Below are 57671 nucleotides of genomic sequence, written 5' to 3'. Positions count from 1 at the left end.
CGGTACCGCGACGAGGCCGAGGAGCAAGAACCCGAGGTGTCGAGGGAAACGCAAGCGGTCCTCCGTGGAGGCGCCCGGGTGGGCGCGTCACGACACGAAGGACACCCGGTTCAGTATACCATCAACGCAACGCGCGTTTCTACAACCGGTTGCGGACCAGCCCCGGCTCCGCTGCGGGATACCATGGCACCTTCTCCGCAAGACCGGTGCAAGCAGCGGAACCAATTGCTGGAATTTCCCCGGTCGTCACGAGCGCTCGGTCGGTGGTGGGTTGGGGGCCGACGCCGACAGGTGGTGCGTCGGGGGAGGCGCCGACGGCGTGGTAGGTGGGGGCGCCGACAAGCGGGTGCGGGGGCGGCGGGTGGCGCTGACGGTCCCGGCGGAAGTCTCTTGCGGCGGCGAATCCCGTCCCGTGGCACCCCCCTCACCCAGGGGAGGGCGTACTCACCATTTCAACCGACGCTCGTCGACGTCGAAGACTCGCATCAACCCGTCACCACCGTAGCCCACGATCTCCAGCTTGCCGTCGGAATCGATGTCGTAGAGGTCGATGCGAGAGCCGAACCCGGTGGTGTACGTCCACTTCACGTCGCGGAAGACGGCGCCGAGCACGATGCCGGAGTTGAGCACAATGTCCAGGCCACCGTCGCCGTCCACATCGCCGATGGCGATCTCGGTGGCGTTGGTGAAGGTGATCGTGCTCTTCCATTCCTCCACGTCCTGCAGCGCCGTGTAGAAGCGCAGGAGGTTGTCGGCGATGAAGACGATCTCCAGCTGGCCGTCGTCGTCGACGTCACCCAGAGTGAGGGCAGAGATGCTGTTGAACCGCTTTTCCGGTGTGTTCCAGATGTCCTGCAGATCGGAACCACGCAGGACGAAGAGTCGGGCGTTCTGCGTGTATCCCACCACTTCATCTTGGCCGTCGCCGTCCAGGTCGGCGGCGTAGATGCGCACCACCGGCGACCACAGCTCCCGGGTTTTCACCTCGACGAGCTTGCCGTTGCGGCTCTCGAACAGTTGCAACGTACCGCGGTAGCTGCCGAACAGGAGCCGCCGTTGCGGGCCGTTCACCATCGTCAACGGCGGGTACTTGGACGCGAAGTCCGCGGCGCGGGGCGTCAGGAAATCGCCATAGAGCGCCGTGGGCGTGAGGCACCCCAGCAGGACGAGCCAAACCAGTCGACGCCAGAACAAACCGCCCTCCCCGGGAAAGGCAGACTTTCGAGTCTAGTCAGGGATGCGCCCAGGGGTCAACGGCAGCAGGGGTCCACGGCAGCGGTCGACGGGGAAGGATCCACGGCAGCTGAACTCAACGGCAGCGACAGTCGGGGCGGTTTTCACTTGAGACGGCGCAGCAGATTGAAGCCGACGTCCTTGCGCGCCAGGTACTTGATCAGCTCGTCCAGGACCGCGAGATCGAAGAGGCCGATGCGCTCTTCTTCCTTCGTGTCCAGGAGGACACCGCCCAGGTCGCGCCAGCGCAATTCGCCGAGGAGCCGGGCCGCTTCGGTGATCACCGCGGAGTCCTGGCGGTGCGGCAAGCGCGACACCAGCATGTCGCCGTGGCTGCGGTAGAGATCCAAGAGACGCTTGGTCTCGGTGTTGTAGGTGCGGGCATCGGTGTAGAGGACGAGCCCGAGGAATCTCTTCCCTGCCAACGTGGCCTGATGAGTCCCAGCGTCCAGCAAGCGCAGGAGATCGTCGCGCTTGGCATCGAAGCGGCTGTGCTGGCGCAGGTTGCCTTTGTAGACGGCCAGGATCCCGAGCCAGAAAGACGAAGTTTCGATGACCAGGGGGACCTCGACCCGTTCTTCCAGGAACAGACCTTCCTGCAGCAGCCGCGACGCCTCGGCCTTCTTTTCCGGCACGTAGCAGGCGGGATAGTGGCCGAGGTCGAGGTTGCCGTGGGTCGTCTGGTCGCGGAGCCACTCGTGCCGGCTCGGGGGCAGGTCGTACCGCTGCCACCAATGGAAGACAGGTTCGACGAGCTGACTCGGTGCCAGCAGTCCGCGCAGGCGTGGGTTGCTTTTCTTGGCTCCCAGCGCCTGGAGAACGAGACGGGGCAGCCAAAGGCGCGGATCGAGGTTCTGCAGCGAGCGGAAGACGTTCCAGAGCAGTGCCACCTGGCTGTCTTCGCTGCGCAACTGCGAAGCGCGTTCCTGCATGAGCACGTTCTGCACGTCCACGGTGAGATTGTCACGGTGATCCTCGAAGACCCGAGGCTCATCCTGGCCGTGCCGGCGCTCCATCTCTGCCTTCCACCTCTCGCGCAAGGATTCGCCGACATGAGGAAGCAACGCACATGCCCGGAGGGGAGGCTTCCGCACAGGCGGGGTCAGGCGTCGGCGAGACGGGCGAAATCGGTGGCGAAATCTGGGTAGGAGGTGCGCACGCAGTCGACGGTGTCGATGCGACTCTCGCCGTCGGCGGAGAGCGCCAGGATGGCGGCCGCCATGGCGAGGCGATGGTCGTTCTGGGAAGAAACCCGCGCCGGGCGTAGACGAGCACCGGCCTCGAGGTGGAAGCCGTCGGGGCGTTCGACGGCGGCGACACCGAAGGCGCGCAGCAGCTGCACCAGGCCGGCGATGCGGTCGCTTTCTTTGCGGCGCAGCTCGCCGGCGTCGTGCACGGTGGCGCTCACGCCGGCGGCGGCGCAAGCAGCGACGAGGGCCGGGATCTCGTCGATGCAGCGCACCACGTCGGCGCCGCCCAATTCCATGCCGGAACGCAAGGGGCCGCGCACCGTGAAGGCTCCGGTCGGCTCCCCCAGGCGCGAAGGCCCGGGGCGAGTTTCGAGGCGGGCGCCGGCGCCCTGCAAGAGTTCGAGATAGCGCTGTCGTCCCGGATTGAGCCCTACAGGCTCGACCTGCAGTTCGCCGCTCCGGGGCGACATGGCCCCAGCGACGAAGAACGCCGCCGCCGAGAGATCCCCGGGCACTTCGAAAACGAAGCCCGACCACGATGCGCCCCCTGGTTCGAGGACGAGGCCATCGGCTTCGGCCTCGAGGCGAACCCCCAGGGCCCGAAGCATGCGTTCCAGGTGATCCCGCGCCTGCCCCGCGGGACGCAGCCGCGTCGGACCACGGGCGTAAAGGCCGGCGAGGAGCAGGGCGCTCCGCACCTGGGCGCTGTCCACCGCGATGGTGTGGACACCACCGCGGAGCTCTGGCGCCGCTTCGATCTGGAGCGGCGGGCGCCCCTCTTCGCCCAGGCAATGGACCCTCGCCCCCATGGCGCGGAGCGGCGCGGCCAGACGCTGCATGGGACGCCGGGAAAGCGAAGCATCGCCGAAGAGTTGCGAGGCAAACGGCTGGGCCGCGAGGAGGCCGCACAGGAGTCGCATCGTCGTCCCCGAGTTGCCGCAGTCGATCGGCGCTTGCGGTGCACGCAGCCCGCGCAGTCCCACGCCGCGCAGGCGCAGTCCGTCCGGCCCGGCCTCGCTGCGGACTCCGAGCTGGTGCAGCGCTTCCAAAGTGCGCACGACGTCTTCCGCACCGGAGAGGTGGCGCACCGTGCTCGGCGAATCCGCCAGCGCTGCGAGCAGCAGGGCGCGATGCGCCAGCGACTTGTCCGCCGGCGGCGCCAGGAATCCACGCACGCCGGCGGCGCCGCGGATGATCCAGGCGTCGCCCTCAATTCGAAGGCGCGAGGAAGGCTCTGGCACTTCGCTCCGTTTCGAGGTATCCACGCCCCGGGGCCACGCCGCGGCGCGCGATCGTGGCGGCTGCAACAGCGCGACCTGGCGGCGTCCGGACCGGGCTCGCTCGCGGCGCGCCGTCCGGACCAGGCTAGCGCAGCGCGCCCGCTGGTGGAACCGACTCGCTGGCCTCACCCGGCCTCGAAACCCCTCGTCCTGGAACCAGCCTTGCATGAGTCGAACTCTTCGCGGCGGCTCTGCGCGCCCGAGACTCGAGCCACGGAGGCGGAACGATGCTAGAGGACGAGCGCCTGGACGACGGGCCGATGGAAGCGCAGCACGTGCGCTGGATCCCCAGCAGTCTGCTGGATCTGTCGCCTCTGGAACCGGTGTTCGCGCTGCGCACGCCGCGTCGCATTTACCTGCAAGCCATGCCGTCGAGCCGTGAAGCCTTGCGAGCACTGTTGCAGACGCAGCCCTTCGAGATCAGCGTCGAAGTGGATGGCGACACCGCACCGCTCCGCCACGTGCCGCTGCAAGATGTGCACGAGGTGCGCCTGGCACCGGATCTGGCACTGCCCTGGGGGCACTTCTACTGGATCGCCGACGGCCTGCAGGATGATCTCGCGGCCGCGGGGGACAATCCCGGCGCCGGCCTCGCCCAGGGCCGGCATCGCCTGGCCGTGGTGGAGGAGACGCTGCGCAGCTGGCGCGGCCGCTCGCCCTGCGAGCTCCAGGTTCTCTGCGAAGCCTGGGAGAGCAAGAAGGCGATCGACGATCTCGGTTTGGAGGGCGAGCACCTGCCGTCGGCACCGGACTATGCCTTGCAGCTCACCAACCACTTGGTGACCCGCACCGGTTCGCCTGCCTTCGCCGAGTGGATGGCCGATCTGGCGCGGACTGCGGGGTCGAATCGCGCCTGGAGCTTCCCGCAGCTCTCCCGCGCCGAACGGCAGCTGCTCGAGAGCTATCTGCAGCATCGTACGCTGGGCAACGTGGCGCTGGCGTCGCCGACCGGGATGATCGCCGGCTGGCACTTGTTGCTCTCCATGGCGCTGCTCGGCGTTTGGTATGCCGGTCTCCTGGTGCATGCGGAGTACGAGCACGACCTGGACGAAGCCTTGGTGGCGAGCTTGTGGATGCTGGACCAGGGCTTCTGGTGCGACGAGTCCCTGGTGCACGACACGCTGCGTCATCTGCATGCCAAAGGGCACACCGAGCCGGCGCTGGCGCAAGTCTTGAGCGCCTCCCTGGCCGGTGCCCCCACCCGCACCTGATCACGCCGCCGGGCCGCCTCAGGCGAGACCCAGGGCGCGACGCCAGCCTTCGGCGTAGCGCGTCCAGCCGCCGGTGTTGAAGAGAACGATGCGGCGCCGCTCGCGGAGCGCCCCGGCCGCCGCCAGCTGCCGCAGGGCCGCCCAAGTGGCGGCGCCCTCGGGAGAGGCGAAGACACCTTCGGTCAGGGCGAGCTCGCGTCCAGCGGCGGCGATTTCGGCCTCGCTCACCGCCACCGCCGTGCCCGCGCTCTCACGCAGCGCGCGCAGCATGAGGAAATCCGCCACCGCCACGGGTACACGCAAGCCGAGAGCGAAGGTGTGTGCATTCTCCCACGGCTCGGCACGCAAAGCGCCGGCGTGGAAGGCGCGCACGATGGGGGCGCAGCCGGCAGCTTGCACGCTGCAGAGGCGCGGCAGGGGTGGCTCGATCCAACCCAGCTCGCGCAGCTCTGCGAAGGCCTTCCACATCCCGATGAGACCGGTGCCGCCACCAGTGGGATACACGATGAGATCCGGCAGCTGCCAGTCGAGTTGCTCGGCGAGCTCGTAGCCCAGCGTCTTCTTGCCTTCCAACCGATAGGGCTCCTTGAGCGTGGAGACGTCGAACCAACCCGCGCTCTTCTTCCCCGCCGCGACCTTGGCGCCGCAATCGTGGATGAGTCCATCCACCAGCTCTACCTGCGCGCCGTGGGCGCGACACTCCTCCACGAACAGGAGTTCGGTGTCGCGGGGCATGAAGATCGTGGCTCGCAGTCCCGCCCGGGCTGCGTACGCCGCCAGCGCCGATCCGGCGTTCCCCGCCGAAGGCACGGCCAGGTGCTCGAGGCCGAGCTCGCGGGCCCGGGACACCGCCACCGCCATGCCGCGCGCCTTGAAGCTGTTGGTGGGATTGAAACTCTCGTCCTTGAGCAAGAGTTGCGGCGGGCTCGGAGCCCCGGTCTCGAGCCGCGCCGCCAGACGCGGCAGCTCGAGGAGCGGCGTGCCACCTTCTCCGAGCGTCACCTGATGCGCCACGCTCTGCACCGGCAAGAACTCGCGATAACGCCAGAGATCGGCGGGACGAGCGGCGAGAGTCTCGCGGTCGAGCGAGGCTCCGGCGGCGGCCAGATCGTAGCGGGTGGAAAGCGGGGCCCCACACTCGCAGAGGTTGTGTGGTCGGGACAGCGGCCACGAGCGGTCGCAGCGCGTGCAGCCGAGGTCGACGGCAAAGCTGCGCCAGGCCGACGGCTCCCTCATGCGACGGAATTACGGAAGCGCTCTTCGACCTCTGGCGGAAAGTACTGCACGTAATGGGTCATCATGGCCAGGCTGTCGGCCTGCTCCTGGATTTCCGCCTGCAAGAGATCGCGCAGCGACAGGAAGCCGAGCAGGCGTTCGCTGGCGACGACGGGGAGATGCCGGCAACCCCGCTGCAGCATCTTGGCGACGGCCTGCTCGTAGGTATCGTCCGGTGCGGCCACGACCAGGTCGCGGGTCATGACGTCGCCGATGCGCGTCTGCCGCGGCTCGAGTCCCGGCACCACCACGCGCGTCATCAGGTCGCGCTCGGAGAAGACGCCGACCAGGCGTTCCCCCTCGAGCACGGGAGCGGCGCCGATGCGGTGCTTGGCCATGAACTCCGCCGCTTCGGCCACGCTGCTCTGCGAGCGCACGTACAGCATTCCCCGATCACGAATGATTTCACCCACGGTCTTCATGGTTCCTCCTGGCGAGGATTGTGGAGGCTACCCCATACCCGTCATTGTACACTCTCCCGCCGGCAAGGCGAGAGGTGGATGAGGACGCGATGACTCGTCTGCCTCGGGAGGTGATGCGATGGGCACGACGCTCCGCCGGCGGCGCCTCGCCGTCATCGGCGCCGCGCTCGCCACGGAGACCGAGCTCGATCTAGCCCGCCGTGTGGGGGCGGAGATCGCGCGCTCCGACGCCATCCTGCTTTGCGGCGGCCTCGGAGGCGTGATGGAAGCGGCGGCCCACGGCGCCAGCGCGGCCGGCGGCCTCACCCTCGGCTTCCTTCCCGACTATGACCCCGAGAGCGCCAACGCCTGGATCGCCATTCCGCTGCCGACCGGGCTCGGCCAAGCCCGCAATGTTCTCGTCGTGGCCGGGGCCGAAGCCGTCATCGCCATCGGCGGCGGCGCCGGAACACTCTCGGAGATCGGTATGGCCTTGAAGCTCGGACGCCCGGTCGTCGGCCTCGGGACCTGGAAGGCCGGACGGGCCGACGGCGAGGCCGCCACGATCCTCGAAGCCAGCGAGCCCGCGGCTGCGGTGCGACTGGCTCTGGCGCAGGTGAGGCCCACACCATGAGAAGGAAGCGCCTCCTCATCATCCCTGCCGTCCTCGTGCTCGCGCTCGTCGCCCTCTTCCTCGGGTTGCGCGCGGCCTTCCCTCCGGAGCGCCTGCTCGCCCTCGCCGAGCCTCGTCTCGAAGCAGCACTGGGACGGCCGGTGGAGATCGGCAGTGCCCGGCTCGACCTGATGCCGCTCGCTGCCCGCCTCGAGGCCGTGCGCATCGGGGCGCGACCCGGTTTCGCCTCGCCGCATGTGGTCGAGCTCGACGCCATGCAGCTCGAGCTCGGCTTCCTGGCGCTCCTCCGCCGCCAGCTCGAGGTGAGGTCCCTCGTGCTCGACGGACTGCGTCTCTTCTTGGAACAGGATGAGCAGGGGCAGTGGAACTTCGCCACCGATCGTGCCCCCGGCACGCCGAGCGCACCGGCAGCACCGGCCAAGGCGGGGACGCCGATGGCGTTGCAGATCCGCAAGCTCTTGTTGCGAGACGGTGCCCTGGAGCTGCGGAGCGCGCAAAGTGGCTTCGAGTTACAGGGGCCGCTCGCCGCTGAGCTCGCCATGGGCCTGGACCGCAACCTTCACGACCTCCGTCTCCAGGGCTGGATCGAGAGCCCGGCACTCCGGGCCCGCGGTCCCCTCGGTGAGTTCCCCGCGCTCACCGTGCGGCTTGAACCGGTGCTGCGCGCCGACCTCGGGGCTTCGAGCGCCCACATCGACAGCTTGCGCCTTCGCCTCCAGGACTTCGTCTTGCAGCTGGAAGGTGAAGCGGCGCTCCACGATCGCAAACCAGAGCTGCACTTGCGCACGCGTTCCCAGGAGTTCGAGCTGGCCGAGATCCTCGAGCTCTTGCCCAAGGAACGGCTGCCGCGCCTGGCCGGGGTGGAGGCATCAGGTCGCGCCCGGATCGACCTCCGTCTCGATGCTCCGGGAACGGGCAAGCCACACCTCGAGGGTGATCTCGCCCTCGCCGGCGGCCGGCTGCAGTCGCGAGAGTGGCCGGCCTCCATCAGCGACCTGGAGCTCACAGCGAAGCTGCACGGCGATTCGCTGCAGATCCAACATCTCGAAGCCCGGATCGGCGAGGCGCCCCTAAGTCTTCAGGGTGAAATCGTCTCGCTCTTCGCCCCAGAGAACGCCGCGTACTCCGTACAACTGCGTACCCGGCTCGATCTCGCAACGCTCGCCGCAGTGGCCGCGACCTTCGCGCCCAAGCCGCCGCCATACCGCCTCGAGGGGACGCTGCAAGCCGACGCGCGCCTCGAAGGTAGGCTGGCCGGCAAGTCCCTGCCCTCCCTCCACGGCCCGCTAGCGCTCGAAGGCGTGCGGATCCAAACGCCCCAGCTTCGGCAGCCGCTCGAGCTCCAAGCGCGGCTCGTGGGCGCGGGCGCCACGATCCAGGTGGAAAAACTGAACCTCGCCTGCGGCGAGGCGCGCCTCGCCGGCTCCGGCACGGTACAGCCGGCGCTGCCGCCCAAGCGGCCGCGGATCGCCTTGCGCGGTCGAGCCGCGGCGCTCGACTTGGATGCTCTGCTCCCTGCAACGGCCACTGGCACCGACACGGCCGCCGCCACCCGCGGCAAGGGGACGGGAAGCGCCAAGACGCTGCTTCCGCCGCTGCCACCTCTCGATCTCGAGCTCGACCTCGAAGCCGGCGTGGTGCAGGCGCAACGCACTGCCCTCCGCGACGCCCGCCTGCAATGGAAGAGCGAAGCTCAAGATTTCCACCTCACACTCCGCGCCGCCCGGCTCGAGCGCGACAATTTCCTCCTCGAAGATTGCCAGGCCGAGCTCGCCGGCACGCCGGCACGGGCCCGCGGCCACTTGCAGGCGAAGAGCGGCCGGCTCAACAAGATCCGTGCTGCTGCACTGCAGAGCGATCTGCACCTCGATGGCACGACGCTGGAGCTGCCGAATCTCACCGCCCAGACGTACGACGGCAAACTCGGCGGCAGCATGAAGGTGGATCTCGCCACCCCCGCAGCACCGCGGCAGGAGCTCGTCGTCGAGATGGACAAGGTGCAGCTCGGTGGACTGCTCGAAGACTTTTTCCGCGCTGGCAGCCTGGTGGAAGGAACCTTGGACGGCACTTCGTCCTGGAATGTCACTGGCGCTGGTGCGGCAGCGATGCGCCAACAGTTGACCGGCAAGGGGCAAGGCCTGGCGGTGAACGGCCGCTTCAAGGAACTTCCGATCCTCAAACAGCTCGGCGCCGTCCTCGGCTTGCCGAGCCTGTCCAACTTGAGTTACCGCCAGGTCGGCTTCTCCTTCGCCGTCGAGTCGGGACAGGTCAAGCTGCCTTCACTGAAGCTGCAGGGCAACGATGCCGATGCGACAGTCGAGGGGAAGATCGGCCTCGATGGCGGGCTCGATCTCGCCCTCGGCGTGCAGCTCTCCTCGGCCCTCACCCAGCAGGCGTTGCGGGCGCCCGCGACGCGAGGCCTGGGCTCGCTGTTCACCGATAGCGCCGGCCGCCTCGTGCTCGACTTCGACATCGATGGCACGCTCCGCGCTCCGAAGGTGCGACCGGATCTGCAGGCCACGGCGCGGCGCACCGGTCTGCAGGCGTTGGGGGCGCAGCAGATCCAGCGGCTCCTCGGCAACGTGGCGACCGAGGAAGCGAAGAAGAAGCTCGGACGCTCACTCCAGGAGGCGGTGAAGGGGATCCTGCCGCCTCCGCCCGCACCGGCACCCACCCCGCCGGATACGACACGCAAACCTTAGAGAGCGGCGCCCGTGCGGCGCCCGCCAGGAGCGCGTCTCCGTTATACTGCCTCCCTTCGTCCTGCATGCGCGCGGAGGGAAACGTTGGCGGAACCCCAGGACCTCCTCAGTCGGACTGCAGAGCGCCGCCTCCGACTGATGGAGGCGCTGCAGAGCGGCGCCATCCTCGTTCCCGCCGCGCGGTTGCGGCTGCGCAGCGCCGACTCGGAATACACCTTCCGGCAGGACAGCGACTTCTACTACCTCACCGGTTTCGAGGAGCCCGACGCCGTCTGCCTCCTGCTCCCCGGGCGAACGGCCGCGCGCTACGTTCTTTTCGTTCGCCCGAAGAACCGCGACGCCGAGATCTGGAACGGCCGCCGTGTGGGGGTGGACAACGCCCAACGTCTTTATGGCGCCGACGCCGCCTACTCCGTGGAGGAGCTGGAAGCGCGCCTTCCGGAGCTGCTCAGCGACGTCGACACGCTGTATTACGCCTGGGGACGCGACGCCGTCCTGGACCGGCTCGTCCAGCGCCTCGTCGACGACCACCGTCGCACCCGGGCGCGACGCGGGCACGGCATCGTGCAGCTGCAGGACCCGGGCACGGTGCTGCACGAGATGCGCTTGGTGAAGGACGCCTACGAGCTCGAACGCATGCGTGCCGCGGTGGCCGCCACGGCGGCGGGCCACCTCCGCGCCATGCGCGAGACCCGCCCAGGCATGCGGGAGTACGAGGTGGAAGCCCTGATCGAGTACGAGTTCCGCCGGCGCGGCGCCCGCGGTCCCGCCTACGGCACCATCGTGGGCGGTGGCGACAACGCCAACATCTTGCACTACCGCGACAACAACTCCGTGCTTCGCGAAGGCGATCTCCTGTTGGTGGACGCCGGCGCCGAGGCCGATCTCTACGCCGCCGACATCACCCGCACCTTCCCGGTGGGAGCCTCGTTCAGCAGCGAGCAACGCGCCCTCTACGCCGTGGTCCTGGAAGCGCAGAAGCAGGCCATCGATACGGTGCGCCCGGGCGGTTCCTTCGAAGCTCCCCACGAGCGCGCCGTTCAGGTGCTCTGCGCGGGGCTGGTGGAGTTGGGCCTCGCCGAGGGCCCGGCGGAGCGGGTGCGGGAATCGAGCGACTACCGCAAGTTCTACATGCACCGCACCAGCCATTGGCTGGGACTGGACGTCCACGATGTGGGTCTCTACGCCGTCGAAGGCGGCGCCCGCAGCTTCGCCCCGGGGATGGTTCTCACCGTGGAGCCCGGTCTCTACGTCGCCGCCGACCTCGAAGGGGTGCCGCCGGGTTTCCGCGGCATCGGCGTGCGCATCGAGGACGACGTGCTCGTCACCCAAGGTGGGCACGAGGTGCTGACCGCAGCGGTTCCCAAGGAGATCGAGGCCCTGGAGGCCCTGCGTGCCGGTGCTCTGGCGAGCGCTTGACGGGGGCCCCCCGCGGCGCGAATGATTGGAGAAAGCCGGTGGAAGACGGTGATGGGACGATGAGCAAACGCATCTTCACCTTGAAGGAATCCCGGGAGACGCTGCCCCGGGTGCAGGCCATCACCGCTGCGGCGGTGAAGGAAGCCGAGGCGGTGGTCCGGCAGCTCGAAGCCAAGCCGGAAGGCGACGCCCGACGCGGGCTCGAAGAGCAATACGATCGCATCCTGCGCGCCTGGGGGGCGGCGATCATGGAGCTGGGAGTCGAGGTGAAAGGCATGTGGCTGGTGGATTTCGACAGCGGCGACGGCATCTACTACTGCTGGCACCACCCGGAAGCCACCATCGAGTTCTTCCACGACTACAGCACCGGCTTCTCCGGCCGCCGGCCGCTCGGCAAGCTCGGCGTCGTCTGAGCGCCCGTCGTTGACTCTCGCGGCCCGACATTGTACTGTGCGTGCGGTCGCCCTCACTAGTATCCCGAAAACGAAGGAGTGGACCGTGCGTATGCTGCTCACGGTTCGTATTCCGCACGAACCGTTCAACTCCAAGGTCAGAGACGGAAGCGCCGGCGCGACGATCAACAAGATTCTCGAGGCCACCAAGCCCGAAGCTGTCTACTTCACCGAACAGAACGGAACGCGGGGAGCGATTCTCGTCATTCACATCGAGAACCCTTCGCAAGTTCCGTCCTTCGCCGAACCGTGGTTCCTCAGCTTCGACGCAGACTGCGAGTTCAGAATCGCAATGCGTCCCGAAGACCTCAAGGAAGCCGGTCTCGACGGACTCGGGAAGAAGTGGAGCTAGGCGCGAGAGTCACGGGGGGACGATGATTCCGGGCAAGATCCAGAGATTCCTCGAGGAATACGCCAACGTTGCCACCTCGGGAAGCCGCGACCGGGATCTCGTCCCCTACGGGCATCGCGTCATCGGCTGGCGGATCGGAGCGGATCGGGATTCGCTGATCTGCCTGGTGCCCGCCCAGTTCACCGATCAGCTCGTCGACAACCTCACGGACAACGGGCAGTACTCGGTCACCATCGAGGAGTTTCCCTCGCACGAGACCTATCAGTTCAAGGGCCGCTACCTCCGCCACCGGGATCCCGAGCCGCAGGACCACGCCGCTCACGCGCGCATCGTCGCTCGTTTTCAGAAGGGTGTGCGCACCATGTTCCCGGAACTTCCGGAGCAGCTCCTCCGCGACTACATGCTGGAGCCCGCGCTGGCAGTGGAGATTCAGGTGGAGGAAATCTTCCTGCAAACGCCGGGACCCGGCGCCGGTACGCGCCTCGTCCCGCCGGTAGGGGCAGGAGGGGCGTGACCGACGTGGAAACCGCGAAGCTGCCCGCTGCGCTCCGGCCCGTCCTCGACAATGGCATCCCGGCCGTGATCGTCACCTGCTCCACCGCTGGCGTCCCGAACGCGACCATCATCTCGCAGGTCTACTACGTGGACGAGTCGCACGTCGCACTTTCCTTCCAGTTCTTCAACAAGACCATCCGCAACGTGCGCGAGAATCCGCGCGCCGCGGTGATGCTGGCCGACGTCGCCGCCGCCGCGAACTGGGTCCTGGCTCTCGAGTTCGAGCGTTCCGAGAAAGCGGGGCCGATCTTCGAGGCCATGGACATCCACATCGAGGCCATCGCCTCGTCCACGGGGATGTCCGGCATCTTCAAGCTGCAGGCCGCGGACGTGTACCGCGTCCGCTCCGTTCGCCACGTGCCCTTCCATCCCTGAGGCGACCTAGAGTTCCCCCGTCGGCCCCCAGTCCTCGAGGAGCCGCCGATAGGCGGGGTCGTCGTAGCGCGAGAGCGTGAAGGCGCCGGCGTATTCAGGCAGCAGTGCGCCGGTGATGTGGGCTCCGAGCAACTCCGCCGCCCCGCAGGCCACCATCAAGCCGTAGCCGGAGAGCGCACCCAGCACGTAAGCGCCACCGACCGGTAGAGGCCCGACGAGACAACGGTTCTCTCGCGTCTTCACGTAGTAACCGCCATCGACGAAGGTGCGTGGCACGGCATCGAGATAGGCCCGCAGCCCGGGCAGCATGGTGGCCATGCCGCGCAAGGCGATCTCGGCGAACTGAGGCTCCTCGGGGAGCGGGAAGTGCGGCTCCACCGGCTGCGCATGGTACGGCCAGAGCACGAGGACCTGTTCGCCTTCCATGGTTCCCTCCGGTCGGGCGTGGACACCGGCGGGGAGAAGACCCAGGAAACCGCGACTCTCTTCCTGGGCTGCGAGCAGCTCTCGCTCTTCGTCGGACCATTCCAACTCTTGCGGGTCGTCCCAGATGAGGAGCGGCGCGGCGCGGGGAACGGCACCTCGCGTATCCCGGAACGATGCCTTCAGGTGGAGCTCGCAGAACACCGGCAACTCGATACCGAGCAGGGCTGCCACCGACACCAAGTGCGGTCCTGCCGCGTCGACGAAACAGCTGGTGCGCAGGTGCTGCGTGCGCCCCCCTTCCCGGAGCACGACCCCGTGCACACGTCCGCCGGCGACCTCCACGGCTTCGAGACGTGCCGCCGCGAGCACAGCACCGCGAGTACGCGCCCGTTCCAAGAGCAGCATGCCGAGCTGTTGGCCGCTGAACCAGCCGCAGCGTCGCACATGTAGGGCAGCCACGGCGCGCTCGGTGAGATACGGGAAGTGCCGGCGCAGCAGCGCACGCTGCACGATGAGGTCGGCACCCAGAGGCTGATGTTCGAAGACCTCGGGCGGCGAAGGTGCGTAGCCGCCGGAATCGGCATGGTCGTGCACGCGGAGCGGACCAGCACCCTGGGCGGCGGCAGCCGTGGCGGCGCGCTCCAGCGCTGCGGCCCGCGCCGGTACGGCGGTGGCGTAGAGATAACCGCGCCGGTTCAACCTGAAGACGTTGTCGGTCCCCCGGGCGAGCTCTTCCATCAAGTCGAGGCTGCGATTCATGAGGGCGATCATCGCCCCGTCGGGGCCGGGCCAGAAGTTGCGATAAGCCTCGGTGGACTTGTCACTGGTGAGGGTGAGTGGCGGCCTATCGTCGACGAGGAGAACATCACGCACGCCGGCGTGGACAGTGAGCTGGTGCGCCACGGCTACGCCGGCGATCCCGGCACCACAGATGACGACCTCTGCCTGCTCCGGAAGCGTCATGGCCGTTCTCTTCCTGCCGCCTTCGCCGCCGAGCCGTCAGCGCTCGGCGCCGTTCGGTCCGCTGACGGCGCTCCGGCCGGAGCTGCCGCGGCAGCGTCAGCCCGCCTGCTCGCAACCCGTCGGGCCGCACTCTTCCCCAGCCTGTCCTCACCACCGCCCGATACCGCGAGATAGATGCCGGCAAAAATCCCGGCTCCGGCCAGGAGAAAGCGCAGCGTCGGCGCCTCACCCTTGTGGAGGAACGACAGCGTCGCGGCGATGGGCGCCTGCAGGTAGATGAACAGCGCCACCATCGACGACTCCACGTACTGCAACGCGTAGTAGTTGAGGAAGTAGGCGAGAGCCGTGGCGCAGACGATGATATAAGCCGCGAGCCACCAGAAGCTCCCGGGCAGCGCCGCGAAACTCACCTGCGCGAGCGGCTGCGCCCCGATCATCGTGATCCCCACCGCCCCGAAGCCGAGGAGCCAGGAAGTGGCGGCGAGCGGATGGGTGCGCCGCAGCAAGTTCCGCGACAGCACCAGGAACACGGAGAAGGAACAAGCGTTGCCCAGGGTGAGCAGATCGCCCCGGACCCAGGTCTCTTCGAAGCGGAAGTTCTCGATCCGGAGCAGCAGTAGAACGCTGGCACAGGCCACGACGATGGCGGCCAGCCGCCGAGCGGTGCGGCGCTCCCGGCCGAGGAGGATGGCGAAGGCGAGGGTGGCGACCGGGATGACGCTGTTGATGATGGCCGAGTGCGAGGGCGAGGTGCGCGACAGGCCTTCCACGAACAGTACCTGATTGAGCACCACGCCGAGCACGGCGTAGAGGGCGAGACGACCCACGTCGCCCCGGCTGTTCGGCAGACGGCGCAGGAAGAGCAGATTGTAGAGGGCAAGGAGGCCGGCGCCTCCGAGAATGCGGATCGCGGCCCAAGCCCGCGGCGGCATCATCTCGAGCACGAGCTTGGAGGCGAAGTAGTGCACGCCGAAGATGATCTGGACCAGGACCAGCGCCCCGTAGACTTTCAGCCGCGGCACGCGGCCCTCGCACGTCTGGCCATCCGGCACCTCGTCCCTGGTCTTCTCGGTGCAGATCCCCGTGGAGTCACCGCGCACGGGCTCCTCGCGGCAAGCAGAAAGAGAGAGCAGTGTCCGCCGGCCGGCACGCTTCGTCAAGACGACCCCGGCGGCAGGTCGAGTCGGGAGAGCGGAATGGGTGCGGAGCCTTTAGGAGCCCAAATCGTCCTGGTGGAGGTCGAGCTGCAGGCCGAAGACCCACACCGAGCGATCGATGCGGGAGTAGTCGAAATCCTGGTCGCGGGTGTAACCGGCATGGAACCAGCGCCAGCGGCCGCGCACGCTCCAGTTGAGAACGCCGTCGGTGCGCGGCAGAAGCATGGTTTCGAAGAAGGCGTCCCGGCGGGCGAACCGGTGCGAGAGCATGAAGGCGACCCCTGCCCCGGGCCGGGGATCGAGGATGGCGCGGAAAGCGGCGAAGGAGTAGTCGCTCGTGTACATCTCGGCGCCGACCGAGGGGATGAAGAGCACGTTGGCATCCTCGGGGTGGTCGGGCCACTGCAAGCGCAGCGCCGCGGTGCCGACGACGCGTCGCAGTGGCTGCGCGGTGGCGAACTCGAAGGCCGTGTCGTCCACGGCGCCGCCCTGACGCCGGCGGACGAAGGGTGTGTAGCTCGCGCGCCGCCGATCGCGCCAGGTACCCCCCACTTCGAGACCGCGCGCGAAGGTGCCCACATCGAGGACGGTGTACATCGGTCCTCGCGCGGCGAACACGATCGGGTCGACATAATCGGCCCGGCGGCCTGGCGGACTGTCGGCGTCACTCACCCACTCGGTGAAGAGCGCCACGCGATCCACCGCCTGGGCGTGGCACACCGGGGCGGTACCGAGGCTGATGCCGAGCGCGGCGATCACGCCCCGCAGGGCAGCGCCTAGCGCGCCCCACGCTCCTTGGAATGTCTGTTGCTGCATGCCGGCGCTTCCGTGCATGCCCCGTGCCCGCGCGGCCTCCGTCCACTCGCCGGGCGCCTGGAGTCTTCAGGCGAGGATACGGAGCGCCGACGGGACCAGGCGGAGCGTGCAGCGGCTCTCTCGCGCCAGCAGCTCGCAGTCCACGTGCATCGGCACGGGATGCTCGAGGGATTCCACTTCCAAGGGTTCGCGGCTCTGGAAGGAATGGACGAGGGGGTGGCGCAGGTGCGTCCGCGCCAGCACCTGCTGGCCGATGCGCAGCAGCTCGAGCAGATCCCGCGTGTCCACCACGACCACGTCCAGGAGGCCGTCGTCGGGCCGGGCGTTCCGCATGAAGGGGAAGAGGCGGGAGCCGTAATCGCGCACGTTGCCCACGGCGACGAAGTAGCCGTACAACTCCAACCGGCGCCCCTCGGGATCGGTGCCGCGCACACGCATCCGCGGCAATTCGTAGGGCCGGAAGCGCCGCTCCGCCGGGTTCCAACCGAAGAGGGTACGCAACCCGGAGAACACGTAAGCCCATTCTTTGAGCAAGCGCTTGTCGCGTTCGGGAACGTTCTCGATGAGATCGGCATCGAAGCCGAAGCCGGCGAAGCAGGCGAAGGCCGTGTCGTCGAGGAAACCCACATCGAGCGGACGCTCACGCGCCCAGTACAGCTGGCGGAAACAGGCATGCAGGAAGTCGGGGAACGGTCCTACTTGCAGACCGAAGGTCTTGGCGAGCACGTTGGCGGTGCCCTTCGGCAGCACCGAAAGCTTGGGCCGTTTTTCCTCGGGGAGTGCGAGGAGGCCGGCGACGCTGTCCCGGACGCCGCCGTCCCCGGAGCAGACGACGATGAGAGTGGCGCCTTCTGCGGCAGCGCGCTGCGCCAGCTCCGCGGCGTGGCCCGGACGTTCGGTGCTCAGCAGCCGCACGTCGTAACCCAAGAAGTTGTAGAGCTGCCGCGCCCACTCGGCGTACGCCGCGTACGTGCCGCCACCGGACCTCGGGTTGTCGATGAAGACGATGCGCTCGTCCCGAGGCAAGCGCGGCCGGAGCCCAGCCGGCAGGCGTTCGAGACGGTCGCGCAACGCCCGTTCGAGTCGAGCCTCCAGGAACACCTCCGACTGGAGCAGACGGGACCCAGCAGCGCGGAGGGAAGGCGGCTCAGTGCGCGTTGGCAGCGGGCTGGGCGGTCTCCGCGGGCGCGGCGGATCCCGCGCCAGAATCCGCCGGCAACGACGAGGACTGCTGCGAACCCGGTGGCGCTCCCGGCGCCGGGGACGTCGCCGCCTCCGGGAGGGTGCCGGCGAAATAGGCGATCCCGGCATGGGTGGCGTCGCGGTGGAAGCGCGAGCGGAACTCGGGCTGCACGAGGGAGCGGGGCACCATGAGGATCTCCGCCAGGCGATCCGGATCCTGCGCTTGCAGGCGTTCCATCGCCGACCGCGCCGTGTACGGACTGTCCGCTGCGAAGTGCACGACCACGGGAGTGCCATTGGGACGCACGCCCTTGACGATGACATCCGTCGGATGTTGCGCCGGTCCCTCGAAGACGAGGTCGACGACGCGCACGGAATCCCAGGGTTCCTGGGCGAGCACCGCCACGTCCTTGGCGACGCGTTCTGCTGGAGTCGTCTTCGGTCCGAACCAAATCAACGCCGCGACGGCCAGTCCGACCACGAGCCCGGCCAGGTAATACGGACGCCGATCGAAGAGCATCGTTCCCCTCTCCTGCGCGTGGTGCCGCTACGCACCCTGCCGCGGCTCCAACCTGCAGGCCGAATCCTAGTGCACCACGGCACCCGGGGCAAGTACCGGGTCAGGACTCCCGACGCCGGCGCTTGGCACGGAACTGGATGCCCTCGGCGCGGACCAACGGGTGCGACGGAAGGTGGCTGATGTCGGAGCTTCTCGTTTCGGCGACGGAACATCAGACGCGCTTGTGCCAGAACCTGCACGACCTGCCGCTGGGGCGGGCGTCGTGGAGCCGTCTGCACAAGCAGAGCGAGACGCGCAGCATCTTCCTCACCTGGGATTGGCTCTCCACCTGGTGGGAGTGCTATGGCGCCGACGCCGAGTTGTACACGTTCGCCGTGCTGCGCAACGATGAACTGGTGGGGATCGCGCCTCTGCAGCTCCGCCGTGACGACGGCCTCCGGGTGGTGGAGTTCCTCGGCACCGGCTTGTCGGATTACGCCGACGTCATCGCCGCCGCCGAAAACAAACCCTGGGTGATCGCCACGATCTTCGAGGCGCTCGTGCGCCGCCGCGATCGCTGGGACGTCCTGCGGCTGCAGAACATCCCGTCGGCGAGCGCCACCATGCCGCTCCTGGAGCAACAAGCGCAACCGGAAGGCTGGGTGGTGCGCAAGCAGAGCGCCGGCGCCTGCCCGGCGCTGTCCTTGGAAAAGAGCCGTACCTTCGCCGAAACCTGCGCCCGCAAGCGCAGCCTGGTACGCCACACCCGCTACTTCGAGCACTTGGCCCCCCTGGCCTTCTCGCACGTGCTCGACAGCGACGAGGTCGCCGACCTGCTACCCCACTTCTTCGAGCAGCACCGGGACCGGCGCTTCATGGCGGGCGACCGCAGCCTCTTCGACGACATGCGCAACCGGCGCTTCTTCGAGCGCGTCTCCCAGACACTCCTCGAATCGGGATGGCTGCGCTTCTCGGCCCTGCGCTGGCGCGATGAGCTCCTCGCTTTCCACTTCGGCTTCCTCTACGACCGCGTCTTCACCTGGTACATGCCGAGCTTCAACGTCGACTACGCCCGCTATTCGCCGGGCGAGGTGATGCTGAAGCGGCTGCTCGAGGACGCCCTCGCCGCCGACGCGCGGGAGTTCGACTTCGCCCTGGGGCAGACGGCGCACAAGGAGCGCTTCGCCAACGTCAAGCGCGAGAACGTGTCGCTGGAGATCGTGCAGCCCCGGGCCCACGAGGTCGTGCGTCCGGGCCCGCCCGGCGAGACCACAGCGGCGGCGAAGGCACGCCAGCGCCGCGCGCGCTGGGGACGCACGCACCGGTTCCTCTGGCGGGCGCAGCCCTTGCCCCCGGTGCCCTCGGAATTCCGCGTGCAGTGGGCGCGCTATTCGCAGATCAAGGCCATGGTGCGCCAGGAGGGCGTGAAGTCGGACATGCTGATCGCGGCGCTGGCGCGGATGCGCCACGGGGAGCGCGCCGTCGTCGCCCTCTGGCAAGAGCGTCCCATCGCGCTTCTCTGGCTGGTGCGCGATCCCGAGCACGAGCTCGCGGCCCAGGGTTTCGATGTCTCCCTGCCCCAGGGCGCCGCCTTCACCAGCGATTCCAGCCTGGCCTCGGATCTGCAAGGATCGCCGCGGCGCGAAACCCTCATGCCGGCGTTGCAGACCTTCCTGGCCGCCGAGGGCGTCTCCTCGCTCTACGGCGTCACCTTCCCGGGCGGCCCGGTGCCGCTCCCCGAGCGCTGCGGCGGCACCGTCGAGCCAGTGGCCCGGCGCACCACGGTGGGTCTCCTCCTCGGCCGCTTCTCCTACCAGAAGAGCAACCTGCCCAAAGCGGACTGATCAACGATACATGGCTTTCACGCCACCCCAGGTCGTAGGCAAAACCGGAGTGACACAGTAATCCTTGGGGACGGGCCCGGTGCGTGTGCCATGGGCGCGTAAGGTCGTGCACAGCTCATAACCACAACCCCAAAAGGCCTCGTATACCTCCACGGAGTCGAACGAATCTCCATTTCGTGTAACGTCGAACGTCACGCTGTAGCCACTACAGCATTCGTCGCCGCAATCCATGGAGCCGCAGTGGAGATGGAGAGTCGTTGCCGTCGCTGTCCCTGTGCAGGTTACGTCAGGATAGAAATCCCGGCCCGCGCAGATCCAGTACTCGGATGACAAAGCGCTGGCGCCGTCAGGATAAAAGCAGTTGTCGGTCGAGTCTACTGTTACCCAAATTCCCTCCCATTCCGGAGGCACGGGAACAGATGTGAGCAGCGTCTTGAAGACGGCTCGAGTGTCGTCCGCTGGCCCTGCATGGGCCCATCCGGTAGCGAGAAGCAGGACGCAGAGAATGGACAGTCGTAGGCAAGATTTCATGGCGTTCCTCCCATTGCGCGCGGAGGGCTCTAAACGCCTTTGGGCTGGTACTCACGGAGTCGGGGTCAGTCCATCCAGCCCCCGAGCCCATGTCGCACCTTGAGGCCCAGCTTGCCCAGGGCCCTCAGCGACTCCCCGTCAACACAAGTACCGACTGGGGAGCGAAAGGTTGGTGGCTCCAGGTGGCCGTCTGAGCTGATGCGACGCAGGCCGTTGCCTCGAGCCGCGTTCGAGCTGTCGGAAGCAATTCTTGACGATGCGAAGCATTGGACGTATTGTTGTCGCTCACAATCCCCTGATCCTGCAGGAAGGGGCCATCGATGCGCGCGAACCTGGTTTCTAGGCTGGGAGTCGCGACCGTCATTTTGCTCGCGCTCCACTACTCTTCCCTGACTACCGCCGCGGAAAGATCGACCGCCACCCTTCTTCCCGACGTCGAGGCACGTGCCGCTCGCCCTTGGGCCGGCAATGTCCGCTTCGAGCGCACGGCGCTCACTCGCATTCCCCACGGCGGAATGCTTCACCCGTTGTCGAACCTGAGGAGTGCCCGTATCGCCTCCGGGCCCTTAGCGTCCCCTCCGCTCACCAGCAACCCGATCGATGGCGAGTGGTCTCTGCTCGCCGGTTCGGGCCAGGGCGGCGCGGCCGGTCCGGCACGCATCGGACACAGCGCGATCTACGATCCGAATCGGGATCGCATGGTGATCTTCGGCGGTTTCACCAACGACACCTGGGTTCTCGACCTGACCGTTCCCCAGGCAGCTTGGGAGCCACTCACCACCCAGGGCACTCCGCCGTTGAGCCGCGCGTTCCACACCGCCGTGTACGACGCCAACAGCGATCGCATGGTCGTGTACGCCGGCTACAGCTGGGACTTGCTGAGTGACGTGTGGGAACTCGATTTCACCACCGCGCCGCCCACGTGGAGCCAGCTCCAACCCGCCGGATCGACTCCGGTGGCGCGCGCCGGCCACACGGCGATCTACGACTCCGATCGAGATCGGATGATCGTCTTCGCTGGCTACGACGGCCTTTCCGGCCCGACGGAGCGCCGCAAGGACGTCTGGTCTCTCTCCCTCGGCGGGAATCCCGAGTGGACCGAGCTCACGCCGGCAGTGGATGGTCCGACCGCACGCTCCAGCCATGAGGCGGTCTACGACGATTTGCGCCAGGCCATGGTGGTCTTCGGCGGTACCGATACGGACTTTCGGAACGACGTCTGGGCCCTTTCGCTCGGCGGAATCCCGGAGTGGACCCCGATCGCCGCGGCCGGGTTGTTGCCGGCAGCGCGCGAAGAGCACTCGATGATCTACGACGCCGGGAACGATCGACTGATCATCTACGGTGGCTACGACGCCACGTTCTTGTACGGCGACACGTGGACGCTGTTGCTGGCCAACCCGCCGCTTTGGACCGAGCTCGAGCCGACCGGCTTTGGACCCGGTCCGCGCTGGGGACACACCGCCGTCTACGATGACGATGGGGCTCGAGCCATCCTGTTCGGCGGCGGCACGAACTACCGCCTGCCTACCGGTACATTCGTCCTCAGCTTGAGCGGTCCCCCATCCTGGAGCCATCCTCTCGTCGGTCCCGGTCCCGGACCGGTGCGTCACACCTTCGCTTCCGCCTACGATTCACACCGGCACCGTATGGTGCTGTTCGGCGGCAGCAACGTGGCATCCTATCTCAACAGCTCCTGGACCATCACGCTCGACGATCACCCGGTGTGGAGCCAGCTCACGACCGCCGGCACCCCGCCGGCCCCCCGGCGCCTGGTGGAGGGAATCTACGATCCCGAGGGCGATCGGATAATCGTCTTCGGAGGCTGGGACGATCGGCTCTTTGGCGATCTCTGGCAGCTCTCTTTCGCAACCAACCCGCCGACCTGGAGCGTGCTCGTCACCACCGGTGGCCCTCCCGCCGCCCGAGCGGGGCACGGTGTGATCTACGATCCGCGCGGCCACCGCATGATCCTGTTCGCCGGTTGGGACGGCGTTTCGGAGAATTACCGCCGCAATGATCTGTGGGCGCTCAACCTCGACCCGGCGGTTCCCGAATGGGAGCAACTCGCGCCGGTCGGCACGCCGCCGAGCCCCCGGGGCAGCCATTCGTTGGTCTATGACAGCGACCGCCACCGCATGCTGGTCTTCGGCGGAAGCGCGTACACGTTCCTCAACGAAGTCTGGGCACTGTCGCTGGACGATCTCACTTGGGTCCAACTGGCACCCTTCGGCACCCCACCCTCGCCTCGGGAGGAGCAATCGGCGATCTACGACCCAGTGCGGGAGCGATTGGTCATCTTCGGCGGCTACGACAATCTGTACTTCTACGGCAGTCAGGACCTCTGGGAGTTGACGCTGCGCGGCCAGCCGCAGTGGCGACAGCTGACCCCCGACGGTCCGACGCCGATCTATCGTTGGGGACACGCAGCCGTCTACGACCGCGAGCGCGATCGAATGGTGATGCACGGCGGGCTCGGCCCCGGCCTGGACGAGACCTGGGCGCTCACCTGGTCCCATCCGGAGACGGCGGTGCCGGCGCTGACCAACGTAGAAGTCTTGCTCGGTGAGGTGCGCTTGACCTGGAGCCTGTTCGGAGGCGCGTTCCTGCACGCCAACGTCTACCGCTCCTTGGATGGCAGCGCGTGGGCATGGGCGGGCAGCGCTTCCCTGGGTTCCGACGGCCAGGCACAGTACGAGGATCACAACGTGCAGGCCGGGCTGCGGTACGCCTATCGCGCCAGCGTGATGGCGGGCAGCACGGAGCGCTACTCCGAGGTCACGTGGGTGGACATCCCCGGTGCCACCGACATGAGCGCCTACCCGCTTGCGTTCAGGCTCGACGCCGTGCACCCCAACCCCGTGGTGCGCGAGATGTCTCTGTCGTTTTCGCTTCCCGACCAGGTGCAGGGGGCGATCGAGATTCTCGACACCGCAGGACGCCGGGTGTGGAGTCGCCCGCTGTCCGCCTTCGGCCCCGGACAGCACACCGTGCGACTCGGACGAGAAGCGAAGCTTCCTTCTGGCGTTTACCTGGTCAAGCTCAGCCAGGGCGCCAGGAGCCAATCCCGCAAGGTCTGCGTGATCGGACAGTGATGCAGGTCTGCCGACGAAGGGTGCGGGGTTCCCAAGAAACCCCGCGCCGACTCAGCGCTGGCCGATGTCTTCGCTCAGAATCGGCTTGAGGTCGAGGATCGGCGTCCCATCGAGCGCCTCGAGATGGCGCACCCGCACTCGCCGCCCCTCGATGGCGGTGATCTCCACTCGGTGCAAACCGATGGGATTCGGCCGCTGCGGCGACCGGGTGCTGAAGACGCCCTCCTCCTCCCTCGACGTGTCCCCACGCGGGCGGACGCTCAACACGTCACGACGCGCGCGATCGAGCCAGGTGAAGACGAGGACCTCGTCGCCGGGCCGGAGATTGCGTAGCCCAGCCAGCACTTCCGCCTCGAAGACGAGCCAGGCCGCAGGCGCGCCTTCGTCGGCTTGCCGCGGGGCCGATTCGAGGTCCGTGAGCGGCGACTCGACCCGCCCGATCGCCTTCACTTCGTATTTCGCCACGAGCTCTCCTCACCGCTCCTTCCCATGCTGGTCTCCATGGGAGACTGGCTCCGATGCCGCCTAATGTCCCGTGGTCAAGGAATCCACCAACCGTAGGTATTCGGCCAAGGGCGGCAACCCCATCTGGCGACGCCGCTCGTCCACGTGCGCCGAGTCGGCGATCGAGTCCAGCACCCAGCGTCCTTCCCTGAGGGAGAGCTGGGTACCGTAAATCTGGGGATGCCCGGTCTTCACGGCGACTCGATCGGTGAGCATCGCCACAGCGGCGCCTTCGAGATCACCCCGGCGGTACGCTTCTTCGATGGCCGGAAGCATCGAACGCATGAACGCCGTGTCCTGCACTGCATGCTGGACGATCAGGAAGGCAGCCTCGACCGCCTCCCGCCCCACCTGTGCCGAGGTCGGCCACCCCCAGCGGGCCACGTAATTCTTGAGCCAGGCGGTATTCATGGAATCGGTATGCATCATCGCCCGCGCCTGGATCGTGTCCACCGACCCTCCCACGCCGAAACCCTCGCGCACGGCCTGATCCGCTCGGCCCCGAGCCTCGAGCTCCCTGCGAGCCTCGGCCAAGATTGCGGGTGACGGCTGCTTCGCCGCCGGCTCGCACCCCAGGATCGCCATCAGGACGATGACATTGCAGATGCCTCCATGGGGACTCATGCTCGCCGTCTCCACTCGCGATCCGTGGCCACTTCCTGAGACTTCGTAGCCACTGCATAGACGACATTCGCCTCGACAGCCTGGTTTCCGGCGGCACGGATGAACGCGATCGTGTCCCCTCGAACCTTCGCGCGAGCCTCGGCATCCAGCTGCTCGATCGTGCCACGGTATCCCGTCCCGAGAACCATGGGCCACCAGTCCTCCGCGGAGCGGAGAGCATGCGAGCCTTCTTCAGCGACGACGTCCAGCCTTTCTGCATCGGTTGCGGCGACGCCGAGCACGAATCCTTCCGGACCCACCTGCTCCGCCGCGGGTATCGCCGAGGCTCCCGTCCCACAGCAAACGTCCAGCACTCGCGCGCCAGGCTGCAGGTCGAGCCTCTCCACCGTGCGACGGCCAAAACGATCCCAGAACGAATTCACCGCATCGTCGTACGAATCCGCCGCGGCGTTGTAGGCGAAGGCTGCCTTGGCGCTTGCCTCGTCCGGCGTCGTCATCGGTTCGCTCCCGCCTGCGCGAACGTAGATCCTCCTGGTGCGGCGCTCAGGAGAGCAAGGCTGCGGCAGCCTCGTTGCGTACCGCGGCACCGCGGGTGCGGAGCAAGAGCAGTGCTGCGGTCGTGCAGACGAGGAAGACGACGCAGGACACTGCGACATACACCGGCAGGAAGCCCTTCTCCCCATGCAGCGCCGCTACGCCGTACACCGCCATCGAGCCGACGCCGAAGTTGAGGGCGAACTTGATGCCGTAGCTGGTGCTGCGCCAGCGCTCCGGTGTGAAGCGCGCCACCAGACTGTTCTCGATCGGCTGCATTCCCAGGGCGAAGAAGATGTAGGTGCCTGCCGCCAGCACCAGGCCCCACTCGGAGAGGAAACCCATGGCGAAGACGAAGGGCAGGCTCGCGGCGTGGAAACAGAGATAGAGCTTGCGCAGGTCGTGCCGGTCCGCCAGGTGACCGCCCAGGAGCTGGCCGGCGATGCCGACGGCGTACACCGCGGAGGCGATGAGTGTCGCCGCCAGGTTGGCCGAGCCCTGCAGGTGCGTCCAGTGCACGCGTTGCAGGAAGTTGGAGAGGAAGGTGGTTTCTTCCTGGAATGTGGCCGGCAACACCAAGGCGACACCGCGGTAAGCGAAGCCTGCGAGCAGCATGGCGACGCAGAGAACCGCGAAGGAGCCGAGCGGGCTCTCGCCGCTGCTCGAGTGTGCCGGGGCGTTCACCGCACGCCGTGCTGGCCCGCCGCCTGCTCGGTGCTCCTCGATGGGGATGGCGAGGGTGATCAATCCGCCGGCGAGGCCAAGGAGACCGAGGCAGAGATAGGCGCCGCGCCAGCCGACCGCGTAGCCGAGGAGGCCGGCGATGAAGGGGGCCATGGCGCTGCCCAAGTTGCCGTAGACGCCGTTCACGCCGAGGGCGCGGCCGCGCTGGCGGACGCCGCGGGAGAGCAACGCCATCCCCGCCGGGTGATAGCCGCTGATGCAGACGCCGACGAGTGCCAGCGCCGCGGCGAACTGGCCCGGCGTGCCGGCGCGGGAGACGAGCAGGCAACCCAGGCCAGCGCCGAGGAGCGTGACGAGAAGCACCGATTTCGCCTTCCAGTGGTCGGCGAGGAGTCCCATGGGCAAGGCTCCGAGACCGAAGAAGAGATACATCAGGAACGACAGCCGCAGCACTTCGGCCAGCGACAAACCGAGATCGTCGCGCACGGTGAGGGCGAGCGCCGGGAAAGAGAGCTCATACAGATGGGTGAGGAAGTGCGCCAGGCCGGTGACGCCCAGGATGCGCTTCTCGTCGCGCTCGTACTCCATGCCGTCTAGACCGCGAAGCCGTAGAAGCTGGGGTCGCCCAGAGGCGGCAGCGCTTGCCGTGGCAGGAGCACGGTGCGCGCCGACCAGAGATCGGTGAAGATGCGGTACTGCAGCGTCTGGTCGAGGTATTCGACCCCCGGTGATCCGCCCGTCCCCTGCCGGCGGCCGATGATGCGCTCCACCATGCGGACGTGCCGCGTGCGCCAGAGCACCAGCAGCTCTTCCAGCTCGACGACGGTATCCACCAGCAGGCGCGGCCAGGCGAGGAGAGGCAAGTCGCGGTAGGACTCGATGAAGAGGATGCCGGCGCGGATGCGCTGCACCCGGGCCCGTGCCTCGGGACTCGCCTCTTCGGCGAGGACGAAGGCCGCCGCCCGCTGTAGATCGGCCGCGGCACGCCGGCGCAGTGCCGCAGCGTCACCGGCACCATTTCGCATCAAAGCGTCGGTCTGCTCTTTCTGCAAAGTGGCGTAGGCCTCGAGGTAGGCGCGGAGGAATCCTTCCACCACCGCGGCATCGCCGGCATCGTCGGGGGAGGAGCCCTGGATGGGGGTGCGGTGCAGCCAGTCGTGCAAGGCGGCGCGCAGCGTCTTCTCTCCCCGCGCTGCTTCCAAGCGTCCCCACGCCATGGTTCCCGTGGGCGAGTGGGCGGCGGCGGTTCGGATGTGGTCCAGAGGATCGGTGCCGCCGATGCGGACGCGCTGCTCGTCCTCCAGTCCGAGCAACAGCTCCAGCTCGCGCAGCTGGAAGGATTGGAACCCACTCGACGGCACGAGCTTGTCACGGAAGCCGAGAAAGTCCTGCGGCGTCAACGTCTCCATGAGGCGGAATTGCTCCGCCGCCAGGCGCAAGATCTCGTTCACCCGCCGCAGGTGGTGCACCACTTGCGGGACGGTTTCCTCCGCGACCCGCGGCGCCGCCAGCCAGTCCCGGGCCTGGCGCAGCTCGCGCAATGCGAGCTTGAACCAGAGCTCGTACACCTGATGCACGATGATGAAGTGCAGCTCGTCCGGCGCCAGCCGCCCCTCTTCGCTTTCGAAACCGCTCTGCAAGGAGAGCAAGTGCTCGAGCTTGAGATAGTCCCAGTAGGTCGGTAGCACGGGAGGGGGCATGGGCTCTCCTGGAACGGTGGAGGTCCGAGTATTGCAGATCGCCTCCGGAGCCGCTAGAAACGGTTGACCGGGCCAGCACCATCCTTTAGAAGGAAGCATCACCGCGGAGGAAGTGTCGAATGCCTTCTCTCGCACCCGCCTTCAGCCTCGCCGGGCGCTCGGCGCTCGTCTGCGGTGCCAGTGCCGGCATCGGCCGGGCCACGGCACTGGCATGTGCCGGCCTGGGCGCCGGCATTACCGTGTTGGCGCGAGACGGAGCCAAGCTCGAAGCCCTGCTTCCCGAGCTACGCGCCGCCGGAGCCGCCAGCGCGACCTCGCTGGTGGCCGATCTGGAAAACATCGAGGGCTTCGAACGCGTCGTCGGCGATTGGCTGCAGCAAGCCGCTCCCGTCCACATCCTCGTGCACAACACGGGCGGACCGCCGGCGGGCAAGCTCGTCGAAGCGGACACGGCGGCTCTCCTCGCCGCCTTCCGGCGCCACGTGCTCTCGGCCCATCGACTGGTGCAGCTCCTGCTGCCAGGGATGCGGGAAGCAGGCTACGGGCGCATCGTCAACGTCCTCTCCACCTCGGTGCGCGAGCCCATCGATCTCCTCGGCGTCAGCAACACCATCCGCGCCGCCATGGCTTCCTGGGCCAAGTCGCTCTCTCGGGAGCTGCCGCCGGGCGTCACCATCAACAATGTGCTGCCGGGATACACGGCCACGGAGCGCCTGGCGGAGCTGGCACGCAGCACCGCCGCACGCACCGGCCGCAGTATCGAGGCGATCGAAGCGGAGTGGCGCGAGATGGCGCCGGAGAAACGTCTGGGTCGCCCCGAGGAGATCGCCGCCGCCATTGCCTTCCTCGTCTCCCCGGCGGCATCCTTCGTACGCGGTACGAGCCTGCCCGTGGACGGCGGGCGACTGCGGAGCATCTAGAGCCGATGGACTTCGACATCTTCTTCTCCATCAGCCAGACCCCGGTCGAGGACGTCCTCCCCAACGAGGCGGAGATGTTTCGCAATTTCTTCGCCCAGGTAGAGGCGGCAGACGCCCTCGGCTTCGGCACCGCCTGGATCGCCGAGTCGCATCTCTCCAGCGAAGTGCAGAAACGCCACCGCGAACCGGTGATCCCGCACTGGCGCGGCGAGGTGGGTCTCAACGTCGATTTCCTGCAGCTGGCCCAGCAGATCTTCCGGCGCACCCGCCGCATCGAGGCCGGCAGCGCGGTGATGAACATCCTGTGCAACGGCGGTCCGGTGGCGGCGGCGGAGCGCATCGCCGCCTTCTGCAGCCTGCACGGCCTGGACCCGGCGGAGCGCCGCCGCATCCACGTGGGCTTCGCCGCCGGACGCTTCGACTTCATGAACCGGGCCTACGGCATCCTGCCGCGTGACGCCATCGAGGCCGCAGCCTGGCCCGCGGTGAAAGGCAAGATCTTCGCCGAAGCGGCGACGATCTTCCTGCGCCTCTTGCGCGGGGACATCCTCTCGAGCAGCGACCTGCCCGAGCCCTCGCTCTCCCGCGCCGATTTTCGCTCCGAGGCGGAGTGGGAAAAGGTGCTGTCGCTGGCCGCGCCCGGCGGAGGGCGGAAGGAATCGCTCCCGCTGCAGCGGCGCTTCGTCTTCGAGCCGCTCAAGATCGTGCCGCAGGAGTGGCGGCGCGAGCTCTGCGTTCCGGTGATCGGCTCCCACGACCCGCGCCTGCAAGAGGAGGTCAACCGCATCCTGCCGGTGCAGGTGTTCAACCTCTCCATCACCCGCCCTGAGGTGATCGAGGACACCCACCGGAGGTTGGGGCAGGCGTATCATCCAGACGGGGGGCCGTGGCGGCGCGGGTACATGCCGAGGACCCTCATGGTTTTCTTGAACGAACAGCCGCAACTGTCGCCGGAGGAACGCCGTGCCGCCGCGCGAGCCGAGGCCCGCACCGCCTTGGCCGCCTACTGGACCGCCCTCGAAGGCACCCTCGATCCGACGAAGGTGGAGGTAGCGGCGGACAATGCCGTGGTGGGTAATGCCGACGACGTGGTGGAGCAGATCCTCGCCCGCTTCCACCCCGAGGATCGTCTCATGCTGTGGTTCGACTTCTTCAACCATGACAGCCCTCGCGTCGTCGCCAACATGGAAGCTTTCATGACACGCGTGGCGCCGCGCGTGAGCGACGCCATGAGCCGCAGAGCCGCGGGAGAACGGCATTGAAGGCAGCAAGCAAGCGACGCGCCCGCGGCGGCGCCGCGGGGAAGCGCAGAACCCACCGTGGGTCCGCGGCAAAGACGAAACGGTCTCGCCCCGCAATCGACGGCGATTCCTCGACCCGTTCGCTGCAGCTCCATCTCCCGGGTCACGGCCGGCCGGGGGAGGCCATGTACCCGCGCTCGCCTCTCGGCGAGCGCGATGCCGGGATCCCCACGGGGCGCGACGTCGAGTGGGAGCCGCTCCTCGACTACCGGCGCCACGGGGTGAGCGAGACCACCATCCATGGCGCCGTGGCCTGGGCGAGCGGCAAGCGGATCGTGCATTCCTTCGGCGGCAACGTGCTCTGCTACGGCCGCAGCATGATGAAACCGCTGCTCATGAAAGCGCTGGCAGCGGCGCTGGCGCCGGACACCACCTGGACGCAGAAGGCGATCGCGGTGAGCAGCCACAACGGCACGGCGGAGCACGTGGCCGCTGCACAGTCGCTCCTCCCGGAGGACGAGTGGGGCCTCATGCAGACGCCCCTCGACGTGCCGCTGTTGCAGTTCGGCCGGCAGGTGCGGCGGCCGCGCCGCTGGTACAACACCTGCTCCGGCGAGCACGCCGCCATCCTGCGCGCCTGCCGGCTCTTGGGCTGGAACCGCGCCGGCTACACCCTGCCGCAGCATCCACTCTTCCAGGCCTACGTGCAGACACTCCGGCGTTTCCTCGGCCGCGACTGGACGCCCCTCCGGGTGGCCCGTGACGGCTGCGGCCTGCCCACGGTCTCCAACACCGTGAGCGAGCTCGCCATTCTCTTCGCCGGCCTGGCTTCGACGCACGAGGAAGATTGGATCTGGGAAGCGATGGTGCGCCATCCCGACCTGATCGGTGGCTTCAATCGTCTCGACAGCACAATCCTGAAAGCGGGCGAAGGACACGTCATCGCCAAGGAAGGTGCCGATGGGCTTCTCGGTCTCTCCATCGCGCACCAGGAGTTCCCGCACGGGCTCGGCATCGTGATCAAGGTGGCCCACGGCTGGGACCCGCAAGCCATGTGGTACGTGGCGCGGGCGGTCCTCGGTGTTCTCGGCCTGGAGCTGCGCAATCCCTATCCGCTGCGACGGCAGAAAGCCTTCGTCGTCCCCGGCGTCGTCCCGCCAGAGCGCCTGCCCCGGTTGCAGCAAGTGGCCACCTGGGATGACTGGGACCCGGACCGCGACCGCTATTACTACGACTGGCAGCAATACGGCGATGGCGGCGACCCATGAGCACCACGGCGGGTCGGAGCGTGCGCACCCTGCAGCACTTCGTCGGCGGGCGCTTCGTCCCGGCGTCGAAGGGCGCGTCTCTCGACGATGTGAATCCGGCGACGGGCGAGGTCATCGCGCGGCTCCCTCGCGGCGACGCCGCGGACGTCGAGACCGCGGTGGCCGCTGCCCGCAGCGCCGCCTCGGGTTGGGCCTCGACGCCCGTGGCGCAGCGGGCCGCGTTGCTGGAGGCGGTGGCGGACCGCATCGCCGCCCGACAGGGCGAGCTGGCGACGCTCGAGGCCGAGGATACGGGGAAGCCGCTGCAGCTCGCCCGCAGCGTCGACATCCCGCGCGCCATCGCCAACTTCCGCTTCTTCGCCGGCGCCGTGCGTCACGACGAGACCCCTTTCCACGCCATGGAGGGCGCCCTCAACTACACCCTCCGCCGGCCCCTTGGTGTGGTGGGATTGATCACGCCGTGGAACCTGCCGCTCTATCTCCTCACCTGGAAAGCGGCGCCGGCCCTCGCCATGGGGAACGTGGTCGTGGCCAAGCCGAGCGAGCTCACGCCGCTCACGGCGCAAGCACTCGCCGAGATCTTCGCCGAGGTGGGAGCACCGCCGGGAGTCTTCAACCTGGTGCACGGTCGCGGTGACGAAGCGGGCGAAGCCCTCACCTCCCACCCCGACGTGGCCGGCATTTCCTTCACCGGCGGCACGGCGACGGGAGCCCGGGTCGCCGCCGCTGCGGCGCCGCGCTTCAAGAAGCTGAGCCTGGAGCTCGGCGGCAAGAACCCGACGCTGGTCTTCGCCGACTGCGACTTCGACGCCGCCGTGCAAGGGACCGTCCGCGCCGGCTTCACCAACCAAGGGCAGGTGTGTCTGTGCGGCTCTCGCGTCCTCGTCGAAGCAGCGCTCTACGAGCGCTTCCTGAGCGCCCTGGTGCAGCGCGTCCGGGGCCTCCGCCTGGGCGATCCCATGGACCCGCGCACCGAGCTCGGCTCCCTGGTGTCGGCGGCGCATCGCGACAAGGTGGAAGGCTACCTGCGCCTCGCGCGTGAAGAAGGTGGTGAGGTCTTGGGCGGCGAGCGGCCTGTGCTCGGGCCGCCGCTCGACAGCGGTGCCTTCCTCGCCCCCGCCGTCGTCACCGGTCTCGCGCACACCTGCCGTTTCGTGCAGGAAGAGATTTTCGGCCCCGCCGTCAGCATCCATCCCTTCGCCGACGAGGACGAAGCCATCGCCCTGGCCAACGACGTGCGCTATGGTCTGGCCGCGTCGGTGTGGACCCGCGACCTGTCGCGGGCGCATCGGGTGAGCGCCCGCCTCGAGAGCGGCATGGTGTGGGTGAACACCTGGCTGCTGCGGGACCTGCGCGTGCCCTTCGGCGGCCTGAAGGCGAGCGGTGTGGGCCGCGAGGGTGGCCGCTGGTCGCTGGAGTTCTTCAGCGAGGCGCGCAACGTCTGCATCCGGCTGGACCCGAATCCCTGAGGGAACGCGGTTTTCCACGGAGAACAGTCAGTATGCCGAGCACACGGAAACGCGCGAGCCGACGCGATCGCCATCGCGCCTCGCAGGAGAAGCGGACGTCCCGGCGGAAGGAGCCCGGGGGCGGCACGATCGTCGCCGGCATCCTGGCGCCGCACCCGCCGCACCTGGTCTACGCGGAGAACCCGCCGCAGAACGAACCGCGCTCCGAAGGCGGTTGGGAGAACATCCGCTGGGGCTATGAGAGGCTGCGGCAGCGGCTCGCCACGAAGGACTTCGACGTCCTGGTGGTGCACTCGCCGCACTGGCGCACCGTCGTGGGCCATCACTTCCTCGGCGTGCCGCACTTCGCCAGCCTGTCGGTGGATCCCGTCTTCCCCAACCTCTTCCGTTATCACTTCGACGTGCATGTGGACGTGGAGTTGGCCGAGGCCATCCGCGACGAGGCGCGCACCGCCGGTCTGGTGACCAAGATGATGCGGAACCCCGCCTTCCGTGTGGACTACGGCACCATCACCTCGTGCCACATGGTGCATCCCGGCTGGGATCTCCCCATCGTCGGGATCTCCTCCAACGCCGCTTTCTTCTATTACAGCAACGACGTGGGCCAGCAGCAGATGCTCAAGCTAGGGGAAGCCACGCGCCGCGCCATCGAGAAGAGCGGCCGGCGCGCCCTGCTGCTCGCTTCCAATTCCCTCAGCCACCGTCACTTCACGGTGGAGCCGCCGATCCCGGAGGACATGTCGCACGAACATCCCTACCACCACGGCCAGTACCTGTGGGACATGCGGGTGTTGGAGCACATGCGCCAGGGACGCACGCGGCAGCTCTTCGACGAGCTGCCGGACTTCATCGACCAGACCGAGAGCGAAGCGAATGCGGGCTGCCTGAGCTGGCTCCTCGCCGCCCTCGGCTTCCCCGATTATCCCGCGGAGGTGCACGGCTACGGCACGGTGATCGGCACGGGCAACGCCGTCGTCGAGTGGGACGCGGAGACCGCGGCGCTCGGTAAGCAGGCAGGGCGCGCCATGGGCCCGAGCGCGACTCCTTCGCTCCGCGCGGCGCGCGCCTTGGCCCTGCCGGCACCGACCGCTGCGGCGGCTGCGAAGCAGCGCAAAGCCTCGGCCCGACGGGAGCCTTCGCCGCTTCCTCCCGCGCCGACGCCGGCGACGAGCAGCGACGGCCGCCCGGGAGGCGCCGTCGCCGGCTACATCGTCCCCGGCCTGCCCCAACCGCTCCTCGTCCCCGAACGCTCGCCGGGGTGGCAGGCGCTCCGCCGCGCCTTCGAGTCGGTACGCGCCGAGATCGCCGCCCTCGACGCCGATCTCCTCCTCCTCTACAGCACCCAGTGGTTGAGCGTGATCGGCCATCAGATCCAGGCGCATCCGACGCCGGAGTGGGTGCACGTGGACCCCGAATGGCACGAGCTCGGCGCCATCCCCTATCGCTTCCGCATGGACAGCGCCTTCGCCGCGGCCTACGAGAAGTCGGCGCGGGAGCGGGGCCTGCACGCGCGCACCGTGGCCTATCACGGCTTCCCCATCGACACCGGGACGGTGGTGGCGCTCAAGCTGCTCGATCCGGAGAACCGCCTGCCGGCTTGCGTCGTCTCCTGCAACATGTACGCCGATCGGGCCGAGACCATCGTGCTCGGCAAGGCGGCGGCCGCGGCGCTCCGCACCAGCGGGCGGCGCGCCGTCTGCATCGCGGTCACGGCGCTCTCGAACCGCCTGTTCACCGAAGACATCGATCCGAAGAAGGACCGCATCTCCTCCCTCAAGGACGACGAGTGGAACCGTAAGCTGCTGGAGATTCTCGGCGAGGGGAGGATCGAGGACGTCTCCCAGCTGGCGCGCCAGTTCAGCTCCCAGGCCCATGCCGACCAGAAGCTGAAGGCGATCTGGTGGCTGGCGTCCGCACTCGGCCAGAACAACAACTACAAGGGCCATGTCTTCGAGTACCGGCCGCTCTGGGGCACGGGCGGCGCCGTGGTCGGCCTCTTGCCGACGGCGAACGCGGCCTCGAACCTGGAGTTCGACGAGGAAGACGTGGACGTCTATGCCGGCGAGCGCAACGTCCTCTCCGCCGGTCGCGCCAGCTCTCGCGCGGCTGTGGTCCGTACCGCCGCGCCGGGTCTCGAGACGGCGCCGGCTGCCGCCGGCGAGGGCATCGTCACCGAGGCCGCTCCGACTCCCGTCGGTGCGTTCCCGCACGCGCGCCGGGTCGGAGACCTCCTCTACCTCTCCGGGATCGGCCCGCGCCAAGCGGGCACGGACGCCATCCCCGGCGGCCCGGTGCGCGACGCCGCCGGACGGGCCCGGGACTACGACGTGGCCGCGCAAACCCGTGCCGTCATCGACAACGTGCGCATCGTGCTGGAAGCTGCCGGTTCCAGCCTCGAACGCGTCCTCGACGTCACCGTGTTCCTCATCGATATGCGGCGCGACTTCGAGACCTTCAACCGCATCTACGCCGAGACCTTCGGCTCCATCGGCGCCACCCGCACGACGGTGGAGGTGCGGGCCTTGCCCACACCCATCGCCGTCGAGTTCAAGGTGATCGCCCGCTGCGGTGACGGAGGAGAGGCATGAAGCGCGGCGGCGACCCCGAGCTCATCGACATCTCGCCGCTCGTGACGCACCGCCTGCAGGTGTGGCCGGGAGACGTCCCCTACCGGCACGAGGAGAGCCTGGACATCGCCCGAGGCGACAACCTCACTCTCGGCGCCGTGCAGACGACGCTGCACGTGGGCGCCCATGCCGATGCGCCGCGCCACTATGTCGCCGACGGACAGGACATCGGCTCCCGGGATCTCTCTTTGTACTACGGAACCTGTCAGGTGCTTGCGGTGTCGGCACCGCGGGGCGGGCGCCTTCGCCCCACCCACGTCGGCACTGCGATCGTGGCGCCGCGGGTGTTGTTCAAGACCGGCTCGTTGCCGGACCCCGAGGCTTGGAACCGCGATTTCAACAGCCTGTCTCCCGAGCTGGTCGACTTCCTCGCCGCCGCGGGGGTGCGCCTCGTGGGCATCGACACCCCCTCCATCGACCCCTTCGACGACAAGCGCTTGGAAAGCCACCAAGCAGTAGCAAAGCACGACATGGGCGTTCTCGAGGGCTTGGTCTTGGAGCACGTCGAGCCCGGACGATACCTCCTCGTGGCGCTACCGCTGCGGCTCGCCGGCGCCGACGCCTCGCCGGTGCGCGCGGCGCTGGTGCGCGAGGCCTCCCGGTGAGGCGCCGGGATCTTTTTCTGCCGGCCGCTCTCGCCGCCTTCGTGGGCGTCTGCGCCGCCACCGGGGCGCGCCAGGTCGTGCACCTCGACTCGGTGCCTCTCCTCTTGGCGTTGCAACACCAGGATCTGCGCCTGCACCAGCCGCAACCGCCGGGCTACATCCTGCACGTCTGGCTCGCGGAGGTCGTGCAGGTGCTGGCGGGGCGGCCGCTGCTGGCGCTGCGCTGCGTCTCTCTCCTCGTCCTCGCGGTGACGGCAGCCTTGTTGTATCGCCTGGCGGCGCACCTCGCCGATCGCGCCACGGCGCGGGCAGCGGTGCTGCTCTTCCTCACCAGCCCCCTCGTGATCTTCCACGGCATGACCACGGGTACCTACGTCGACGAGGCGCTGGCCGGTGTGGCGGTCTCCTGGCTGCTTTGGCGCGCGCTCCAGCGCGGCAAGCCCTCGCTCCGCGCCGCGGCGTACCTGACCGGCTTGCTCGCCGGCTTACGGCCGACGGTGCTCGTCATCGGCGTCCCGCTCCTCGTCTGGGCGGGAAGGCGCCTGGCGCTTTCGCGCCGCAGCTGGGCCGAGGCCGGTCTCGCTGCTTTCCTCGGTCTCTTGTGCTGGCTGGTGCCGCAAGCGCAGCTGGCAGGCGGCCTGGACGACTACGCGCGGATCGTCGCGGCGGTGGCCCGAGCCGCGCTGGAGAAGTCACCCCTTTGGAAAGGTCCGCTGAGCTTCGCGCAGCAACTGCTCCTCCTCCTGGCGACGCTCTTCTTCGGCCTTGGCGGCGCCCGCTGGATCGCGGCCCTCGTCACCCGCCTCCGGCGGCACCACGCTCCGAGCCCGCCGCCGGCGCCCGCAGCTGCGAGCTACGCTTCTTCCTTTCTCGTTACCTGGATTCTCCCACCCAGCCTCGTCGCTCTGCTGCTCGGCATGCCGGCTACGGGGTATGCACTCGCGCTCTGGCCGCCGCTCTGTCTCTGGCTCGCTCTCGATGCATGGCAGCATGGGTGGCAGGCGCGGCGCCGACTGGCCGTCGCGATGCTCCTCTTCGACCTGGCCCTGTTCGTGTTCCTACCGACGCCGGCTTCGCGGCCAGAGCCCGCCTTCGGCATCGCGGCACTGGCGGACCTCACCGCACCTGCGGCTGGCCGGAGCCCCTTGCATGCCTGGTGGGATCGTCTGCCGGCGGGAGCGCGACGGCTCGGTGAGGCGCTCTTCGCCAAGACCGACTTCTTCTTCGATCGCACCCGGCACACGGACTTCGCGCCGCTGCAAGCCGCCCTGTACGGTCTCGGGCCCCTGGCGCATGAAACCCTCGTCCTGGGCGGCCCGATGACCCGCGCCGCATGCGTGCTCGCGCCAGGCCGCGACGTGGTGCAATTCGATGCGCACCGCCCCGCTCCTTTCCTCCACTACCGCGAACAGCAAGCGACCGTGGTGGCGGACACCTTCGAGGTCTCGCCCGAGGTCTACTGGCTCCTCCACGAAGGGCCCCTGCGGGAAATCCAGCGCCCCGACGCGGAGCTGCTTCCGGCACCGGCGAGCCCCGAGGCGGCCGAGCGCGGCGCCCCCGAGGCAGCCTTCCACCTACTACCGCTGCGCGAAGGTCCCATCGATCTCTGGTACGTACCCGAAGCGGGTGCGGGCAAGCTACGCCTGCATCTGCTCCGCGGCATGCCACCTCGTGATCCGAGGCTCTATGAAAGAGCCGAAGCCCGTGGATCGCGGCGCGCCGACGCACCGAGACGCTGATTCACAGCACCGAGCTCGTCGACTGCACGCAAGATCAGAGAACGTCCTACCTCGACTCGCCACGCCTCGGAGAATCCCCGACCCTGCATATCGAACGACGCTGTCGAACCCAAGTAACTCTTGCCAACTCCCCCTCGTCCCAGGTACACGGGAAGTGACGCCGTCGTGTCGCGTGCGGTGCCTGTACCCGGGAGCGAGACGTGAAGAGAACTCGAGCCACTCTTCTCGCGCTCGTCATTCTTGCCGGGCTCGGGCCGCAGGCCTGCGGCGGGCCGAAGCCGCCAGGTCCTCCGAACGGAGAGGAAGTCTTCTCCCGGAAGTTCAACCTGAAGACCGGGCTCGGACCACGCTGGAATGCCCCTTCCTGCCTCGAGTGCCACGAAGAGGGGGGAGCCGGAGGGCCGGGCGACGAAGTGGAGCGCCAAGAGGAGCTCGCGGGGTGCGCAGGCCTCCGGATCTTCAAGGTCTTCGCCGCCCCCGGCTTGCGTCCCGAAGTGCCGCCCGACTCGGCCGCCAGCCGGAGCTCGAACGACCTCTTCGCTTCCGGGATGATCGATGCCCTGACCGACGAAGAGATCCGCGCCCGGGCGGGGGATCCGGACGGGAACGGCGTCGGTGGCTTCGTCAACTTCCTGGCGGACGACCGCATCGGCCGTTTCGGCCGCAAGGCTCAGGTGCCGTCGCTGGAAGAATTCGTGGAGGTCGCCTTCTTCGAAGAGCAAGGCATCGAGGTCCCGAAGGAGCTCTCGCGGGAGGAGCTGCAGGCGGCGGTGCAGTTCGTCCGCAATCTCCGCCTCCCGCCGGTCCAAGGGTACGAGACGGAGAAGAAGCTCTTCGCGAGCGTGGGTTGCGCCGAGTGCCACCCGCCGCCGATCTACTCGGACGTGCTCATGTACAACCTGGAAGCCGTCGAGGACATCTGCGTCGGCTCCGCCAAGGAAGTGCACTTCCGTTCGGAGCCCCTCGTCGGCTTGCGCCTGCAGCAGACGTTCATGCACGACGGCAAGAGCAAGACGATCGAGGACGCCATCCGGCGCCACGGCGGCGCCGGACGGCAGGCCCGGGACAAGTTCCTCGCCCTCGACTCCAATCAGCGGCAGAAGCTCCTCGAGTTCCTCCGGAAGCTGTGAGACGGCGCACCGGACAGGAGCAGGACTCTCCACTTTCCCGCCGCGATCGTGGCTATTTCCCCGGCACGCCGAGCCAGCCGCGGGTCAAGTAATCGCTCAGGGTGAAGGCGATCAGGAAGAGGAGCCAGGCGAAGCCGCTGGCGACGACGATCTTGGTCAGCCGCGTGCTGTACTTGGCGTGCATGAAGAAGAGGACCACCAACGTCATCTTGGTCACCGCGATGGTGAGGGCGACGATGTCGTTGAAGGGCCCCAGGTGCTGGAAGGCCACGGCCACCGTGGTGAGCGTGCCCACCAGGAGGGCGGCGAAGACGAGGGCGTAGACGCGCAACGGACTGATGTGCATCCCGAGTCTCCTTAGCCCACGAAGTGACTGCGCCCGAGCAGATAGAGCAGCGGGAACAGGAAGATCCAGACGATGTCGACGAAGTGCCAGTAGAGGCCGAAGCACTCGATGGGGTGGTGGTAGTCCGGGCCGTAGAACCCCTTCGCCGACCGCGGCAGCAGCCAGAGGATGAGCCCTACCCCCACGATCATGTGCAGCGCGTGCAGTCCGGTCATGGCGAAGTACAAGGAGAAGAACATCTCGATCTGCCGGGGCTGCGGGCCGTGCCACTGGAAGTGCGGCCCGGGCACCAGGTGGTGCACGAACTTCTCCTGATACTCCACCGCCTTGATCCCGAGGAAGGTCAACCCCAGGAGCATGGTAAGGACGAGGAAGCGCACCAGGGTGCGCCGATCGCCCAGCTGTGAGGCGCGGACGGCGATGGCCATGGTGAGGCTGCTGCAGATGAGCACGATGGTGTTGATGGCGCCGAGCGTGACGTTCAGCTCGTGGCTGCCGTAGTCGAAGAGACCGTGCAGCCGCGAGCGATAGACGATGTAGGCGGTGAAGAGGCCGCCGAAGAACATGACTTCGGTGATCAGGAACACCCACATCCCCAGCGAAGCGGATTCCCGCTGCTGATCCAGGGTGTCGAAATGAGTTGCCAGCAGGGGTTGCGGGTTAGCCAACGGTCACCTCTTCGCTGTAGTGGTACGCGTCCGTGGTCACCACCGGGGTCTCCAGGAAGTTGTGCGTCGGCGGCGGCGACGACGTTTGCCACTCGAGCCCCGTGGCCCCCCAGGGATTGGCCGAGGCCCGCGGCCCGTAGCGCATCGACCAGGTGAGATAGAACACCGGCAGGATGTAGCCCACCCCCAGGATGGAGGCGCCGGCGCTGGAGAGCACGTGCAGCACTTGAAACTCCTCGGGATAGACGTGGTAGCGCCGTGGCATCCCCATGTAGCCGAGGAGGAATTGGGGGAAGAAGGTGAGGTTGAAGCCGACGAAGATGATGAGCGCCGAGAGCCTGGACCAGAACTGCGGATACAGGCGTCCGGACATCTTCGGCCACCAGAAGTGCAGCCCCCCCAGGTACGCCATGATCGTGCCGCCCACCATGATGTAGTGGAAATGCGCCACCACGAAGTAGGTGTCGTGCACGTGCACGTCGAGCCCGAGCGTCGCCAGCATCACCCCGGTCAACCCGCCCACGGTGAAGAGGCCGATGAAACCCAGGGCGTAGAGCATGGGGGTTTCGAAAGAGACCGAGCCCTTGTACAGCGTCGCTGTCCAGTTGAACACCTTCACCGCCGACGGCACCGCCACCAGCATGCTGAGGACGGAGAACACCGTGGCGGCGTACACCGACTGGCCGCTCACGAACATGTGGTGGCCCCAGACCAGGAAGCCGAGGATGGCGATGGACATGCTCGACGCGGCGACGATCTTGTAGCCGAAGACGGGCTTGCGCGCGAAAGCGGCGATGAGCTCGCTGATCACACCCATGGCCGGGAGCACCATGATGTACACCGCCGGGTGCGAGTAGAACCAGAACAGGTGCTGGAAGAGCACCGGGTCGCCGCCCAGATTGGGGTCGAAGATGCCGATCTTGAAACCCCGCTCCACTGCCAGCAGCAGGGTGGTGATCGCGATCACCGGTGTACCCAGGATCATCACTAGGCTGGTGGCGTAATGCGCCCAGAGGAAGAGGGGCAGGCGGAACCAGGTGAGCCCCGGCGCCCGCATGCGGTGGATGGTGACGATGAAGTTGAGGCCGGTCATGATGGAGGAGAAACCGGCGATGAAGACGCCGAGCCCGGTGGCCACCACGTGGGTGTTGGAGTAGGTGGTGCTGTAGGGCGTGTAGAAGGTCCAGCCCGTGTCCACGCCGCCGGCGAACATAGCGTAGAGGGTGAAGACCCCGGCCAGGTTGAACACGTACCAGCTAGCCAGGTTCACTTTGGGGAAGGCCAGATCCCGGGCCCCCACCATCATGGGCACGAGGAAGTTGCCTAGCACCGTGGGGATGGAGGGGATGAGGAAGAAGAACACCATCGTCACGCCGTGCATGGTGAAGACGCGGTTGTAGGTGTCCGACTGCATCAGATCGCCCTGCGGCGTCAGCAGCTCCAGACGGATGAGGACGGCGAAGAGGCCGCCGATGAGGAAGAACAGCGTCACCGAGATCAGATAGAGCACGGCGATGCGCTTGTGATCCGTGGTCAGCAGCCACGATTTGATGTTGTAATCGGCATTGATGTAGTCCTCGGTCTCGAGGACGGCGCGCTCGGTGGAGGGCATCTCACTTCCCCGCTTCGAGCCCACGGACGTAGCGCACGAGAGCGAGCGCTTCCTCCTGGCTCATCTGGCCCTGGAACGTGGGCATGATCGGTTGATACCCGGCGACGATCTTCTCGTTCGGCTTGAGGATCGACTCCAGGATGTAGTTGTCGTCGGCCACGATGGCACTGCCGTCCTTGAAGCGCACTTGCTTGCCGAACAGACCCGCCAGCTGGGGCGCACGCGCCACCGAGTCGGTGCGGTGGCACGACTCGCAGGCGAAGCGCTTGAAGAGGTCCTCCGGGCTGGCGAGCCGGTTCTCCTGGCCGCGCTCCCCCGCCAGCCAGCGCTCGTAGTCCTCGGGCTCCTGCACCACGATCCAGCCGCCCATGCGCGAATGCTCGGCGCCGCAGTATTCGGCGCAGAAGAGATGGTAGGTACCGACGCGAACGGGCTGGAACCAGATGGTGCTGTAGCGCGCCGGGAGGACGTCCATCTTGACCCGGAAGGCCGGGACGAAGAGGTCGTGGATCACGTCCTCCGAGGTCAATGTGACCTTCACCGGCTGCCCCACGGGCAGGTGCAAGGTGTTGATCTCCCGGGTGCCGTCGGGATGCTGGAACTTCCACATCCACTGCTTGCCGACGGCGAAGTACTCCACCGCGTCCGCCGGCGGCCGGGAGAGGTGGAAGAACAACATCGTGCCCCAGACGAAGGAACCCAGCATGATGACGAGCGGGATCACCGACCAGGCGATCTCCAGCACCCCCGAGCCATGAATCGGGACGCCGATGTCCCGCGGCGACCGGCGCTTGTAGCGCACCGCGAGGTAGACGATGAGGCCGGCGATGAGGAGCGAGAAGAACAGGCTGATCGCCACCAGGAAGAGGTAGAGGAGATCGACCTGCCCGGCAAAGCTGGACCCCTGCGGGGGCATGAAGGGTGCTTTCGACATGGTGTCGCTCGGGTCCTCCGTCAGCTCGGGAGCAGGCGCCGGCGCTCCTGCCGTCGCATCCACAAGATGAACACCGCGATCAAGATCACCGTGACCACGCCGCCGGCGCGCACCAGGTTGAGCGCCGCCGCGGCGTACGTCCCCGACTCCGGGTCATAGCGGAAGCAGTAGAGCAGCGCCTGATCGACGACGTTGCCCAGCTTGCCCTTCGACGCCTCCACCAGACCCAGCCGCAGGTCGCGTGGTGCGTACTCGATGCCGAAGAAATAGCGCGCCAGCTCACCCGCCGGCGTGGTGACGATGAGGCCGCTCGCATGGGCGAACTGCTTGGTCGGCTCGTCCCAGGTGTAGCGGAAGCCCACGCTCTCGGTGAGTCCCCGGATCGCCGGCCCCTCGCCGGTGAGGAAATGCCAGGACGCCGCCGCTCCGGGACGGTGGTATTCCTCCAAGTACTTCGCCTTCTTCGCCGCCGCCAGCGCGGGACCTTCGGTGGAATCGAAGGACACGGTGACGATCTCGAAGTCACGCCCGGGTTCCATGTTCAAGGCCCGCAAGCTCGAGACCAGGCCGTTGAGCGCCATGGAGCAGAGCATGGGGCACTCGTAGTAGACGAGAGAGAGGAGCACCGGGCGCTGGCCGAAGAAGCTGCCCAGCTCCACCGTGGCGCCGGTTTCATCGCGGAAACGCAACTGCAGCGGCAGCATCGTCCCTATCTTCTGGTCGAAGCCCACCTCGCGCAGCGCCCGGGGCAAGCCGCTCTGGTTGGCGGCGGCAGCGCTCGGGCTCGACGCCGAGGTGCCGGCGCTCGGGCTCGGTGCCGCCGCGCCCGGTTGCCGGGACGCCGGGACGCCGGGCTGGCCCGCCGCCGCGACGGCCCAACCAAGGAGGAGGCAAGCGAGAACGAGGCGCTTCACGGCCCACCCTCCCGCGCCAGCCGTTGCAGGCTCTGATCACGCCAGGTGCCGGGCCGCGTCCAGGGCAGAGGCTCGGCTCGCGTCGGCAAGCCCTGCTGCACCAAAAGCTCCATGGCGCGCTCCAACGGGATGCGGGCGACGCCGGCATTCCGGTCCACCCAGGCGTAGGAGTGCAGGAGCGAATCCTCGTGGGCCCGCATCGCCTTGAGATCCAGCTCCGGCGTCGTCTGCAGATGCGGCTCCGGCACCGGGGGCGCGCCCTCGCGCTGCACCACCGGCGAGAGCGGCCGGTCCTGGGCTTCCTCGCGCGCCTTGAGCAACACCGAGAGTCCCCACATGGCCACACCGGAAACGATGATGACCACCACGAGACCGACGGCGAAGGCGACGAGAGGCCGGACGCTGATCTCGCGATCGAACGTTTCCGGCTCGTGGTCGTGCCCGGTGCCGGGACCCTTGGCATGCTGGTCACTCATCCGCCAAGGCCTCCTCCAGGTGTGCGTCCTTCTGCGGCAGAAGTGCGCGTCGCGGCAGCTGCCAGGCGAAGGCGACGAGCCAGACGCTGCCGATGGCGAGCGTCACCACCGGATCGAGCCAGTGCAGCGCCGGTCCCTCCGGATCCAGCGATGGCGCCACCTGCCAGACCAGATCGAGCCAGTGGCCGACGAAGACGGGAACCGCCGCCCACACCAGGCGCTGGGGATTGCTGCGGATGCTCTTGGACAAGAGCAGGAAGAAAGGGAGGGCGAAGTGCAGGGCGGCGATGACGAAGCTCAGCACCATGTAGCCCCCGGCGTGCCGGCGCACATAGAAGGTGATTTCCTCCGGGAGGTTGCCGGACCAGATGATCAGGTACTGCGAGTAGGTCATGTAGCCCCAGAGGAGGATGAAGGCGAGCAAGAGCTTGCCGTAGTCGTCCAGGTGCCGCGGGGCGTAGACCCGGTCCAAGGGCTGCGAGCGCCCGAGCGAGCGAGCCACCAGGATGGCGAAGCAGAGGCCGGAGGCCGCTTGGCCGACGACGAAGTGCATGCCGTAGATGCTGGAGAACCACAGCGGGTCGAGGGACATGAGCCAGTCGAAGCTGGCAAAGCTCCCGGCCAGCATGAAGACGAGCAAGCCGACACCGCCGGCACCCTGCAGTCGCCGTGGCAGCGTCGAGGCCCCGGTCCGATCCTGCTCCAGCGACCAGCGGTTGAGCACGAAGGCGAAGAGCCCCCAGATCAGGAAGTAGAGGGCGGTGCGGAGCAGAAAGAACGGCAAGTTCAGGTACGGCGCTTTGTGCTGCAGGATGGCGCTCGCCGCCACCTTCTCGGCGTCGGTCCAGGAGTACAGCGTTCGCAGGCCGAGCAGCACGGGGACGAAGAGGAGCACCAGAAGGGGCAGGGTGCGCGTCGCCGCCTCCAGGAGCCGCCGCATGATCAGAGCCCAGCTGCCGCCGGTCATGTGGGTGAGGAGCAGGAGCCCCAGGCAGCCCAGGGGCACGCCGAGCCAGAAGACGAAGCCGGTGAGGTAGGCGCGGTAGAAGGCCTGGGGTGCGACGATGGCGCCGGCCACCGAGGCTACCGCGGCCGGGATGGCGAACCACAGGGCCCGCTTGCGCAGGTCTTGCGTCCAGCCGGCCGGCACGGCCGCGGCGCGCAGCACCGCCAGCGAAGGCGCGTCACCTATGCTCATGGCCTGCTGGCTCCTTCTTCCCTGCGGCTGCCTGATTCGCCGCGGCTTCGATCTCGCCCCGCCACGGCTCCGGCAAGTTGCGCACCGCGACCTGCTGCGACAGCTGCAGCGCTCGCAGGTAAGCCACGATGGCCCAGCGATCGGCGATGGGGATGGAAGCGGCGTAGCTGGGCATGGTGGAGAAACCGCGGCTGATGACGTCGAAGAAATAGCCCGCCGGCTGTTGCTGCAGCCGCTCGATGTGGAAGGACGGCGGCTGCTTGTAGCCGCGCCGCACCACCATGCCGCGCCCGGACCCGGTGCCGTCGTGACAGACGGAGCAGAAGATGCCGTAGCGCTCGCGGCCGCGCTGCAGGAGCTCCGGCGTCAGCGCGAACGGCAGCTCGGTGGCGAAGGTCGAGTCGTTCACCGTGCCGGTGGCGTAGGCCCGATCCTCGAGCAGCGTGCCCCGGGCCACCGTGCCGGCAGGAAGCTGCCGGGCGGAGCGCCCGTCGGCATAGAACCGGCTCGCCTCCAGCGGCTCGTAGCGCGGCTGGTTGTACATGTCGAGCCGGATGCAGCCCGGAAGCGCCAGCAGCGCCACGACCAGGGCGGCGGCGCGGCTTTCAGGTTTCGGCGACTTCGGCCACATGCGTCGGCTCCAGGGTCCAGAGGAACTGGCACGTCTTGTCGACGTCGAAGAGAGGATCGCCAGCTTCGATGCAGAGGAAATAGCGGTCCCGGCTCGCCATGGCGAAGCGCTCGACGTTGAACACCGGGTGGTGCGGCCGGGGCAAACCGGAGAGCGCCAGCATCCCCAAGACGGCGGTTAACGACGCCAAGAGAATCGTGCACTCGAAGGTGACGGGGATGAAGGCCGGCCAGCTGAAGAAGGGCTTGCCGCCGACGTTGAGCGGCAGGGCCACGGTGCTGGTCCAGGTCTGCAGTAGGAAGCCACCGAGAGCGCCGGTGATGCCGCCGGCCAGCACCATGCGCGGCAACGGCGAATGGTGGTGGCCGAGGGCATGGTGCAGAGCCTCGATGGGATAGGGGGTGTAGGCGTCCAGCTGTGTGTAGCCCTGGGACCGCACCGCCTTCACCGCGGCGATCAACCTGTCCGAGTGATCGAACTCGGCCATGACGCCATGCAGGGGCTGGCGGTGCACTTGCATCAGGCGCTCCTTTCCCCTGCCCGTGTCTTGGGCAGGATGCCGCGGATCTCGAAGATCGAGATCATCGGCAGGAGCCGGACGAAGAGGAACATGAGGGAGAGGAACAGACCGATGCTGCCCAGGAAGGTCATCCAGTCGAACTTGGTGGGGTAATACATGCCCCAGGCGGAGGGCATGAAGTCCCGGTGCAAGCTGGTGACGACGATGACGAAACGTTCGAGCCACATCCCCACGTTGATGAACATGGCTACCACCCAGAGGGCGACGGCGGAGGAACGCACCTTCGCCGACCAGAGGAACTGCGTCGCCACCACGTTGCAGAGGATGAGGGCGTACCAGATGAAGCGGTACGGCCCGCCGATCCTGTTGCTGAGCATGAAGGTCTCGTAGGGGCTGCCGCTATACCAGGCGATGAAGAGCTCGATGCCGTAGCCGTAGTTGACGATGAGGCCCGTGGCCAGCATGACCTTGGCCATGTTGCGCACGTGCCACTCGGTGATGAAGTCGTGCAGGCCGAAAGCGGCGCGCAGCGGAATGCAGAGCGTGATCACCATGGCGAAGCCGGCGAAGATGGCGCCGGCCACGAAGTAGGGCGGGAAGAGCGTGGTGTGCCAGCCGGGAATGATGCCGGCGGCGAAGTCGAAGCTCACCACCGAGTGCACCGACACCACCAGCGGCGTGGCCAGCGCCGCCAGCAGGATGCAAGCGGTGTCGTGGTGGTGCCAGTGCTTCGCCGAGCCGCGCCAGCCCATGGCCATCATGCCGTAGACGATCTGGCCGATCTTGTTTTTCGTGCGATCGCGCAGCGTCGCCACATCCGGAATCAGCCCGACGTACCAGAACATGAGCGACACCAGCATGTAGGTGGAGATGGCGAAGACGTCCCAGATCAGCGGGCTGCGGAACTGCGGCCACACCCACATGGTGTTCGGGTAGGGGAAGAGCCAGTAGGCGAGCCAAGGGCGCCCCAGGTGCAGGATGGGGAACAAGCCGGCGCAAGCCACGGCGAAGAGGGTCATGGCCTCGGCGAAGCGATTGATCGAAGTGCGCCACTTCTGGCGCATGAGGAGGAGGATCGCCGAGATCAGCGTGCCGGCGTGACCGATCCCGATCCACCAGACGAAGTTGATGATGGCGAAGCCCCAGCCCACCGGGTTGTTGACGCCCCAGATGCCGACGCCCTTGGCGAAGAGGTAGGTGATGGCGTAGAGCAAGGTCATGAGCAGCATGAAGGCCGCTCCGAACGCCGGATAGAACCAGAGCGGCGTCCGCTGCAGGACCACGGCGGCGATCTTGTCGGTCACCGTGGCAGCGGTGTGGCCCGGAGCGATGACCGTCGGCGCCATGGACCGCGACGACAGGGGTTCAGTGGCCACGCGGTCCTCCGTGTCGCGGCTCGGGGGGCGCGCCGCTCTCCGGGTTCGGGTTCGTGACCCGGGCCAAGTAGGTGGTTCTTGGTCGCGTGTTCAGCTCCTCGAGGATGCCGTAGTGCAGCGGCTGCTGCCGCAGCTTCGCCACCTTGGAGCCAGCGTCGTTGATGTCACCGAAGATCAGAGCGTCCGTCGGGCACACCTGTTGGCAGGCGGTGATGATCTCGCCGTCCTTGAGGGAGCGCTCTTCCTTCTTCGCCTGGATCCGCGCCTGGTTGATGCGCTGGACGCAATAGGTGCACTTCTCCATCACCCCGCGGGTGCGCACGGTGACGTCCGGGTTGCGGAGCATCTTCAGGACTTCGGTGTCCCGGTCGTTGTACTGGTAGAAGTTGAAGCGCCGCACCTTGTACGGGCAGTTGTTGGCGCAGTACCGCGTGCCGACGCAGCGGTTGTAGACCATCTCGTTCAGGCCTTCCTTGCCGTGCATCGTCGCGCCCACCGGGCAGACGGGCTCGCAAGGGGCGTTCTCGCAATGCATGCACAGGACCGGTTGCTGCACCACCTGGGGGTTCTCCGGGTCGCCCTCGAAGTAGCGGTCGATGCGGATCCAGTGCATCTCGCGCCCGTTATGCACCTGTGCCTTGCCGACCACGGGGATGTTGTTCTCGGCGTTGCACGCCATGACGCAGGCGTTGCAGCCGATGCACGCCCCCAGGTCCACCACCATGCCCCAGGCGTGGCCGGTGTAGGCGTAGCCCGGGTAGAGCGACTCCGTCGGCGGCGCCCCGTGCGCCGCTTCCCGGGCGAACTCCGGGTGGGAGCGGAACTCCAGCAGCGTTCCCTGCCGGGCCAGGTTCCGTCCCTCCATGGTGCGCTGCACCTGCGTCGAGGCGAGCTCCCAGCGCTCGCCGGTGCGGCGCAGCCGGAGGCCGCCGGCGCGATCGAGCCCGGCACTCGTGCGCAGCGGGTAGGCGTCGAAGCCGGTGCCTTTGCCCACCCGGCCCACGCGGCGCCGACCGTAACCCAGGTGCACCGTGACCACGCCGTCCGGCTGCCCGGGCAGCACCCAGACCGGGGCGCGTACGATCGTGTCGCGCAACTCGAGCTCCACCACGTCTTCCGGCTTCAGGCTCAGATCGGCCGCCATCTTGGGTCCCAGGATGGCCGCATTGTCCCAGGTGAGCCGTGTCCAGGGCTTCGGCAGCTCCTGCAGCCAGCCGTTGTTGGCGAAGCGCCCGTCGTGCAACGACGGATCGGCGCGGAAGACCAGATCGATGCCGGCGTCCTTGCGCTCCAACCGCGGGATGAGTTCACGCACCAGAGCGAGACAGAACTGCGTCACCCAATCGCTTTGGAAAACGTAAGTCTGTGGTGGCCATGCCGAGCCGGGGACGATGCCATCGTGCAGGATCCGCCTCCAGGCCGGTTCGAAGTCCACGGCCCCGAGGCGCTCTTTCCAGGTGCGGCGCACGATGTCGATCCCCTTGCGCTCGCTCTCGCCGGTGACGACGGCGAGGAGCTCGTGCACGGATTTGCCGCCGTACAGTGGGTCGATGAGCGGCTGCTGCACCGTCACCGTGCCATCGAAGGCACGGGCGTCGCCCCAGGTTTCGAGCTCATGGGCCATGGGCAGATGCCAGTGACACAGCTCCGAGGTCTCGTCCTCGTTCAGGGACAGGTGCGCCCGCAAGGGCACCTTCTCCATCGCGGCGGCGAAGGCGAAGTCCGCCGGGGCGTCGTACACCGGGTTGCCGCCCAGGATGAGCAGGATCTCCACGCGTCCGGCACGCATGTCTTGCACCAGATCGCGGAGCGAACCCACGTGGCTCACCGGCTCCACCTCGACCGGCTCGCTCACAAGCACCGTCCGGCCAAGGTTGCCCAGGTAGTAGTTCATGGCGAGCGCCAGCGTCTGCAGCTCCGCCGAGGTCTCGTCGCCGGCGATCACGATGCTGCGCCCGGCGTGCTCGCGCAGGTCCACGCCGACCCGGTTCAACCAGTGGTGCAGGTCGCCGGAAGCGAAGGGGCCGACCTGACCGGTGCCGATGACGCCGCACTCGAAGCCCAGACCGAAGGCGAAGCCGAGCAGGAGATCCGGCGCCAGCGACAAGCGGTGATCGGCGACGGCTCCCGTCGCGCTCGGGGTGCTCTCCACGGCGTAGAGGCGGTTCATGCCGTACTGGCCGTCGCGCACGCGCCGGCGGCTCATGAAGTCGTGGGCGGCGCGCACGCAGCCCGGGCCGCTCACCAGGAAGTCCGAGTCGAGGGCGACGACGACATCGGCTTGGGAGAAGTCGTAGCGCACCTCGACGTACTTGCCGAAGCCAGCGAGGGTGGCGCTGCGCAGGCCGTCGCGCGATACCGGCTCGTAGCGGTGCCAGCGCGCCTGGGGGAAACGCGCCTTGAGGCGTTGCATCTGCGCCGCCAGCGTCGGCGAGCTGCTGCTGCCGCTCAGGATGCGCAAGCCGGCGCCTTGCAGCGCCACTTGCGCCTCGAGCGCCGGTTCCAGAGTTTGCACCCACGCTTCCCAGCTGCGAATGCGTTGCAGGTGCAACGCGGCGCGGGAGCGATCCGGGTCGTAGAGGTCGAGCAGCGTCGCCTGGCAGAAGCGGTCCGTCGCCCCCAGGCTCGCCGGATGCTCCGGGTTGCCCTCGACCTTGGTCGGCCGTCCCATGTGGCTTTCCACCAGGACACCGGTTGCGTAACCGCCCAGGGTGAGAGCGGTAGCGAAGTAGAGGGGCTTCCCGGGGATGACCTCCTCGGGCGGACGCGCGTAGGGGACGATGGACTCGACCGGCTGGCGGGTGCACGCCCCCAGTCCCGCCAGAGCGAAGGAGGCGCCCATGAGTTGCAGGAAACGCCGTCGGTCGAGACTGTCGGGCAAGAGTTCGTCCCCCGGCGCGAACTCGGGCCGTTGGCTCGGGACGGCGGCGCCGGCCTCCCGCTCTTCGAGACTGCGCCAGTGGCGCAGGATGTTCGTCGTCTCTCCAGCGCTCACGCGGCAACCCCTAGCGATGACATGTGGAGCAATCCGTCATACTGGTCACCTGATATCGCTTGGCCAGATCGGCGCGCAGCGCCGCCGCCCCCGGCGGGGCCTCCCACTTGGTGTTGAAGACCTCGGCCCGCGGGCGAACGCGGTCGCCAGGATGCCGGTGGCAGTCGAGACACCAGCGCATCTGCAGCGGGCTGGCGGCGTGGGTGAGCGGCATGCGATCCATGCGGCCGTGGCACTCGGCGCAGCCGATCCCCTTGGCGATGTGGATGCTGTGGTCGAAGTAGACGAAGTCAGGCAAGTCGTTCACCCGGGCCCAGCGCAACGGCTCGCCGGTGCGGAAGCTGTCGCGCACGGGCTGCAGCATCGGGCTGTCCGCCCAGATCTGGGAATGGCAGTTCATGCACGTCGCTGTGGGGGGTACGCCGGCGAAGGCGGCGGTCTCCACCGACGTATGGCAATAACGGCAATCGATGCCGATGGCGCCAACATGGTGATCGTGACTGAAGGGGACGGGCTGGCGCAGCACCTCGGTCTGGCGGGTGAAATAGGTCGAGCGGTCGAGCAACGTCACCACCCCGAAGAACCCGGCGACGAGGAAGACAGCGCCGAAAATGGAGACCCGTGCGAGCGTGTTGGTGCTGTGGTGGAAGAGCTGGGACATGCTTCCGCGCGCCTTGGCGTTGAAAACCGCGGCTCACCATAGCCGAGGGGTGGGTAGACCGCAAGGGACTTCGTGATTTTTTTCACAAGCTCCGGGACGGACGGGAAGCGGGCTGCGCCTGCTTCCGCGCGGGGCTGCGCGCGATGTGGAGTGTCCGCACGCCGGCTTCCGGGAACCTCGTGGGCGCGATCCCGTGCATCCGGCCGCTGGTCTCTCCGCCGCCCCTGGTATGCTGCCTCTTCCCTACCGGAGGTGCGGCGTGACCACGAGCTCGATCGTCATCGACGACCTGGGCGACGACGAAGACCCGTCGCAGCTCGTGCAGGGAATCCGCGATGGTCTGCTGCGCACACCGCGCGAGATCGCACCGCGATTCTTCTACGACGACCGCGGCGCCGAGCTCTTCGAGCAGATCACCGCACTGCCGGAGTATTACCAGACACGCACAGAGCGAGCTCTGCTGGCGGAAATCGCCGCCGATGTGTGCGCGCAGAGCGGTGGCTCGGTGCTCGTGGAGCTGGGCTCGGGCAGTTCTGCGAAGACGCGCCTTCTCCTCGAAGCCATGCGGCGTCACCAGGGCTGCGATCTCTACGTCCCCTTCGACGTCAACGGCCAGGTCGTCCGGCAGGCGGCAGAATCTCTCGTCGCCAGCTATCCCGGTCTCCGCGTCCACGGGGTCATCGGCGACTTCCTCCGCCTCGACCACCGCCTGCCGGTGGGAGGACGGCGCCTTGTCATCTTCCTCGGCGGCACCATCGGTAACCTCGAGCCCCGGGCGGCGCGGGATTTCGTCGCCAGCCTGGCACGCGCGCTCCACCCGGGTGAGGCCTTCCTCCTCGGCGTCGACTTGATCAAAGACACACGCAGGCTGGAAGCGGCGTACAACGATGCGAGCGGGATCACGGCGGCGTTCAACCGCAACATCCTGCAGGTGGTGAACCGCGTGGCCCAGGGCGACTTCCGCCCGGAGTGCTATCGCCACCTGGCGTTCTACGATCCCGCGCACCACTGGATCGAGATGCGCCTGGTGGCCACCTCGGCGCAGAAGGTGCGCCTCGGGGCGGCGCGACTCGACCTGGCTCTGGCGCGCGAGGAGTTCATCCGCACCGAGATCAGCGTCAAGTACGACCCCGACATGGCGCGGGAGCTGTTGCTTGAGACTGGTTTCGAACTGATGCAGTGGTACACCGACCCGGAGCACCTCTTCGGGCTGGCCCTGGCCCGCCGCCCTGGGCTATCTTCCACCCCATGACCGCACCCCCTGCTCTCGATGCGCTCTGCATCAACAGCCTGCGCGTGCTCGCCATGGACGCGGTGGAGCAAGCGAAATCAGGCCATCCCGGCACCCCCATGGGCTTGGCCCCCCTTGCCTATCTGCTGTGGTCGCGCCACCTGCGCCACAATCCGGCGGACCCGGCGTGGCCCGGGCGAGATCGTTTCGTCCTCTCCTGCGGGCACGCTTCGATGCTTCTCTATGGGTTGTTGCACCTGTCGGGCTACGACCTTTCCCTCGACGACCTGCGCCAGTTCCGCCAGTGGGAGAGCCGGACGCCGGGACATCCAGAACACGGCCTCACCCCCGGTGTGGAGACGACGACGGGCCCGCTGGGTCAGGGACTGGGCAACGCCGTCGGCATGGCGCTCGCTTCCACGCACCTGGCGGCGCTCTTCGACCGGCCCGGACACACGGTCTGCGACCAGCGCATCTTCTTCATCGCCAGCGATGGCGATCTCATGGAAGGCATCTCGCACGAGGCCGCTTCCCTCGCCGGACACCTCGGGCTCGGCCGGCTGGTGGGCTTCTACGACGACAACCACATCACCATCGACGGCTCCACCAGCCTCGCCTACAGCGACGACGTCGCCCGACGCTTCGAGGCCTACGGCTGGCAGGTGCAGCGCCTCGAGGACGGCAACGATCTCGAGGCTCTAGAGCGGGCCACGCGTGCCGCCATCGCCGAAACCAGCCGGCCGTCCCTGGTGCTCGTCCGCACCCACATCGGCTACGGCAGCCCGCACAAACAGGACACGGCGGAAGCCCACGGCGCCCCGCTCGGCGCCGAGGAGGTGCGTCTCACCAAGGCCGCCCTCGGCTGGCCGTGGCCGGAGGCCTTCTACGTCCCCGAGGAAGCCCGGGCTGAGTGGCTGCATTGCCGGGAACGGGGCGCCAAGCTCCAGGCGGAATGGGAAGCACGCTGGCAGGCCTACGCCCGCGCCCACCCCGAAGCGGCGCGGGAGCTCGAACGGCGCCGCCACGCCCAGCTGCCCCCGGGCTGGGAGGAAGATCTGCCGCGCTTCGGTCCTGCCGAGCCCGCCATGGCGACGCGCGAGGCTTCGGGCAAGGTGCTGAATGCCCTGGCGCCGCGTCTGCCCGAGCTCGTCGGCGGTTCCGCCGATCTGGCGCCGTCGAACAACACGCTGCTCCGTCTCTCGGGGAACTTCTCGCGCAGCGCGCCCGCGGAGCGCAACCTGCGCTTCGGGGTGCGCGAGCACGGCATGGGTGCGGTCTTGAACGGCATGGCTCTCTTCGGTGGGGTGATCCCCTATGGCGGCACCTTCCTCATCTTCTCCGATTACATGCGCCCTTCCATCCGCCTGGCGGCGCTCATGGGACTGCACGTGCTCTATGTCTTCACCCACGATTCGATCGGTCTCGGTGAAGACGGCCCGACGCACCAGCCCGTGGAGACGCTGACCGCGCTGCGCTGCATCCCGAACCTGGTGGTGTTGCGGCCGGCCGACGCGGCGGAAACGGCAGCCGCGTGGAGCTTCGCCATCCGCCGTCGCGGCGGCCCGGTGGCTCTCGTGCTCACCCGGCAGAAGCTCGCCTCCCTGCCCGCGGCGGCCGGCGAGGGCGGCGTGGAGCGCGGCGGCTATGTCCTCACGGATGCCACCGGCGGCCCCCCGGAGCTACTGCTCCTCGCCAGCGGTTCGGAAGTGGGACTGGTGCTCGAGGCCTCGCGCCTGCTCCGCGAGGTGCGGACGCGCGTGGTCAGCATGCCGAGTCACGAGCTCTTCGCGGCCCAGCCCGCGTCGTATCGCGACGCCGTGCTCCTTCCGGGCGTGCCGCGCCTCGCCGTCGAAGCGGCGCATCCCCTCTCCTGGGCCCGCTGGCTCGCTCCTGAGGACGACGTGGTCGGCATCGAGCGCTTCGGCGCCTCCGCGCCGGCGGCGAAGCTCTTCGAGGCCTTCGGCTTCACACCCACCGCGGTGGCAGCACGGGCCAGCGCGCTCCTGCAGCGCTCCCGCGACTCTGGTTGAACGGGGGTCGCGGGGCATGGTATCCTGTGCCGCGCTGCGACTCTCGAGGATCCGGCAACGCCGACAACATCCTATCGAGGTCACGATCCCGAGCCACTGTTAACGCGACCTGCACGACACCCCTCAAGAGCCCCGACCGCGGGGCACGGGTGTCTTACATCCTTTGCTTCGCAGCCGTGGAGGCCGTGCAGATGCCGCGTCGCGCCGTGCGCCACTCGGTTTTTCTCTTCGCCGCGTTCCTGGCTGGCGCCTTCACGGCGCCCGCGGGTCACGCTGGAACTCTCCGTCAAGAAGTCCGCCTCGACCTCTCCCGCTTGCAGCTCCAGGCAGCACCGGCCGGCGGCACGGTGGTGCAGGTCCCCGGCATGGGGCGCACCTGGGAGCAGGGGTTCCCGGAGCTCCCTTATGTCGTGCTCACCCTTCTCGTGCCGCAGGGACAGCGGCTCATCGCCGTCCATGTCGCCGGTGGGTCGCCCGCGCGCTCCGTGGGAGGTCAGGTGACCCTGCAAGCGGCGCAGCCCAAGCAAACCGACGACGGGGATCTCGTCCAGCCTCGACCTGCGCGGCTCGGGAAGAGCGGTGCGGCGCTCTATCCGGCGGTGGAAGCAGAGCCGGGAGGCAGCGGGGCGCTGCACGGCTACCAGCTGGCGAGCGTGCGCCTCTACCCGGTGCGCTACGAAGCCGGCACCGGCAAGATCCTGGTGCGGGATCGCTTCGACCTCGATCTGGACCTCGAGCCCACCGCGGCTCCGTTCCTGCAGCGCCAGCGCTTCGACGCCTCGGTGGAAGCCACGGCCCGGCAGGAGGTGGAGCGGCTAGTGCTCAATCCCGAAGCCCTGGGCACTTACGAGCGGCGCATCGGCGTCCTCGTGGAGAGCGAGCGCCGCGGCTTCCGTCCCACCCAGGCGCCGAGCCTCGAGGGCAGCCCGGTGGAGAACGTGATCATCACCAGCCAGGCCCTGGCGGCGAACTTCCAGGTGCTGGCCGACTGGAAGACCCAGCGCGGCGTGCCCACGGTGGTGCGCACCCTCGAGTGGATCCAGGCGAACTACCAGCACGGCAGCGATCTGCAGGAGACGGTGCGGAACTTCATCCGCTCCGCCTACTCGCTGTGGTCTTCGCACTTCGTCCTCCTCGGCGGTGACACCGATGTCGTCCCGGCACGCTACGGCTACTCCGAGTTCGGCCCGGAAACGGATCGATACATTCCCACGGACATGTACTTCGCCTGCCTCGACGGCAATTGGAACGCCGACGGAGACGCTCTCTGGGGCGAAGCGGCCATCCCCACCGACACGCCGGTGGACGAACCGGATCTCTACGCCGAAGTCTTCGTCGGCCGCCTGCCGGTGAGCACGCCGGCCGAGGCCGGGGCGCTCATCAGCAAGATCATCCAATACGAGGCGCCGTCGGTGACCACCTACCAGGACGAGATGCTCTTCCTGAGCGAGGTTCTTTTCCCGGTGGATTGGGCGCCCGGACAGGTCGTCATCGAGGACGGCGCGGATTACAGCGAGTACGGTTTGCTGCCGCTGGTCTCCCCCTCCACCACCGTGACCAAGCTGTACCAGAACTACACCGCCTTCACCGGCGCCGGGCAGCTGACACTGCAGAGCACTCTATCGGCGCTCGCGGCCGGACCGGGTTTCGTCAACCACATCGGCCACGGCTTCCGCTACAACATGTCCGTGGGCGACGTCTCAATGCTCACCCATCACGCCGTGGCTTTGAACAACACGACCCGGCGCTTCGTCCTCTACATGCTCAACTGCACGGCCACGGCCTTCGACTTCCCCTGCCTCGCCGAGTCCTACCTCGACGCGCCCGGCGGCGCCGTGGCCGTGCTCGGCTCGACGCGCGCCGCCTTCCCGCTCCCGTCGCGCAACTACAATGTTGGCTTCTTCCAGGCCATGTACGATGGCGTGGTCGCCAAGAACCTCGGCGTGCTCTTCACCGCCAGCAGGCTGCCGTACACGCCGTACGCCTACTACGACACCTCCGACCACTACACCCACTTCCTCTACAACCTGCTCGGCGATCCCGAGATGGTGGTGCACACCAGCAACCTGCAGAGCACCGCGGTGACCGCTCCCGCCAGCCTCGGGCTCGGCCTCACCCAGGTGCAGGTGACGGTGACGACGAACGGCGTGCCGCGGGCGAACGCACTGGTGTGCCTGCAGAAAGGTACGGAGGAGTACGAGCACGGCCGCACCGACGGCGCCGGGCAAGTGACGCTGGCCTTCGTGGCCGAGACGCCGGGCAGCGCCGTTCTCACCGCCAGCGGCCAGAACATGACCACCTGGGTGAGCACCCTTCCGGTCAACGCCTCGGTCGCCCCGTACGTGCACGTGCAGAACTTGGTCGTCGACGACGACAACAATGGCGGCACGGTGGGGAACGGAGACGGTCGCATCGACTCGGGCGAGACCGTGGCCCTCGACCTCACCTTCGCCAACAGCGGTAACGGCGCCGCCAGCGGCGTGAGCGGCGTCCTTCGCCTCACTAGCCCCTGGGCGACGGTGCAGGACAGCACCTACACCGTCGGCAACGTGGGCAGCGGTGGCAGCGTCCTGGTGAGCGGACCGGTGCGCTTCGCCGTCTCCGCCAGCGCTCCCGACGGCGCCGTCCTCGCTTGCCGGTTCGCGAGCACCAACGGCTCGGCGACCTGGAACGACACGGTGAACCGGGTGCTGCACGCGCCGGGGATGCAGCTCGTCCTGGTGGACGTGCTCGACCCGGCTCCGGGCGGGAACAACGACGGCACCATCCAGGCCGGGGAAACCTTCGATCTCGTTCCCAGCTTCAAGAACTACGGCAGCGGCGCCGCCATCGGACTGCAATCGACGCTGCTCTCCAGCGACCCGGACATCGTGCTCACGGTGAACAACATCAGTGTGGGCACCGCGGCACCCTTGCAGGAGCTGGTGGCGGCCAATCACTTCCGCCTGCAAGAGAACAGTCTGCAGGAGAACCCGCTCACCTTGCAGCTCGTCGACACCTATGGCCACATGAAGAGCTGGAATCTGACCCTGCGCGGCCCGGTGGCGCCGGACGCACCGGTACTCGACCCGAGCCAGGGTTCGACCGTCATGGTCTGCACCTGGACGCCGTCCGTCGAGCCGGACCTGGCGGGATACCACTTGTACCGGAGCCAGACGGGTCTCCCGCCCTGGACCCGAGTGACCCTCGACCGCACCAACGGCGTCGCCTACTACCGCGACAGCGGTCTCACCCCGAGCACGAAGTACTTCTATTACGTCAGCGCCGTCGACAGCTCGGGGAACGAAAGCGCCCCGTCGCCGCTCGCCTCGGCGAACACGAGTCCCTCCCAGCTCGCGGGTTGGCCTATCCAGATGGCGGCAGTGAGCTCGTGCCCCCCCGCGGTGGGCGACATCACCGGGGACGGGAACAAGGACATCGTGGCGGGGAACTTGAGCGTCTA

At 67.9% G+C, this 57671-nt stretch carries 49 protein-coding genes (1 of these 49 running past the window's edge); 21 read left to right on the top strand and 28 right to left on the bottom strand.

Going from position 1 to position 57671, the window contains the following annotated elements:
* From VFE28_01900 to aroA, 4 genes are all read right to left on the bottom strand, one after another.
* A protein-coding gene (locus VFE28_01900; protein HZM14729.1) for a BamA/TamA family outer membrane protein crosses the window boundary here: on the bottom strand, window positions 1-54 show its start. 3087 nt of this gene lie to the left of the window's left edge; only the first 54 of its 3141 coding nucleotides appear in the window; the start codon lies at window positions 52-54; the stop codon falls past the left edge of the window.
* A 390-nt stretch (window positions 55-444) separates the two neighbouring features.
* Window positions 445-1194, bottom strand: a complete 750-nt coding sequence (locus VFE28_01895) for a VCBS repeat-containing protein (protein HZM14728.1) — start codon at window positions 1192-1194, stop codon at window positions 445-447.
* Between the two features lie 143 nt (window positions 1195-1337).
* On the bottom strand, window positions 1338-2249 hold the full coding sequence (locus tag VFE28_01890) for a hypothetical protein (protein ID HZM14727.1): 912 nt from the start codon (window positions 2247-2249) through the stop codon (window positions 1338-1340).
* A gap of 86 nt (window positions 2250-2335) precedes the next feature.
* Window positions 2336-3664, bottom strand: coding sequence for a 3-phosphoshikimate 1-carboxyvinyltransferase (gene aroA, locus VFE28_01885; GenBank protein ID HZM14726.1), 1329 nt, complete (start codon window positions 3662-3664; stop codon window positions 2336-2338).
* A gap of 266 nt (window positions 3665-3930) precedes the next feature.
* Between aroA and VFE28_01880 the strand changes: the two genes are divergently transcribed.
* Window positions 3931-4914, top strand: a complete 984-nt coding sequence (locus tag VFE28_01880; protein HZM14725.1) for a hypothetical protein — start codon at window positions 3931-3933, stop codon at window positions 4912-4914.
* 18 nt (window positions 4915-4932) lie between these two features.
* Here the strand turns inward: VFE28_01880 and VFE28_01875 are convergent, their stop codons facing one another.
* Together VFE28_01875 and VFE28_01870 are read right to left on the bottom strand one after the other, a co-directional pair.
* Window positions 4933-6150 carry a threonine synthase gene (locus VFE28_01875; GenBank protein ID HZM14724.1) on the bottom strand — a complete coding sequence of 406 codons (1218 nt, stop codon included), beginning with the start codon at window positions 6148-6150 and terminating at the stop codon, window positions 4933-4935.
* Entirely contained in the window at window positions 6147-6611 is a 465-nt protein-coding gene (locus tag VFE28_01870; protein HZM14723.1) for a CBS domain-containing protein, read from the bottom strand. Before VFE28_01870 ends, VFE28_01875 begins: the two co-directional genes overlap by 4 nt.
* 118 nt (window positions 6612-6729) lie before the next feature.
* Here VFE28_01870 and VFE28_01865 point away from each other — a divergent pair, with 118 nt between their 5' ends.
* From VFE28_01865 to VFE28_01835, 7 genes are all read left to right on the top strand, one after another.
* The gene (locus VFE28_01865) at window positions 6730-7224 is read left to right on the top strand and encodes a TIGR00725 family protein (GenBank protein HZM14722.1); all 495 of its coding nucleotides are present in this window, start codon (window positions 6730-6732) and stop codon (window positions 7222-7224) included.
* Window positions 7221-9926: an AsmA-like C-terminal region-containing protein gene (locus VFE28_01860; protein ID HZM14721.1), complete on the top strand. Its 2706-nt coding sequence runs from the start codon at window positions 7221-7223 to the stop codon at window positions 9924-9926. Before VFE28_01865 ends, VFE28_01860 begins: the two co-directional genes overlap by 4 nt.
* A gap of 84 nt (window positions 9927-10010) precedes the next feature.
* The gene (locus VFE28_01855; GenBank protein ID HZM14720.1) at window positions 10011-11345 is read left to right on the top strand and encodes an aminopeptidase P N-terminal domain-containing protein; all 1335 of its coding nucleotides are present in this window, start codon (window positions 10011-10013) and stop codon (window positions 11343-11345) included.
* 59 nt (window positions 11346-11404) lie between these two features.
* Window positions 11405-11758, top strand: coding sequence for a DUF2203 family protein (locus VFE28_01850; GenBank protein HZM14719.1), 354 nt, complete (start codon window positions 11405-11407; stop codon window positions 11756-11758).
* Between the two features lie 85 nt (window positions 11759-11843).
* A complete protein-coding gene (locus tag VFE28_01845; protein HZM14718.1) occupies window positions 11844-12149 on the top strand; it encodes a panthothenate synthetase in 306 nt (101 codons plus the stop codon).
* Window positions 12150-12171: 22 nt separating this feature from the next.
* Window positions 12172-12663 carry a hypothetical protein gene (locus tag VFE28_01840; protein HZM14717.1) on the top strand — a complete coding sequence of 164 codons (492 nt, stop codon included), beginning with the start codon at window positions 12172-12174 and terminating at the stop codon, window positions 12661-12663.
* On the top strand, window positions 12660-13079 hold the full coding sequence (locus tag VFE28_01835) for a pyridoxamine 5'-phosphate oxidase family protein (GenBank protein ID HZM14716.1): 420 nt from the start codon (window positions 12660-12662) through the stop codon (window positions 13077-13079). The genes VFE28_01840 and VFE28_01835 overlap by 4 nt, the downstream gene beginning before the upstream one ends.
* Before the next feature lie 6 nt (window positions 13080-13085).
* Here the strand turns inward: VFE28_01835 and VFE28_01830 are convergent, their stop codons facing one another.
* From VFE28_01830 to VFE28_01810, 5 genes are all read right to left on the bottom strand, one after another.
* Entirely contained in the window at window positions 13086-14468 is a 1383-nt protein-coding gene (locus tag VFE28_01830; GenBank protein HZM14715.1) for an FAD-binding oxidoreductase, read from the bottom strand.
* Entirely contained in the window at window positions 14465-15490 is a 1026-nt protein-coding gene (locus tag VFE28_01825; GenBank protein HZM14714.1) for a DMT family transporter, read from the bottom strand. The genes VFE28_01830 and VFE28_01825 overlap by 4 nt, the downstream gene beginning before the upstream one ends.
* A 189-nt stretch (window positions 15491-15679) precedes the next feature.
* The gene (locus VFE28_01820) at window positions 15680-16441 is read right to left on the bottom strand and encodes a hypothetical protein (protein ID HZM14713.1); all 762 of its coding nucleotides are present in this window, start codon (window positions 16439-16441) and stop codon (window positions 15680-15682) included.
* A gap of 66 nt (window positions 16442-16507) precedes the next feature.
* Window positions 16508-17542, bottom strand: coding sequence for a diacylglycerol kinase family protein (locus tag VFE28_01815; GenBank protein HZM14712.1), 1035 nt, complete (start codon window positions 17540-17542; stop codon window positions 16508-16510).
* Between the two features lie 46 nt (window positions 17543-17588).
* Entirely contained in the window at window positions 17589-18143 is a 555-nt protein-coding gene (locus VFE28_01810; protein HZM14711.1) for a hypothetical protein, read from the bottom strand.
* A gap of 179 nt (window positions 18144-18322) precedes the next feature.
* Here VFE28_01810 and VFE28_01805 point away from each other — a divergent pair, with 179 nt between their 5' ends.
* Window positions 18323-19966 (top strand): GNAT family N-acetyltransferase, encoded by a 1644-nt coding sequence (locus tag VFE28_01805; protein HZM14710.1) that lies wholly within the window; start codon window positions 18323-18325, stop codon window positions 19964-19966.
* 1058 nt (window positions 19967-21024) lie between these two features.
* Window positions 21025-23592, top strand: a complete 2568-nt coding sequence (locus VFE28_01800) for a kelch repeat-containing protein (GenBank protein ID HZM14709.1) — start codon at window positions 21025-21027, stop codon at window positions 23590-23592.
* A gap of 51 nt (window positions 23593-23643) precedes the next feature.
* Here the strand turns inward: VFE28_01800 and tsaA are convergent, their stop codons facing one another.
* From tsaA to VFE28_01775, 5 genes are read right to left on the bottom strand one after another with little or no spacing between them, the layout of a single operon-like run.
* Entirely contained in the window at window positions 23644-24057 is a 414-nt protein-coding gene (gene tsaA / locus VFE28_01795; GenBank protein ID HZM14708.1) for a tRNA (N6-threonylcarbamoyladenosine(37)-N6)-methyltransferase TrmO, read from the bottom strand.
* Window positions 24058-24117: 60 nt separating this feature from the next.
* Window positions 24118-24720: a DUF6624 domain-containing protein gene (locus VFE28_01790; protein ID HZM14707.1), complete on the bottom strand. Its 603-nt coding sequence runs from the start codon at window positions 24718-24720 to the stop codon at window positions 24118-24120.
* Entirely contained in the window at window positions 24717-25217 is a 501-nt protein-coding gene (locus VFE28_01785) for a hypothetical protein (protein ID HZM14706.1), read from the bottom strand. The genes VFE28_01790 and VFE28_01785 overlap by 4 nt, the downstream gene beginning before the upstream one ends.
* A 46-nt stretch (window positions 25218-25263) precedes the next feature.
* Window positions 25264-26526 carry an MFS transporter gene (locus VFE28_01780; GenBank protein ID HZM14705.1) on the bottom strand — a complete coding sequence of 421 codons (1263 nt, stop codon included), beginning with the start codon at window positions 26524-26526 and terminating at the stop codon, window positions 25264-25266.
* A 5-nt stretch (window positions 26527-26531) separates the two neighbouring features.
* Window positions 26532-27638, bottom strand: coding sequence for a tryptophan 2,3-dioxygenase family protein (locus VFE28_01775; GenBank protein HZM14704.1), 1107 nt, complete (start codon window positions 27636-27638; stop codon window positions 26532-26534).
* 119 nt (window positions 27639-27757) lie between these two features.
* Here VFE28_01775 and VFE28_01770 point away from each other — a divergent pair, with 119 nt between their 5' ends.
* From VFE28_01770 to VFE28_01735, 8 genes are all read left to right on the top strand, one after another.
* The gene (locus VFE28_01770; protein ID HZM14703.1) at window positions 27758-28558 is read left to right on the top strand and encodes an SDR family oxidoreductase; all 801 of its coding nucleotides are present in this window, start codon (window positions 27758-27760) and stop codon (window positions 28556-28558) included.
* Between the two features lie 5 nt (window positions 28559-28563).
* Window positions 28564-29820, top strand: coding sequence for an LLM class flavin-dependent oxidoreductase (locus VFE28_01765; GenBank protein HZM14702.1), 1257 nt, complete (start codon window positions 28564-28566; stop codon window positions 29818-29820).
* A gap of 164 nt (window positions 29821-29984) precedes the next feature.
* Window positions 29985-31067 carry an asparaginase gene (locus VFE28_01760; GenBank protein HZM14701.1) on the top strand — a complete coding sequence of 361 codons (1083 nt, stop codon included), beginning with the start codon at window positions 29985-29987 and terminating at the stop codon, window positions 31065-31067.
* 20 nt (window positions 31068-31087) lie between these two features.
* A complete protein-coding gene (locus VFE28_01755; protein HZM14700.1) occupies window positions 31088-32536 on the top strand; it encodes an aldehyde dehydrogenase in 1449 nt (482 codons plus the stop codon).
* A 32-nt stretch (window positions 32537-32568) separates the two neighbouring features.
* A complete protein-coding gene (locus tag VFE28_01750; protein ID HZM14699.1) occupies window positions 32569-35124 on the top strand; it encodes a Rid family hydrolase in 2556 nt (851 codons plus the stop codon).
* A complete protein-coding gene (locus VFE28_01745; GenBank protein ID HZM14698.1) occupies window positions 35121-35768 on the top strand; it encodes a cyclase family protein in 648 nt (215 codons plus the stop codon). The genes VFE28_01750 and VFE28_01745 overlap by 4 nt, the downstream gene beginning before the upstream one ends.
* The gene (locus VFE28_01740) at window positions 35765-37507 is read left to right on the top strand and encodes a glycosyltransferase family 39 protein (protein ID HZM14697.1); all 1743 of its coding nucleotides are present in this window, start codon (window positions 35765-35767) and stop codon (window positions 37505-37507) included. Before VFE28_01745 ends, VFE28_01740 begins: the two co-directional genes overlap by 4 nt.
* Window positions 37508-37707: 200 nt before the next feature.
* Window positions 37708-38637 (top strand): di-heme oxidoredictase family protein, encoded by a 930-nt coding sequence (locus tag VFE28_01735; GenBank protein HZM14696.1) that lies wholly within the window; start codon window positions 37708-37710, stop codon window positions 38635-38637.
* A gap of 52 nt (window positions 38638-38689) precedes the next feature.
* Here the strand turns inward: VFE28_01735 and VFE28_01730 are convergent, their stop codons facing one another.
* Genes VFE28_01730 through VFE28_01675 form a run of 12 tightly spaced genes read right to left on the bottom strand, consistent with a single transcriptional unit; the run spans window position 38690 to window position 50968 of the window.
* Window positions 38690-38983, bottom strand: coding sequence for a cytochrome C oxidase subunit IV family protein (locus tag VFE28_01730; protein HZM14695.1), 294 nt, complete (start codon window positions 38981-38983; stop codon window positions 38690-38692).
* An 11-nt stretch (window positions 38984-38994) separates the two neighbouring features.
* A complete protein-coding gene (locus VFE28_01725) occupies window positions 38995-39651 on the bottom strand; it encodes a cytochrome c oxidase subunit 3 family protein (GenBank protein ID HZM14694.1) in 657 nt (218 codons plus the stop codon).
* Window positions 39644-41263, bottom strand: a complete 1620-nt coding sequence (ctaD, locus tag VFE28_01720) for a cytochrome c oxidase subunit I (GenBank protein HZM14693.1) — start codon at window positions 41261-41263, stop codon at window positions 39644-39646. The genes VFE28_01725 and ctaD overlap by 8 nt, the downstream gene beginning before the upstream one ends.
* Window position 41264: 1 nt before the next feature.
* Window positions 41265-42197, bottom strand: a complete 933-nt coding sequence (coxB, locus tag VFE28_01715; protein ID HZM14692.1) for a cytochrome c oxidase subunit II — start codon at window positions 42195-42197, stop codon at window positions 41265-41267.
* A 20-nt stretch (window positions 42198-42217) separates the two neighbouring features.
* Complete coding sequence (locus tag VFE28_01710; GenBank protein ID HZM14691.1) at window positions 42218-43111, bottom strand: SCO family protein; 894 nt, start codon at window positions 43109-43111, stop codon at window positions 42218-42220.
* Window positions 43108-43587 carry a hypothetical protein gene (locus VFE28_01705; protein HZM14690.1) on the bottom strand — a complete coding sequence of 160 codons (480 nt, stop codon included), beginning with the start codon at window positions 43585-43587 and terminating at the stop codon, window positions 43108-43110. The genes VFE28_01710 and VFE28_01705 overlap by 4 nt, the downstream gene beginning before the upstream one ends.
* Complete coding sequence (locus VFE28_01700; GenBank protein HZM14689.1) at window positions 43580-44785, bottom strand: hypothetical protein; 1206 nt, start codon at window positions 44783-44785, stop codon at window positions 43580-43582. Before VFE28_01700 ends, VFE28_01705 begins: the two co-directional genes overlap by 8 nt.
* Window positions 44772-45416 (bottom strand): cytochrome c, encoded by a 645-nt coding sequence (locus VFE28_01695; GenBank protein HZM14688.1) that lies wholly within the window; start codon window positions 45414-45416, stop codon window positions 44772-44774. The genes VFE28_01700 and VFE28_01695 overlap by 14 nt, the downstream gene beginning before the upstream one ends.
* Window positions 45391-45936, bottom strand: a complete 546-nt coding sequence (locus tag VFE28_01690; GenBank protein HZM14687.1) for a DUF3341 domain-containing protein — start codon at window positions 45934-45936, stop codon at window positions 45391-45393. Before VFE28_01690 ends, VFE28_01695 begins: the two co-directional genes overlap by 26 nt.
* Complete coding sequence (gene nrfD, locus VFE28_01685; GenBank protein HZM14686.1) at window positions 45936-47282, bottom strand: NrfD/PsrC family molybdoenzyme membrane anchor subunit; 1347 nt, start codon at window positions 47280-47282, stop codon at window positions 45936-45938. The genes VFE28_01690 and nrfD overlap by 1 nt, the downstream gene beginning before the upstream one ends.
* A gap of 19 nt (window positions 47283-47301) precedes the next feature.
* Window positions 47302-50307 carry a TAT-variant-translocated molybdopterin oxidoreductase gene (locus VFE28_01680; GenBank protein HZM14685.1) on the bottom strand — a complete coding sequence of 1002 codons (3006 nt, stop codon included), beginning with the start codon at window positions 50305-50307 and terminating at the stop codon, window positions 47302-47304.
* A 10-nt stretch (window positions 50308-50317) separates the two neighbouring features.
* Entirely contained in the window at window positions 50318-50968 is a 651-nt protein-coding gene (locus VFE28_01675) for a cytochrome c3 family protein (GenBank protein HZM14684.1), read from the bottom strand.
* Window positions 50969-51227: 259 nt separating this feature from the next.
* Here VFE28_01675 and egtD point away from each other — a divergent pair, with 259 nt between their 5' ends.
* The 3 genes from egtD to VFE28_01660 form a co-directional block, all read left to right on the top strand.
* A complete protein-coding gene (egtD, locus tag VFE28_01670) occupies window positions 51228-52220 on the top strand; it encodes an L-histidine N(alpha)-methyltransferase (protein ID HZM14683.1) in 993 nt (330 codons plus the stop codon).
* Entirely contained in the window at window positions 52217-54229 is a 2013-nt protein-coding gene (gene tkt / locus VFE28_01665; protein HZM14682.1) for a transketolase, read from the top strand. Before egtD ends, tkt begins: the two co-directional genes overlap by 4 nt.
* Before the next feature lie 191 nt (window positions 54230-54420).
* A partial coding sequence (locus VFE28_01660) for a C25 family cysteine peptidase (protein HZM14681.1) occupies window positions 54421-57671 on the top strand: 3251 nt, incomplete at its 3' end.

Source organism: Candidatus Krumholzibacteriia bacterium (genome assembly GCA_035649275.1).
GTDB lineage: Bacteria > Krumholzibacteriota > Krumholzibacteriia.
Note: the sequence above shows the minus strand (reverse complement) of the source record. Positions and strands in the feature narration are given on the sequence as shown.

What these genes read in the sequence shown, in the direction of transcription:
- nrfD (HZM14686.1), bottom strand. Translation starts at nt 47,282, where the DNA reads ATGGCGCCGACGGTCATCGCTCCGGGCCACACCGCTGCCACGGTGACC.
- ctaD (HZM14693.1), bottom strand. Translation starts at nt 41,263, where the DNA reads ATGCCCTCCACCGAGCGCGCCGTCCTCGAGACCGAGGACTACATCAAT.
- VFE28_01780 (HZM14705.1), bottom strand. Translation starts at nt 26,526, where the DNA reads ATGGAGTACGAGCGCGACGAGAAGCGCATCCTGGGCGTCACCGGCCTG.
- VFE28_01750 (HZM14699.1), top strand. Translation starts at nt 32,569, where the DNA reads ATGCCGAGCACACGGAAACGCGCGAGCCGACGCGATCGCCATCGCGCC.
- VFE28_01695 (HZM14688.1), bottom strand. Translation starts at nt 45,416, where the DNA reads ATGTGGCCGAAGTCGCCGAAACCTGAAAGCCGCGCCGCCGCCCTGGTC.
- VFE28_01820 (HZM14713.1), bottom strand. Translation starts at nt 16,441, where the DNA reads ATGCAGCAACAGACATTCCAAGGAGCGTGGGGCGCGCTAGGCGCTGCC.
- VFE28_01875 (HZM14724.1), bottom strand. Translation starts at nt 6,150, where the DNA reads ATGAGGGAGCCGTCGGCCTGGCGCAGCTTTGCCGTCGACCTCGGCTGC.
- VFE28_01700 (HZM14689.1), bottom strand. Translation starts at nt 44,785, where the DNA reads ATGAGCATAGGTGACGCGCCTTCGCTGGCGGTGCTGCGCGCCGCGGCC.
- VFE28_01775 (HZM14704.1), bottom strand. Translation starts at nt 27,638, where the DNA reads ATGCCCCCTCCCGTGCTACCGACCTACTGGGACTATCTCAAGCTCGAG.
- VFE28_01880 (HZM14725.1), top strand. Translation starts at nt 3,931, where the DNA reads ATGCTAGAGGACGAGCGCCTGGACGACGGGCCGATGGAAGCGCAGCAC.
- VFE28_01805 (HZM14710.1), top strand. Translation starts at nt 18,323, where the DNA reads ATGTCGGAGCTTCTCGTTTCGGCGACGGAACATCAGACGCGCTTGTGC.
- VFE28_01865 (HZM14722.1), top strand. Translation starts at nt 6,730, where the DNA reads ATGGGCACGACGCTCCGCCGGCGGCGCCTCGCCGTCATCGGCGCCGCG.
- VFE28_01705 (HZM14690.1), bottom strand. Translation starts at nt 43,587, where the DNA reads ATGAGTGACCAGCATGCCAAGGGTCCCGGCACCGGGCACGACCACGAG.
- VFE28_01765 (HZM14702.1), top strand. Translation starts at nt 28,564, where the DNA reads ATGGACTTCGACATCTTCTTCTCCATCAGCCAGACCCCGGTCGAGGAC.
- coxB (HZM14692.1), bottom strand. Translation starts at nt 42,197, where the DNA reads ATGTCGAAAGCACCCTTCATGCCCCCGCAGGGGTCCAGCTTTGCCGGG.
- VFE28_01890 (HZM14727.1), bottom strand. Translation starts at nt 2,249, where the DNA reads ATGGAGCGCCGGCACGGCCAGGATGAGCCTCGGGTCTTCGAGGATCAC.
- VFE28_01745 (HZM14698.1), top strand. Translation starts at nt 35,121, where the DNA reads ATGAAGCGCGGCGGCGACCCCGAGCTCATCGACATCTCGCCGCTCGTG.
- VFE28_01840 (HZM14717.1), top strand. Translation starts at nt 12,172, where the DNA reads ATGATTCCGGGCAAGATCCAGAGATTCCTCGAGGAATACGCCAACGTT.
- VFE28_01870 (HZM14723.1), bottom strand. Translation starts at nt 6,611, where the DNA reads ATGAAGACCGTGGGTGAAATCATTCGTGATCGGGGAATGCTGTACGTG.
- VFE28_01810 (HZM14711.1), bottom strand. Translation starts at nt 18,143, where the DNA reads ATGCTCTTCGATCGGCGTCCGTATTACCTGGCCGGGCTCGTGGTCGGA.
- VFE28_01850 (HZM14719.1), top strand. Translation starts at nt 11,405, where the DNA reads ATGAGCAAACGCATCTTCACCTTGAAGGAATCCCGGGAGACGCTGCCC.
- VFE28_01860 (HZM14721.1), top strand. Translation starts at nt 7,221, where the DNA reads ATGAGAAGGAAGCGCCTCCTCATCATCCCTGCCGTCCTCGTGCTCGCG.
- VFE28_01675 (HZM14684.1), bottom strand. Translation starts at nt 50,968, where the DNA reads ATGTCCCAGCTCTTCCACCACAGCACCAACACGCTCGCACGGGTCTCC.
- VFE28_01830 (HZM14715.1), bottom strand. Translation starts at nt 14,468, where the DNA reads ATGACGCTTCCGGAGCAGGCAGAGGTCGTCATCTGTGGTGCCGGGATC.
- tkt (HZM14682.1), top strand. Translation starts at nt 52,217, where the DNA reads ATGACCGCACCCCCTGCTCTCGATGCGCTCTGCATCAACAGCCTGCGC.
- VFE28_01790 (HZM14707.1), bottom strand. Translation starts at nt 24,720, where the DNA reads ATGAGTCCCCATGGAGGCATCTGCAATGTCATCGTCCTGATGGCGATC.
- VFE28_01730 (HZM14695.1), bottom strand. Translation starts at nt 38,983, where the DNA reads ATGCACATCAGTCCGTTGCGCGTCTACGCCCTCGTCTTCGCCGCCCTC.
- VFE28_01770 (HZM14703.1), top strand. Translation starts at nt 27,758, where the DNA reads ATGCCTTCTCTCGCACCCGCCTTCAGCCTCGCCGGGCGCTCGGCGCTC.
- VFE28_01785 (HZM14706.1), bottom strand. Translation starts at nt 25,217, where the DNA reads ATGACGACGCCGGACGAGGCAAGCGCCAAGGCAGCCTTCGCCTACAAC.
- VFE28_01760 (HZM14701.1), top strand. Translation starts at nt 29,985, where the DNA reads ATGTACCCGCGCTCGCCTCTCGGCGAGCGCGATGCCGGGATCCCCACG.
- VFE28_01690 (HZM14687.1), bottom strand. Translation starts at nt 45,936, where the DNA reads ATGCAAGTGCACCGCCAGCCCCTGCATGGCGTCATGGCCGAGTTCGAT.